Annotated in this window: 49 protein-coding genes and 1 tRNA gene; 19 read left to right on the plus strand and 31 right to left on the minus strand. The window is 72.9% G+C overall.

Features of this window, described 5'->3' with window-relative positions:
• The 5 genes from H299_RS0114015 to H299_RS0114035 form a co-directional block, all read right to left on the minus strand.
• On the minus strand, positions 1-4231 hold a 4231-nt coding region (locus H299_RS0114015), incomplete at its 3' end, for a putative T7SS-secreted protein (RefSeq protein ID WP_027748919.1).
• Complete coding sequence (locus tag H299_RS34100) at positions 4231-4785, minus strand: hypothetical protein (RefSeq protein ID WP_051262462.1); 555 nt, start codon at positions 4783-4785, stop codon at positions 4231-4233. The genes H299_RS0114015 and H299_RS34100, both read right to left, overlap by 1 nt.
• Positions 4782-5234 carry a hypothetical protein gene (locus tag H299_RS34105; RefSeq protein ID WP_051262463.1) on the minus strand — a complete coding sequence of 151 codons (453 nt, stop codon included), beginning with the start codon at positions 5232-5234 and terminating at the stop codon, positions 4782-4784. The genes H299_RS34100 and H299_RS34105 overlap by 4 nt, the downstream gene beginning before the upstream one ends.
• A gap of 155 nt (positions 5235-5389) precedes the next feature.
• Positions 5390-6043, minus strand: coding sequence for a TOPRIM nucleotidyl transferase/hydrolase domain-containing protein (locus H299_RS0114030; RefSeq protein WP_027748920.1), 654 nt, complete (start codon positions 6041-6043; stop codon positions 5390-5392).
• A 70-nt stretch (positions 6044-6113) separates the two neighbouring features.
• On the minus strand, positions 6114-6794 hold the full coding sequence (locus tag H299_RS0114035) for a TetR/AcrR family transcriptional regulator (RefSeq protein WP_486587268.1): 681 nt from the start codon (positions 6792-6794) through the stop codon (positions 6114-6116).
• Positions 6795-6961: 167 nt separating this feature from the next.
• Here H299_RS0114035 and paaN point away from each other — a divergent pair, with 167 nt between their 5' ends.
• Positions 6962-8656, plus strand: a complete 1695-nt coding sequence (gene paaN, locus H299_RS0114040; protein ID WP_027748922.1) for a phenylacetic acid degradation protein PaaN — start codon at positions 6962-6964, stop codon at positions 8654-8656.
• A 15-nt stretch (positions 8657-8671) separates the two neighbouring features.
• Here paaN and H299_RS0114045 read toward each other — a convergent pair whose 3' ends face one another.
• From H299_RS0114045 to H299_RS0114060, 4 genes are all read right to left on the minus strand, one after another.
• Entirely contained in the window at positions 8672-9502 is an 831-nt protein-coding gene (locus H299_RS0114045) for a TrmH family RNA methyltransferase (RefSeq protein ID WP_051262464.1), read from the minus strand.
• Positions 9503-9575: 73 nt separating this feature from the next.
• On the minus strand, positions 9576-9800 hold the full coding sequence (locus tag H299_RS0114050) for a hypothetical protein (protein ID WP_027748924.1): 225 nt from the start codon (positions 9798-9800) through the stop codon (positions 9576-9578).
• 60 nt (positions 9801-9860) lie between these two features.
• Positions 9861-11252: an HTTM domain-containing protein gene (locus H299_RS34110; protein ID WP_486587277.1), complete on the minus strand. Its 1392-nt coding sequence runs from the start codon at positions 11250-11252 to the stop codon at positions 9861-9863.
• Between the two features lie 149 nt (positions 11253-11401).
• Positions 11402-12058 carry a DUF5819 family protein gene (locus H299_RS0114060; protein ID WP_027748925.1) on the minus strand — a complete coding sequence of 219 codons (657 nt, stop codon included), beginning with the start codon at positions 12056-12058 and terminating at the stop codon, positions 11402-11404.
• 133 nt (positions 12059-12191) lie between these two features.
• Between H299_RS0114060 and paaA the strand changes: the two genes are divergently transcribed.
• From paaA to H299_RS0114085, 5 genes are read left to right on the plus strand one after another with little or no spacing between them, the layout of a single operon-like run.
• On the plus strand, positions 12192-13229 hold the full coding sequence (gene paaA / locus H299_RS0114065) for a 1,2-phenylacetyl-CoA epoxidase subunit PaaA (RefSeq protein ID WP_078512735.1): 1038 nt from the start codon (positions 12192-12194) through the stop codon (positions 13227-13229).
• Entirely contained in the window at positions 13226-13510 is a 285-nt protein-coding gene (paaB, locus tag H299_RS0114070) for a 1,2-phenylacetyl-CoA epoxidase subunit PaaB (RefSeq protein ID WP_027748927.1), read from the plus strand. Before paaA ends, paaB begins: the two co-directional genes overlap by 4 nt.
• The gene (gene paaC / locus H299_RS0114075) at positions 13507-14253 is read left to right on the plus strand and encodes a 1,2-phenylacetyl-CoA epoxidase subunit PaaC (protein ID WP_078512736.1); all 747 of its coding nucleotides are present in this window, start codon (positions 13507-13509) and stop codon (positions 14251-14253) included. The genes paaB and paaC overlap by 4 nt, the downstream gene beginning before the upstream one ends.
• A gap of 2 nt (positions 14254-14255) precedes the next feature.
• Positions 14256-14843, plus strand: coding sequence for a 1,2-phenylacetyl-CoA epoxidase subunit PaaD (gene paaD / locus H299_RS0114080; RefSeq protein ID WP_051262465.1), 588 nt, complete (start codon positions 14256-14258; stop codon positions 14841-14843).
• 2 nt (positions 14844-14845) lie between these two features.
• Positions 14846-15907 carry a 2Fe-2S iron-sulfur cluster-binding protein gene (locus H299_RS0114085; RefSeq protein ID WP_027748930.1) on the plus strand — a complete coding sequence of 354 codons (1062 nt, stop codon included), beginning with the start codon at positions 14846-14848 and terminating at the stop codon, positions 15905-15907.
• Between the two features lie 56 nt (positions 15908-15963).
• Here H299_RS0114085 and H299_RS0114090 read toward each other — a convergent pair whose 3' ends face one another.
• The 4 genes from H299_RS0114090 to H299_RS0114105 all read right to left on the minus strand — a co-directional run bounded on the left by H299_RS0114090 (position 15964) and on the right by H299_RS0114105 (position 19537).
• Positions 15964-16323, minus strand: a complete 360-nt coding sequence (locus H299_RS0114090) for a rhodanese-like domain-containing protein (protein ID WP_027748931.1) — start codon at positions 16321-16323, stop codon at positions 15964-15966.
• 171 nt (positions 16324-16494) lie between these two features.
• Positions 16495-17442: a J domain-containing protein gene (locus H299_RS34115; protein ID WP_486587269.1), complete on the minus strand. Its 948-nt coding sequence runs from the start codon at positions 17440-17442 to the stop codon at positions 16495-16497.
• A gap of 67 nt (positions 17443-17509) precedes the next feature.
• Entirely contained in the window at positions 17510-19012 is a 1503-nt protein-coding gene (locus H299_RS0114100) for a DUF2252 domain-containing protein (RefSeq protein ID WP_037759040.1), read from the minus strand.
• A 126-nt stretch (positions 19013-19138) separates the two neighbouring features.
• The gene (locus H299_RS0114105; RefSeq protein WP_199782445.1) at positions 19139-19537 is read right to left on the minus strand and encodes a winged helix-turn-helix transcriptional regulator; all 399 of its coding nucleotides are present in this window, start codon (positions 19535-19537) and stop codon (positions 19139-19141) included.
• Between the two features lie 115 nt (positions 19538-19652).
• Between H299_RS0114105 and H299_RS0114110 the strand changes: the two genes are divergently transcribed.
• Positions 19653-20306, plus strand: coding sequence for an NAD(P)H-dependent oxidoreductase (locus H299_RS0114110; RefSeq protein ID WP_027748934.1), 654 nt, complete (start codon positions 19653-19655; stop codon positions 20304-20306).
• Positions 20307-20407: 101 nt separating this feature from the next.
• Here the strand turns inward: H299_RS0114110 and H299_RS34120 are convergent, their stop codons facing one another.
• Entirely contained in the window at positions 20408-21916 is a 1509-nt protein-coding gene (locus H299_RS34120; RefSeq protein ID WP_051262466.1) for an alanine/glycine:cation symporter family protein, read from the minus strand.
• A 431-nt stretch (positions 21917-22347) separates the two neighbouring features.
• On the opposite strand from H299_RS34120, the gene H299_RS34125 reads away from it, so the two are divergent.
• On the plus strand, positions 22348-27198 hold the full coding sequence (locus H299_RS34125; protein WP_051262467.1) for a hypothetical protein: 4851 nt from the start codon (positions 22348-22350) through the stop codon (positions 27196-27198).
• Between the two features lie 153 nt (positions 27199-27351).
• Here the strand turns inward: H299_RS34125 and H299_RS34130 are convergent, their stop codons facing one another.
• From H299_RS34130 to H299_RS0114165, 8 genes are all read right to left on the minus strand, one after another.
• Complete coding sequence (locus H299_RS34130; protein WP_078512737.1) at positions 27352-28077, minus strand: TVP38/TMEM64 family protein; 726 nt, start codon at positions 28075-28077, stop codon at positions 27352-27354.
• Positions 28074-29015, minus strand: coding sequence for a class I SAM-dependent methyltransferase (locus tag H299_RS34135; RefSeq protein WP_078512751.1), 942 nt, complete (start codon positions 29013-29015; stop codon positions 28074-28076). Before H299_RS34135 ends, H299_RS34130 begins: the two co-directional genes overlap by 4 nt.
• 17 nt (positions 29016-29032) lie before the next feature.
• A complete protein-coding gene (locus H299_RS34140) occupies positions 29033-30238 on the minus strand; it encodes a hypothetical protein (RefSeq protein WP_051262468.1) in 1206 nt (401 codons plus the stop codon).
• Between the two features lie 38 nt (positions 30239-30276).
• Positions 30277-32070, minus strand: coding sequence for a radical SAM protein (locus H299_RS37580; protein WP_051262469.1), 1794 nt, complete (start codon positions 32068-32070; stop codon positions 30277-30279).
• A gap of 31 nt (positions 32071-32101) precedes the next feature.
• Positions 32102-32869, minus strand: coding sequence for a TIGR04283 family arsenosugar biosynthesis glycosyltransferase (locus H299_RS34155; protein ID WP_051262470.1), 768 nt, complete (start codon positions 32867-32869; stop codon positions 32102-32104).
• On the minus strand, positions 32866-33657 hold the full coding sequence (locus tag H299_RS0114155; RefSeq protein ID WP_027748935.1) for an MTAP family purine nucleoside phosphorylase: 792 nt from the start codon (positions 33655-33657) through the stop codon (positions 32866-32868). Before H299_RS0114155 ends, H299_RS34155 begins: the two co-directional genes overlap by 4 nt.
• Before the next feature lie 61 nt (positions 33658-33718).
• A complete protein-coding gene (locus tag H299_RS0114160) occupies positions 33719-35200 on the minus strand; it encodes a radical SAM domain-containing protein (protein ID WP_486587270.1) in 1482 nt (493 codons plus the stop codon).
• A gap of 2 nt (positions 35201-35202) precedes the next feature.
• Positions 35203-36708 (minus strand): FAD-dependent oxidoreductase, encoded by a 1506-nt coding sequence (locus tag H299_RS0114165; protein WP_027748937.1) that lies wholly within the window; start codon positions 36706-36708, stop codon positions 35203-35205.
• A 115-nt stretch (positions 36709-36823) separates the two neighbouring features.
• Here H299_RS0114165 and H299_RS0114170 point away from each other — a divergent pair, with 115 nt between their 5' ends.
• Positions 36824-37927: a methyltransferase domain-containing protein gene (locus H299_RS0114170; RefSeq protein WP_027748938.1), complete on the plus strand. Its 1104-nt coding sequence runs from the start codon at positions 36824-36826 to the stop codon at positions 37925-37927.
• A gap of 295 nt (positions 37928-38222) precedes the next feature.
• On the opposite strand, the gene H299_RS0114175 is transcribed toward H299_RS0114170, so the two are convergent.
• Positions 38223-38306: transfer RNA gene (locus tag H299_RS0114175), tRNA-Leu, on the minus strand.
• Between the two features lie 403 nt (positions 38307-38709).
• Here H299_RS0114175 and H299_RS0114180 point away from each other — a divergent pair.
• From H299_RS0114180 to pknB, 6 genes are all read left to right on the plus strand, one after another.
• Complete coding sequence (locus H299_RS0114180; protein WP_027748939.1) at positions 38710-39570, plus strand: DUF3662 and FHA domain-containing protein; 861 nt, start codon at positions 38710-38712, stop codon at positions 39568-39570.
• Positions 39571-39580: 10 nt separating this feature from the next.
• Positions 39581-40102, plus strand: a complete 522-nt coding sequence (locus H299_RS0114185) for an FHA domain-containing protein FhaB/FipA (RefSeq protein ID WP_027748940.1) — start codon at positions 39581-39583, stop codon at positions 40100-40102.
• A 72-nt stretch (positions 40103-40174) separates the two neighbouring features.
• Complete coding sequence (locus tag H299_RS0114190) at positions 40175-41728, plus strand: Stp1/IreP family PP2C-type Ser/Thr phosphatase (protein WP_486587271.1); 1554 nt, start codon at positions 40175-40177, stop codon at positions 41726-41728.
• A gap of 15 nt (positions 41729-41743) precedes the next feature.
• Entirely contained in the window at positions 41744-43156 is a 1413-nt protein-coding gene (locus H299_RS0114195) for an FtsW/RodA/SpoVE family cell cycle protein (RefSeq protein WP_027748942.1), read from the plus strand.
• The gene (locus tag H299_RS0114200; protein ID WP_027748943.1) at positions 43153-44628 is read left to right on the plus strand and encodes a peptidoglycan D,D-transpeptidase FtsI family protein; all 1476 of its coding nucleotides are present in this window, start codon (positions 43153-43155) and stop codon (positions 44626-44628) included. Before H299_RS0114195 ends, H299_RS0114200 begins: the two co-directional genes overlap by 4 nt.
• A 232-nt stretch (positions 44629-44860) precedes the next feature.
• On the plus strand, positions 44861-46897 hold the full coding sequence (gene pknB / locus H299_RS34160) for a Stk1 family PASTA domain-containing Ser/Thr kinase (RefSeq protein ID WP_051262471.1): 2037 nt from the start codon (positions 44861-44863) through the stop codon (positions 46895-46897).
• 119 nt (positions 46898-47016) lie between these two features.
• Here pknB and H299_RS34165 read toward each other — a convergent pair whose 3' ends face one another.
• From H299_RS34165 to H299_RS0114230, 5 genes are all read right to left on the minus strand, one after another.
• Positions 47017-47931 (minus strand): class E sortase, encoded by a 915-nt coding sequence (locus H299_RS34165; RefSeq protein WP_078512752.1) that lies wholly within the window; start codon positions 47929-47931, stop codon positions 47017-47019.
• Positions 47932-48033: 102 nt separating this feature from the next.
• The gene (locus H299_RS34170; RefSeq protein WP_037759043.1) at positions 48034-49599 is read right to left on the minus strand and encodes a class E sortase; all 1566 of its coding nucleotides are present in this window, start codon (positions 49597-49599) and stop codon (positions 48034-48036) included.
• Entirely contained in the window at positions 49596-50225 is a 630-nt protein-coding gene (locus H299_RS0114220; protein WP_027748944.1) for an aminodeoxychorismate/anthranilate synthase component II, read from the minus strand. The genes H299_RS34170 and H299_RS0114220 overlap by 4 nt, the downstream gene beginning before the upstream one ends.
• Positions 50225-50410: a hypothetical protein gene (locus H299_RS0114225; protein ID WP_027748945.1), complete on the minus strand. Its 186-nt coding sequence runs from the start codon at positions 50408-50410 to the stop codon at positions 50225-50227. The genes H299_RS0114220 and H299_RS0114225 overlap by 1 nt, the downstream gene beginning before the upstream one ends.
• Before the next feature lie 121 nt (positions 50411-50531).
• Positions 50532-51269 carry a DUF881 domain-containing protein gene (locus H299_RS0114230; protein ID WP_027748946.1) on the minus strand — a complete coding sequence of 246 codons (738 nt, stop codon included), beginning with the start codon at positions 51267-51269 and terminating at the stop codon, positions 50532-50534.
• Between the two features lie 104 nt (positions 51270-51373).
• On the opposite strand from H299_RS0114230, the gene crgA reads away from it, so the two are divergent.
• On the plus strand, positions 51374-51631 hold the full coding sequence (gene crgA, locus H299_RS0114235) for a cell division protein CrgA (RefSeq protein WP_027748947.1): 258 nt from the start codon (positions 51374-51376) through the stop codon (positions 51629-51631).
• Between the two features lie 293 nt (positions 51632-51924).
• Here crgA and H299_RS0114240 read toward each other — a convergent pair whose 3' ends face one another.
• The gene (locus H299_RS0114240; RefSeq protein WP_027748948.1) at positions 51925-52797 is read right to left on the minus strand and encodes a rhomboid family intramembrane serine protease; all 873 of its coding nucleotides are present in this window, start codon (positions 52795-52797) and stop codon (positions 51925-51927) included.
• A 103-nt stretch (positions 52798-52900) separates the two neighbouring features.
• Positions 52901-53428, minus strand: coding sequence for a peptidylprolyl isomerase (locus tag H299_RS0114245; protein ID WP_027748949.1), 528 nt, complete (start codon positions 53426-53428; stop codon positions 52901-52903).
• 234 nt (positions 53429-53662) lie between these two features.
• Here H299_RS0114245 and H299_RS0114250 point away from each other — a divergent pair, with 234 nt between their 5' ends.
• Complete coding sequence (locus H299_RS0114250; RefSeq protein WP_027748950.1) at positions 53663-54433, plus strand: DUF5324 family protein; 771 nt, start codon at positions 53663-53665, stop codon at positions 54431-54433.
• A gap of 161 nt (positions 54434-54594) precedes the next feature.
• Here the strand turns inward: H299_RS0114250 and H299_RS0114255 are convergent, their stop codons facing one another.
• The gene (locus tag H299_RS0114255; RefSeq protein WP_027748951.1) at positions 54595-55011 is read right to left on the minus strand and encodes a winged helix-turn-helix transcriptional regulator; all 417 of its coding nucleotides are present in this window, start codon (positions 55009-55011) and stop codon (positions 54595-54597) included.
• Between the two features lie 116 nt (positions 55012-55127).
• Here H299_RS0114255 and H299_RS0114260 point away from each other — a divergent pair, with 116 nt between their 5' ends.
• Together H299_RS0114260 and H299_RS0114265 are read left to right on the plus strand one after the other, a co-directional pair.
• Positions 55128-55691: an SRPBCC domain-containing protein gene (locus tag H299_RS0114260; RefSeq protein WP_078512738.1), complete on the plus strand. Its 564-nt coding sequence runs from the start codon at positions 55128-55130 to the stop codon at positions 55689-55691.
• Between the two features lie 168 nt (positions 55692-55859).
• A complete protein-coding gene (locus H299_RS0114265; RefSeq protein WP_027748953.1) occupies positions 55860-56423 on the plus strand; it encodes an NAD(P)H-dependent oxidoreductase in 564 nt (187 codons plus the stop codon).
• The last annotated feature ends 644 nt before the right edge of the window (positions 56424-57067 follow it).

Here is a 57067-nt window from a genome sequence, read left to right on the forward strand (position 1 = left end):
GGGGGTTGGGGGCTGGGGACAGGCCGAGGGGGTCGGGGGTGGTGTAGCGGGCCGTGGTGGGGTCGTAGTGGCGGTGGAAGTTGCAGTGGAGGCCGGTTTCCGGGTCGTGGTACTGGCCCGGGAAGCGGAGCGGGGTGTACGTGGTGGCGTCGGTGTTCCAGGTGGTGGTGCCCCACAGGGTGGTACGGGTGTGCCAGGCGATGTCGCCGGATTCGGAGAGCAGCTCGGTGGGTGTGCCGACCAGGTCCGTGACGATCGCGAAGAAGCGGGAGTCGATCTCGTTCTGGGTGAGCTGGTCGAGGCGGCGCTCGGTCTGGGTCAGGGGCGTGAAGCCGTCGTGGTCCCAGGTGAGGGTGACCGGATGGGGGAGTTCCGGGGCCGTGGTGGTCTGTTCGATGAGGGTGGGGCCGTCCCAGGTGAAGTCGACCTGTTCCAGCACCTCGCCGGTGGGAGAGAGGCGCTGTTTGGCGGTGCGGCGGCCCAGGGGGTCGTAGCGGTAGTGCCACGTCGTGCCGTCGGGCGTGGTGCAGTCGGTGAGGCGGTCCTCGGTGTTCCAGGTGTAGCGCCAGGTGTCCGGCTTGCGGGAGAGGCGGGTGCGTTGCCGGAGGGTGACGCGGCCGGCGTCGTCGTGCTCGTAGCGGATGCGGCCCGCCGTACGGATGCGGGTGCCGGTGTACGTACGGGGACCTGCCGCCTCGGGTGGTGCGTGGTCGGTGGGCCAGCTCGCGTGCGTCTGGTTGCCCGCGTCGTCGTAAGCGTAGGTCTCGGTCCAGTCCGCAGCGTGGACTGCGGTGACGCGGCCCGCCGCGTCGAGGTCGAAGGTACGGGAGCCGGAGAGCTGGTCGGTGAGCGCCGTGAGGTGGCCGTCCGCGCGGTAGGTGTAGGTGCGGTGCTGGAGCTGTCGCGCGGTGGGGCCGGTGACGGTCTGGTCGGTGAGGCGTCCCGAGGCGTCCCAGAGTTGGGTGAGCGAGAGCCCGCCGTCGATCGCGCGGCTGGTTTCGCGGCCGGTCGCATCGTGGGTGAAGTCGAGCGTGTGGCCGGAGGCGGTGAGGGAGGAACGGTTGCCCGACGGGTCGTAGACGCAGGTGGAGACCGCGCCGCTGGGAGTGACGCGGCGGGTACGGCGGCCCAGTGCGTCGTAGGTGTGGGTGAGGAGGCGGCCGTCGGCTATCTCGGTCTTGACGCGGCCCAGCTTGTCGCGCTGCCACAGGAGTTCGGCCTCGGGGCTGATGGCCTCGGTGAGGCGCCCGGCGAGGTCGTAGCCGAAGGTGGTGGTTCGGCCGTCGGAGACCTTCTGGGTGATCTGGCCGAGTACGTCGCGGGCGTAGGTGACGGTCTCACCCAACGGCGTGATGCGGGAGGTGAGTTGGCCTGCCGCGTCGTGGGTGTAGGTCTGGGTGCGGCCGTCGAAGTCGGTCTCGGCGGTGAGGCGCCCGGCCGGGTCGTAGGCGTAGGACCAGGTGTGGCCCTGGGGGTTGGTGACCTGGGTGAGGCGCAGCTCGGTGTCGTGGTCGAACTCGTAGCGCACGCCGTCCGGGCCCGTCTGGGCGGCGAGCAGGTCGAAGTGCGTGTACTCGTACGTGGTGACCCCGCCCACCGCGTCGACCTGGCGGGTGCGGTTGCCCTCGCCGTCGTACGTCCAGGTGGAGGTGGCGCCGTCCGGGTCGGTGCGGGAGAGCAGACGGCCCTCGACGGACCAGGTCAGGCGGGTGACCGAGCCGGACGGGGTCTCCCCGACAGTGGCAGGGGACGGTTCCGTCAGGGCGACGGGGCGGCCGAAGGCGTCGCGCTCGTACGTGGTCACGCCGCCGCCGGGGTCGGTGATCTCCAGCGGGAGTCCGGCGGCGTCGCAGCGGACCCGGGTCACGCCGCCCATCGCGTCGGTGACCGAGGTGAGGTGGCCCAGGGAGTCGTAGGTGTAGCGGGTGACGTGGCCCGCCGGGTCGGTGGCCGAGGTGCGGTTGCCGCGCTCGTCGTAGGTGTAGTGCCAGGTGGTGCCGTCGGCGGCGGTGACGGAGATGGGCAGGCCGAGGGCGTTCCGGGTCACGGACGCTTCGCGCCCGTCGGGGCGGGTGACGGAGGCCAGGCGACCGGTGTCGTCCCACGAGAAGTGGGTGGTTCGCCCCAGCGGGTCCGTCTGGGCGGCGACCTGTCCGTGCGCGTCGTATGCGGTGCGCTGGACGGCGCCGGTGGGATCGGTGACCGCGAGCTGCTGGCAGCGGTCGTCGAAGAGGTGTCGGGTGCGGTGGCCGGTGCGGGTGGTGAGGGTGGTGACGCGGTGGCCCGTGGCGGGGTCACGGCCGTCGTAATCGATGCGGACCTGCATGTGGCCCTCGGTGCCGCCCTCGGCGACGCACCGGTGCTGGTTGTCGTAGACGTAGTCGTAGCGCCGGTCGTTGGTGTCGGTCCAGGAGGTGACGCGGCGTTCGTCGTCGTAGGCGAAGCGCAGGGGGAGGCCGGAGGAGTTGGTGACCTCGGTCAGGTTGCCGTCGGTGTAGCCGTAGCGGATCAGCTCCTGGTCACCGAGATGGAGGGCCGTGACGCGGTCGTCCTCGACGGTGAGGCGCAGGTGGTAGCCCGCGCTGTGCACGATGTCGGTGGGTGTGCCGTCGGGGGCGTACTCGAAGGTGATCCGGTGCCCGTTGCGGTCCGAGATCTGCTCCAGCACGGCGATGCCGTCCGCCCCGTCCTCGGGCGGGGAGAAGTGCCGTATGTGCCCGGTGTCCGGGTCGGTGAGGGTGTAGCCGCCGTCCCGGGTGCGCTCCAGCGGCCAGCGGGCGCCGACCTCGGGGAGCGTCGGCAGGCCGGGCGCCGGGTGAGGGTAGGCGATGAGGCGGCCGTCCTCAGCGACCAGGACGACGCCTTGGGAGTCCACCCGAAGGTGCTGGTCCACCGTGGAGGACCAGGACGGGCCGAACCAGTACCCCTGGTCATAGGAGGAGTCCACCTGCCGGGAGAAGACCAGCGGCAGCTCGCCGGGCAGGGTGACGTCCGTCTGCGGCAGGAACATCCGGCCGGTGGAGAGGTCGACGGGGTCGGTGCCCGCCGTCTTCTTACGCCAGTTGTCCATCGCCTCCCGGAAGCGGTCGTGCAGTGATCCGAGCCTGCCCCGGGCGGGTGGGCTGCCCGCTCGCCGTCCGGCGTTGGCGGTCTTGCGGGCCACGCCGGTGCCCTTGCCCCCGCCGGGGGCAAGGGCCTGGCCCAGGACGTCGCCCGGGTCGTGCCGCAGGGCGTCCTTCAGCGCCTGGCCCGCCGCCTTGGGGTCCTTGGCCACGGCGTAGATGCCTACGGCGTTGGTGTTGACGTTGGTGAGCCAGTCGCGCGGATGCGTGAGGTTGAACGGGTCCGCCGGATTCATGCTGCGGGCGAAGGCGGCGGCCGAGGACATGCCGTTGACCACCCCGCCGGGCACGTGCGCCAGGTTCAGCTTGGCGATGTCGGCATCGCTGCGCGCCTGCTGGTAGGCGGAGGGCTTCGGCGGCGCCGCGTCGCGTGCGGACTGGATGAGCTTCCGGGCCTTCTCGGCGGCGGTGTTGCGCTGTTCGCGGGCGCGGCTCAGGATGCCCTCGGCCTCCTCCCGCCCGGCCGGGCCAGGGTCCTTGAAGTCGCCGGGCGGGACCGGGCACACGCCGGGGTCCTCGTTGCCGAAGATGTTCTTGAGCTGGTAGTCCTTCGCGGCGGCGTTGTAGGTTTCGACCTTCTTGTTGTGGGCGTCCCGCTCGGTCTCGGAGTCCTTGTTGGCCTTCTTGTAGACGGCGATGGCCTCCCGCGCCTGTCCCTGGGCCCAGGAGACGGTGCCTGCGAAGTCCTCCAGCGCCCCGGCCGCCTTCTCGCAGGCGTCGGCCGCCTTGAACCACTTCTTCGGCTCGATCGAGACCTTGTCCCGGAACGCCTCCGCCGTCTTGCCCTTCAGGTGGCTGGAGTCGAGCTTCTTCAGTCCGTTGCCGACCTTGTCGAAGGCGGTCTTGAAATCCCTGAGGTGCTTCGCGTGGGAACGCAGCTTCCCGGCACTGCCGTACACCAGCTTCTTCGCGTCTTCGGTCTGGTCGAGCTGCTGCTCGTCGACATCGGCGTGCAGGGAGTTGGCCACGGAATTCTTGGCATCGCGGACAGCCTGTCCCGCCTCGTCCGCGCCAACCGTCTCCAGACCCTTGGCGACGATCTCGCCGCCACCGTCGACCGCTTCGCCGAGTCCTTCCTTGAGGCCGTTGAGGGCACCGCCGAGGCTCATCAGCGATCGCCGCCCTCAGCCGAACCGGCCCCACCGGTGGGAGGCTTCAGCACCTTCTCGGTGCCCTCCGGGTTCGACCACTGCTCGGACATGCTCGGCGCGGACTTGTCACTCGGGTCGGCGCCGTAGTCGGGGCCCTCCGGCTTCAGGAGGTCCATCCAGCCCGTCGCGCTGACCTCCTCCTTGCTCTTACCGGGGTTCGAGAGGGGGTTGGAGACGTGGATCGCGGACTTGAAGGTTTCCTCCCAGTACTTGTCCTCCGAGTACTGGAGCCCGACGGCCAGCCCCAGCTCCTGCGCTATCGCGTTGGCGTCGGCGATCAGGGCACGCACCCCCCACTCCCAGTTCTCGCTGAAGGCTCGGAAGTCATCGGCGAGACCGGCGTGGCCAGCCTCCATGTTGGTCATCTTCAGCTCTTCGATGCCGGAGCCCTTCAGCGCCGTCACCCCGGTGCTGCCCGACTGCTCCAGCTCGTCGATCGCGGCCTGAAGACCACTGGTGATCTGGGCCAGGGTCGACTTGCTGATGTTCAGGTCGCCGCCTTCGTCGCTCAACTGGGGCTCCTTGGGGGGTGGTCGGGCGTACGGGGCGCGGTGCCGGGGTCGGCTTCGGTGTCGGCGTCCAGGGCGCAGGAGTCCGGGACGATGCCGCGTACCGGCGGCAGGAGCATCGAGGCGTCCCGGTCGGCGACGTCGATCGCGATGCCGGTGGGGTCGTCGAGGGAGGGGATCAAGGAGTCGAGCAGGCGGGCGCCGAGGACGGAGACGTAGGTGTGCGGGGACTCGGGCGCGGCGGGCGGGCGGGGGGCGAGGCCCTGGAGGAAGCGGGCGAGGGCGTGTTCGCCGGTGAAGGCGTAGATCCAGCGGATGCCGCCGTACGCCGCCGACATGAGGCCGTCGTCCAGGACCGGCACCAGGAGGGCCGTACGGCGGAACTCCCCTATCAGGGCCGCTGGTTCACCCTGCCCCGCGCGGCGCGCAGCTATCTCGTCCGTCAGTCCCATCCCCGCCCCCGGGCACCGCTGCTCGTGTCCCCTGTCACTGAACTGCCAACCCTACGACGTGCGTTCGCATGGTCACCATCCGTACGGGTGACTGTTGCGCAGGTCACCCACGCAGCGTGTGCGCGCGGGCGCGGGGCGGTGCCCCGGAGCCCGGGTCAGAGTGCGGCGAGCAGGCCGTTGAGGGGGGCCGGGATGCGGTCGGGTGCGAGGGCCTCGACGAGGACGCGGCCGTAGTGGATCTTGCGCCCCTTCTTGGTGCCGAAGAAGCGCCGCAGCTGCTGCTCGGCGGTGCGGACCCGCTGGGCGGGCTGGCGCAGGAAGGTCTGGAGGGCGCGCAGGTCGCCCTCGGCCTGGACCAGTTCCGTCACGCGGGTCACGCCCAGCGCGCGGATCAGCTCCTCCTCCAGGTCGGCCGCGCAGACGAAGAAGCCCTGCTCCGGCGCCCCGGCCCGCTCCAGGGCGCGGGCGTAGTAGGGGTACTCGGCCTCGTCGCAGAGCCCGGTGAGGCGGAGGCCCAGGCCGGGCGGGCCGAGGAGGGAGGTGAAGCGCCCGACGCTCATCGCGCCGCCCATCGCCAGGACGCAGACCCCTTCGGCTGCCAGGTCCCGGCCGCGGCTCGCGGCCAGCGCGTCGACCGCCGCGACGTCGCTCGGCCCTTCGAGCAGGACGGCCGCCCGCACGGGCAGCCGCGCGGCCAGCTCGCGCGCCAGCTCGGCGGGGCCGCGCGGGCCGCCGGGGCCGCCGAGGTCACCGGGGCCGTCGGCCGCCCACGCGGTGACCGCCAGCCGGAAGGACGCCATGTCAGCCATGGGAGGAGTCTCCGTCCTTTCCGGGCGGCGCGGGTAGGCGTTTTCCGCCGGGTGCGACGGCGGGGCGGGCTCAGGGCCGGGGGTCGGCCGTACGGAGCCCGGCGAAGGCGGTGCGGACGACCGCGTCGGCGACCTCGGCGTCCGTCGTACGGCCGTGCTGGGCGTCGGGGACGTACGGGGTGTCGCGGTCATGGGGGGTGTCGCTGCCGTGCTGGGCGTCGCGGCCGTCGCGGTCCGGGCGGTACCACTCGACCAGCGAGTTGATCATCCCGAACAGCAGCCGGGTCGCCAGCCGCGCGTCCACGTCCCGGCGCAGGTCGCCGTCGTCCGCGGCCTGGCTCAGCAGCGCCGCGACCTGCTGGTCGAACTCGCGGCGGCGGTCCATGGCCCAGCGTTCCGTGTCCGTGTTCCCCCGTACGCGCAGCAGCAGGGTGACGTACGGCAGGTCCGCCATCAGCACCTCGACGGTGCGGCGGGTGACGTGCTCGAGCCGGTCGACGGCGCGGCCCCGCAGGGCGGCGGGCTCGTCCAGAATGGCGAAGAGGCCGTCCAGGGCCCGGCTTATCGCGCGCCGCAGCAGCTCTTCCTTGCCCGTGACGTGGTGGTAGATGGACGACTTGGAGATGCCCGCGGCGCGCGAGAGGTGCTCCATGGAGGTGCCGTCGTATCCGCGCTCGTTGAAGACCTGTACGGCGACCGCGAGCAGCGTGTCAGGGGTGTAAGTGTCGCGCTTCGCGGGCATGGCGGGCATGCCAGGCATGCTATCCGCCGCTTTCGGGGAGTTGGCCGTCACCGTGTCACCGTGCCTGGTCCGTCGCGCCTGGTCCGTCACAGCCCTCTTGCACCGACCGATCGTTCGGTAGCAGTATCTGAACCATACGCCCATCTGCCACCCAGCTCGACGAGGAGTTGGTCCCCGTGACCGCCGCAGCCAGTCCCGTGCAGTTGATCGAAAAGCACCGCGCGACCCTCGACCGGGCCCTGGAGGCGATCCGCAGCCGCGAGTACTGGTCGCCGCACCCCGAGCACCCCAAGGCGTACGGCGAGGACGGCTCGCTCGGCCCGGCCGCGGGCCAGCAGGCGTTCGACGCGCTGCGCGGCACGCGCTTCGAGCTGGACGGCCAGCCCGGCACCGACGGCTGGACGGCGACCGAGACCTCCCCGTACGGCATCCCGCTGGGCATCGAGTACCCGCACCCCGACATCTACGCGCTGCTCCCCGCGATGCGGCTGGCGATGCCCGCCTGGCGGGAGGCCGGCCCGGAGGCGCGCGCGGCGGTCTGCCTGGAGATCCTGGCGCGGATCAGCGCCCGTACGCACGAGTTCGCGCACGCGGTGATGCACACCAGCGGGCAGGCGTTCATGATGGCGTTCCAGGCGGGCGGCCCGCACGCGCAGGACCGGGGCATGGAGGCGGTGGCGTACGCGTACGTGGAGCAGGTGCGCACCCCGGAGGCCGCCGACTGGTCCAAGCCCCAGGGCAAGCGCGACCCGCTGAACCTGCGCAAGGAGTTCACGGCGGTGGGGCGGGGCATCTCGCTGCTGGTCGGCTGCAACACCTTCCCCACCTGGAACGGCTACCCGGGCTTCTTCGCCTCGCTCGCCACCGGGAACCCGGTGCTGGTCAAGCCGCACCCGCGCGCCGTGCTGCCGCTGGCGCTGACCGTGCGGACCGCCCGCGAGGTACTGGCCGAGGCGGGCTTCGACCCGAACCTCGTCGCCCTGGCCGCCGAGCGCGAGGGCGAGGGCATCGCCCGGGAGCTGGCGATGCGGCCGGAGATCCGCATCATCGACTACACCGGCTCCGCCGCCTTCGGCGACTGGCTGGAGGCCAACGCCCGGCAGGCCCAGGTCTTCACCGAGAAGTCCGGGGTCAACACCGTCGTCATCGACTCGACGGACGACTACCGCGGGATGCTGGGCAACCTCGCCTTCTCCCTCTCCCTGTACAGCGGCCAGATGTGCACCACCCCGCAGAACCTGCTGCTGCCGCGCGGCGGCATCGAGACGGACGAGGGCGAGAAGACGTACGACGAGGTGGTCGGCGACCTGGCGGCGGCCGTCGGGAAGCTGCTGGGCGACGACGCGCGGGCGAACGCGCTGCTCGGCGCCATCGTCAACCCGCAAGTGGGGGAGCGCATCGACGGGGCGGGCGCGCTGGGCGAGATCGCGCTGCCGTCGCGCTCGGTGGACAACCCGGACTTCCCCGGCGCGACGGTCCGTACGCCGGTGATCGTCAAGCTGGACGCGGCGAAGCCGGAGACGGCGTCGGCGTGCCTGGAGGAGTGCTTCGGACCGGTGTCCTTCGTGGTGGCCGTCGACTCCACGCCGGACGCGGTGACGCTGCTGCGGCGCACGGTGCGCGAGAAGGGCGCGATGACGGTCGGCGCGTACACCTCGTCGCCGGAGATGGAGCGGCTGATCGAGGACGCGTGCCTGGAGGAGTGCGCGCAGCTCTCGCTCAACCTGACGGGCGGGGTGTACGTCAACCAGACGGCGGCGTTCTCCGACTTCCACGGGTCGGGCGGCAATCCGGCGGCGAACGCGGCGCTGTGCGACGGGGCGTTCGTCGCGAACCGCTTCCGGACGGTGGAGGTGCGGCGGCCCGCGTGACGGCGGGGCCGCTCCCTACGGGCTCGGGGGCGGCTTCGGCTGCGCCATCCAGTGGTAGAGGGTCATGGCGACGCTGGTGGCCAGGTTGTAGCTGGAGACCTGCGGGCGCATCGGCAGGGCCACGAGGTGGTCCGCCCGCGCCCGCAGTCCGGCGGAGAGGCCGTGGCGCTCGGAGCCGAAGGCGAGCAGCGCGTCGTCGGGGAGGGTGAGGGTGCGCAGGTCCGCGCCCTCCGGGTCGAGGGCGTAGACGGGGCCGGCGGGCAGATCTGCGGGCTCCCGGCGCTCGACGGCGGTGGCGAAGTGGAGGCCGGCGCCGGCGCGCACCACCTGGGGGTGCCACGGGTCGACGGTGCCGGTGGTCAGGACGCCCGCCGCCCCGCACCCGGCGGCGAGGCGGATCACGGCGCCGATGTTGCCCAGGTGGCGCGGGTTGTCGAGGACGATCAGCGGGGCGGTGCGCGGGTGGGCGGGGCCGCGGTCGGTGGCGGCGGGGCCGGGGCTGTCCGGGGCGAGGCCGGGGGCGCGTACGGCGAGTGCGGCGACGCCGGTCGGGTGCGGGCGGGCGAGGAGCGCGCCGAGCGCGGCGGACGGCACCTCGTGCAGCCGGGCGGCGAGCGCGCCGGTCAGGTCGGGGGCGAGGTCGGCGGCGAGCGCGAGGGCGGCCGTACGGTCGTCGGTCAGGGCGAGGGGGACCTCGGCGCCGAAGCGCAGTGCGTGCTTGAGGGCGTGGAAGCCGTCCAGCAGGACGCCGTGGGGGGCGAGTTCGCGTTCGAGCGCGCGCCAGCGATGCACGGCCGCCTCGCCGGGATCGGGTGCCGGGGCGGGGGCCTCCCGGTGATCGTTCACCGGGCCAGCCTACGGGCGCCGCGCGCCGCTCCCCGCCCGCTCCCCGCCCGCTCCCCGCCCGCTCCCCGCCCGCTCAGCCGCGCTGCGACGCCTCGACCGCGTGGTACACGCAGACCCCGAACGAGAGCACCCCGCCGACCAGCAGGATCAGCGCGGCCTCCGCCGTGTCGTCCAGCAGCGGAACGGCCCCCGCCAGTTGCAGCACGCCGAGCACCGCGAACAGCGCCGCGTACAGCCCGCGCCGCGTCCTGCCGCTTCCGCCGCTCTCCCTGCTCTTCCTGTGCTTGCGTGCCGCCATGCCGTCCCCCGTGGTCGTCGCCGCCCGGAGGGAACCCCGTTCGCCTCCGGGCGACAGAACCTAGCGCGGCAGTGTCACGCTCGTGTCTTCGTCACGCTTCTTTTCGGTCTGTCCCTCGTATCCCGGATGCCCCGCATATGCCGGATGCCGCGCCCCCGCACGCTGTCCGGGCACCGCGGCTTCGCCGCCCGGAGCCCGTGCGGAGCCGCCGCCGGACGACCGGCGCAGCCTGGCGGTGAGCCGGCCGGAGCGGGCGCCGACCCAGACCAGCAGGGCCGTGGGGAGGAAGACCGCGTCCGCCGCGATCATGGCGAGCGAGAAGATGGGCAGGCCGAGCAGGACGGCGATGCTCAGGTGCTCGGCGATCATGATGGCGAGCAGGACGTTCTTCACCTTGCGGTTGAAGAGGGCGAAGGGGAAGGCGACCTGCACCATCACGGTCACGTAGGTCATGATCATGATGATCAGGCCGCTGCTCGCGAAGACGTCGTTCAGCTCGGGCCAGGGGGCGAAGTACTCGAGCTTCATCGGGTAGTAGGCGGCGGTGCCGTCCTGCCAGCGCGAGCCCTGGATCTTGTACCAGCCGGCCGTCGAGTAGATCAGGCAGACCTCGAACATGATCACGACGATCGCGCCGTTGTGGACGAGGTTCGCGATGACGTCCAGCACCGTACGGGGCTCGCCCGGCGCGTAGCGGTTCACCGCCCACCATCCGGCGGCGACCACCCAGAAGCCCCAGTAGATCAGCGCCCAGCCCGGCGTCAGGCCCGGCCCCGCCGTGGCGGCGACGAGCGCGACGCCGCACACCACCCACAGCACGACACCGGCCAGGTCCCGCCCCGCGCCGTCCCCGCCCGTACGGGCCGCGCGGAGCGCGTCCAGGGACCACACCTGCGCGCACCGGGTGAGTACCAGGTACATGGCCATCAGGTGGATGACGTTGTCGCTGCCGTCGCCCATGAAGATGCTGCGGTTCTGTAGCGAGAGGACGCCGATCATGAACAGCACGGACATGGTGCGCGTCCGCCAGCCGAGCAGCAGGGCGACGCTGGTGAGGATCGCGAGCAGGTACACGCACTCGAACCAGGCGTTGCTCTGCGTCCACATCAGCACCGAGAACGCGTCGTTGTTGGCGATCAGCTCCTCGGCCAGGTCCCAGCCCCACGGGCTGTCGGGGCCGTACAGCTCCTGGCGGTTCGTCCACTCGCGGAGCAGGTAGACGAGCCAGGCGCCGGCGAAGCCGATGCGCACGATCGCCGTCTGGTACGGGCCCAGGGCCTGGCCGGTGATGCGGCCGAAGGCGGTGTGGAGCGAGGAGTCCAGGCGGGTGCGCCAGTGGGGCCTGGGCGGGGCTGATGCCGCGGGTGCCGCGGGCGGCACGGGTATGGAGGGCGGGGCGGGCGGCGGCGGGAGCGCGGGCACCTCGGCCCACGACGGGCGCTGCTGCGGCACCCCGCGCGCCGCGGGCGCCTCGCGCGTCGTCGGCTCCCGCGGGTTCAGGGGCGGCACGGGCCCGTCGCCCTCCGCGTGCTCGCCAGTGTGCTCGCCGCGCTGCGCGTGCTCCGCGTGCTCGCCGTGCTCGCCTTGCTCGTGACGGTCGCTCACTCTGCCCCCTGGAGATCCGCGCGGGTGATCGCCCACCAGGGCAGCACCCAGTACTCGGGCTTGGTGTCGATCCGCTCGTCGCTCCACTTGGGCGCGGCCACCCGGGTGGTCTGGGACCGCAGCTGGATGCGGTCGACGGTGCCGCCGTTCAGCTCCGGGCCGAAGCGGTGCATCACGATGCGCTTGATGTACTTCTCGGACAGGTCGCCCCGGTAGCCGACAGGACGGCCCTTGTCGTCGTGCGAGTCGGTGTAGAAGCTCCAGGCCCGGCGCAGCTCGTTCTGGACGACGTGGCTGGGGAAGGGGTTGCCGCGGATGTTGTCGCCGTCCATCGCGGAGAGGTCGACCCAGCCGGTCGTCTCGTTCGCCCCGTCGTCCTTGGTGACGCTGGCACGGGCCTGTACGCGGATGTTCTGCTGAAGCGGGTTGGGTGCGAACAGCTTCCAGTTCTGCTCGAACTCCGGATAGATGTAGTCGTCAATGACGGACTCGTGTTCCTTGCTGAGCGTGTTCTCCGGCGCGACGTGCAGGAAGACCATCGCCCCGTGCACGGCGACGGCTACCGCGACGAGCGCCACGGCTATCGCCACGGTGATCCGCCCGGGCATCGACAGCGCGGCGATGCCGCCGTGCCGTTCCTCGTCAGGCTCCATGCCCTCCCCGCCCCTCTCTGTGTTCCGCACCCCAGAGGTTAGTCACTGTCCGGGTGGTCTTGACACCGTGTGGCGCACCGGCCCACCATTGAACCGAACGATCGGTCGGTCGGCTGGAGCCAAGGAGCCTCGCATGACGACGTTGCTGCCGGGAAACAGCCCCGCGCCCCCATCGCCTTCCGCGCAGGCCACCGGCCCGCAGCCGCCCGCGGCGGGGTACGAGGCCGCGTTCGACGCCGCCGTCGCCGCCGACGAGCGCATCGAGCCGCGCGACTGGATGCCGGACGCCTACCGCGCCACGCTCGTCCGCCAGATCGCCCAGCACGCGCACTCCGAGATCATCGGCATGATGCCGGAGGCGAACTGGCTCAGCCGCGCCCCCTCCCTCCGCCGCAAGGCGATCCTGCTGGCCAAGGTGCAGGACGAGGCGGGCCACGGGCTGTACCTCTACAGCGCCGCCGAGACCCTGGGCACCGGCCGGGACGAGCTGCTGGACAAACTGCACACCGGCCGCCAGAAGTACTCCTCCATCTTCAACTACCCCACCCTCACCTGGGCCGACGTCGGCGCCATCGGCTGGCTGGTGGACGGCGCCGCGATCACCAACCAGGTGCCGCTGTGCCGCTGCTCCTACGGGCCCTACGCCCGCGCCATGGTCCGCATCTGCAAGGAGGAGTCCTTCCACCAGCGCCAGGGGTACGAGCTGCTGCTGACGCTCAGCCGGGGCACCGAGGCGCAGCACGCGATGGCGCAGGACGCGGTGGACCGCTGGTGGTGGCCGTCACTGATGATGTTCGGGCCGCCCGACGACGAGTCGGCGCACAGCGCCCAGTCCATGGCGTGGAAGATCAAGCGCCACTCCAACGACGAACTGCGGCAGCGCTTCGTGGACATCTGCGTGCCGCAGGCCGAGGCGCTGGGCCTCACCCTCCCCGACCCGGAGCTGCGGTGGAACCAGGAGAGCGGGCGCTGGGACTTCGGGGCGATCGACTGGGGCGAGTTCAAGGCGGTCCTGCGGGGCGACGGGCCGTGCAACGAGCAGCGCCTGCGCCAGCGCCGCACCGCGCACGAGGACGGCGCGTGGGTGCGCGACGCGGCGGCGGCGCACGCCCGCAAGCAGCCGCAGCAGCGGCGGCAGGCGGCCCGGCAGCAGGCGGAGGTGTCCCGATGAGCGGTGACTGGCCCCTGTGGGAGGTCTTCGTACGCAGCAGGCGCGGCCTGTCGCACACCCACGCCGGAAGCCTGCACGCCCCCGACGCGGAACTGGCGCTGCGCAACGCCCGCGACCTGTACACGCGCCGTTCCGAGGGCGTCTCCCTCTGGGTCGTGCCCTCCAGCGCGGTCACCGCCTCGTCGCCGGACGAGAAGGACCCCTTCTTCGAGTCGGCCGCCGACAAGCCCTACCGGCATCCGACGTTCTACGAGGTCCCGGAGGGGGTGAAGAACCTGTGAGCGCCGACGCACCCGAGACGGCCGACGTGGCCGACGCACCCGACGTGGCCGACCGCCCCGAGCTGGCGCTCGCCGACGACGCGCTCGTCCTCGCGCACCGGCTCGGGCAGTGGGCCGGGCACGCCCCCGTGCTGGAGGAGGAGGTCGCCCTGGCGAACATCGCCCTCGACCTGCTCGGCCAGGCGCGGACGCTCTACTCCCAGCTGGGCGACGAGGACGAGCTGGCATACCTGCGCGAGGAGCGTGCCTTCCGCAACTGCCAGCTGGTCGAACAGCCGAACGGCGACTTCGCGGTCACCATGGTGCGGCAGCTGTTCTTCTCCAGCTGGCAGGAACTGCTCTACGGGCAGCTGGCCCCGGCCGGGATGCCCCTCGCGGCGAAGGCGGTCAAGGAGGTCGCCTACCACCGCGACCACGCCGAGCAGTGGACCGTACGGCTCGGGGACGGCACCGAGGAGAGCCACGCCCGCACGCAGCGCGCCGTCGACGCCCTGTGGCGGTACACGGGCGAGCTGTTCCAGCCGCTGCCCGGGCTGGCCGTCGACGCGGACGCGCTGCGCGCCGGCTGGGACGCGCGGGTGACCGGCGTACTGGACCGGGCCACCCTCACCCTGCCCGACGGCCCGCAGCAGGACGCCTGGGCCGCCGGCGGCGGGCGGGAGGGGCTGCACACCGAGCCGTTCGGGCCGATGCTCGCCGAGATGCAGCACCTGCACCGCAGCCATCCGGGGGCGAAGTGGTGACCATGACCGACGGGCGGGCGCCACGGGCCGGGCAGCGCGTCGACGCGCTGCGCGAGCTGGCCGGGGCGGTACCCGACCCGGAGCTGCCGTTCGTCTCGCTCGCCGAGCTGGGCGTGCTGCGGGACGTCCGGGAGGTTGGTGCGGACGGGGTGGAGGTCGAGCTGACGCCCACCTACACCGGATGCCCGGCCGTCGAGGCGATGGCCGCCGACATCGAACGGGTACTGCGGGAGCACGGCGCGGCGCACGTCGAGGTCCGTACGGTGCTCACCCCGGCGTGGTCCACCGACGACATCACCGCCGAGGGCCGCCGCAAGCTGGCGGAGGCGGGCATCGCACCGCCGCGCCCCACCGGCGCGGGGCGCCCGGCGGGACCGGTGGCGGTGGGGCTCGGGCCCACCCGGGCCCAGCCACACGGCGGCGGGAGCGGGGACGGCGCGGCGGGCGAACCGGCCGCCGAGGCGGTCCGCTGCCCGCGCTGCGGCTCGGCCGCGACCACGCTGCTCAGCCGCTTCTCCTCCACCGCCTGCAAGGCGCTGCGCCGCTGCGACACCTGCCGCGAGCCGTTCGACCACTTCAAGGAGCTGTGACGATGTTCCATCCGCTCCTGGTCAGCGCGGTCGACCGGCTCACCGACGACTCGGTCGCGGTCACCCTCCAGGTACCGCCCGAACTCCGCCCGCTCTACGGCTACGCGCCCGGCCAGCACATCGCGCTGCGGCGCCTCGGCGCCCACGCCACGGGCGAGGTGCGCCGTACGTACTCGCTGTGCGCACCGGCCTCCGCCGCGCCCGAGACGCTGCGCATCGGCGTACGGCGCGTCGAGGGCGGTGAGTTCTCGACCTACGCGCTCAAGGAGCTGGCCGTCGGCGACACGGTGGAGGTGCTGCCGCCGACGGGGCGGTTCCTGCTGGAGCCGCGCGCCGGGCACTTCGCCGCGATCGTGGGCGGCAGCGGGATCACGCCGGTGCTGTCCATCGCCGCAAGCCTGCTCGGCGGCGAGCCCTCGGCGCGCTTCCTGCTGATCCGCAGCGACCGGTCCGTGGCGTCCGCGATGTTCCTGGAGGAGGTCGCCGAGCTGAAGGACCGCTGGCCCGAACGCTTCCAGCTGGTGCACGCCCTCTCCCGCGAGGAGCAGCAGGCGGGCCTGCCGTCGGGCCGGCTGGACGAGAAGCGGCTGCGCGGGCTGCTGCCCGCCCTCCTCACGGCGGACGGGGTGCGGCAGCTCGACGGCTGGTACCTGTGCGGTCCGCTGGGGCTGGTGGAGGGCGCAGTGGGTGCGCTGCGCGGGCTGGGCGTGGCCCGGAGCAGGATTCACCAGGAGATCTTCCACGCGGAGGAGCCCGACGTGCGACCCGCACCGGTCGCCACCCCGGACTCGGCCACCGTCACCGCCACGCTCGACGGGCGCGGCGGCAGCTGGCCGGTGCAAGGCGGCGAGACCGTGCTCGAAACCGTCCTGCGCAACCGCGCCGACGCGCCGTACGCCTGCAAGGGCGGGGTGTGCGGCACCTGCCGGGTGCGGCTGCGGTCGGGTGAGGTGCGGATGGACCGGAACTTCGCGCTGGAACCGGAGGAGCTGGAGGCGGGCTACGTCCTGGCCTGCCAGTCCCACCCGGTGACCCAGGCGGTCGAGGTGGACTTCGACGCGTAGGACTCCGGCGGTCGGCGGGGAGGTCGCAGCGGGCAGACGGCAGCGGGAAGCGGGCGTCACTTCACGAAGGCGTCACCGCTCGCGTCGCCGCCTTCTGCCCCGCCCACCAGCGGACGCCCGGCGGCCTCCCAGGCCAGCATTCCGCCCTCGACGTTGACCGCGTCCAGCCCCTGCTGGAGCAGGTACTGCGTGACCTGGGCCGAACGGCCGCCGACCCGGCACACCACGAAGACGCGCTCGCCCTCGCCCGCCCGCTCGGTCAGCTCACCGAAGCGGCCGACGAAGTCGCTCATGGGGATGTGCAGCGCGCCCTCCGCGTGCCCGGCTGCCCACTCGTCGTCCTCGCGGACGTCCAGCAACAGCCCGTCCGCGGGCACCTGCACGGCATCGACCTGGGGCAACTGACCGAACTGCATCGCAACAGCCTCTCTTGCCGACTCGCCGCCGGCTCCGTTCGCGGGCGTCCGGGGTGGCTTCGGCGCCCCCCGCACTCGCCCGACCTGTCTCACACCGTCTGATCCGCACCGTCTGATCCGCACCGGCCGGGCTCACGTCGCACCGGGGCGCCCCGCTCTCGGCTATCGGGCTCACCCGGCATCCGGTGTGCCGCGCGCGGCCTGCCCGCCCCGCACACCCTCCGCGCCTTCCGTGCCCTCCACTTCCTGCGTGCCCTCCGCCGCCCCCACCGCGGCCGTCAGCCCGGCGAGCCGCTCCTCCCGCTCGGAGACCTGGCCCAGCAGCTGCTCGGCGATCTCCTCCAGCAGGGTGTCCGGGTCGTCCGGCGCCATCCGCAGCATCGCTCCGATGGCGCTCTGCTCCATCTCCTCGACCGCCGCGGCCAGCATCTCCTTGCGCTGGGCCAGCCACTCCAGCCGGATGTACAGCTCCTCGTTCCGGCTCGGCGGCGACTGTACGGGCACCGGCCCCGCCGCCCACTCGTCCGCCAGCGCGCGCAACGCCTCCGTGTCGCCCGCCGCGTACGCCTTGTTGACCCGGATCATGAAGTCCTCACGACGGTCCCGCTCCGCGTCGTCCCGCGCGAGGTCCGGGTGCGCCAGCCGCACCAGCTCCCGGTACGCCTTGCGGGCGTCCTCGCCGGGACGCACGCGCGGCGGCGGCTGCACCGGCTGCTCGTTGAGCATCGCCGCGGCCTCCGGCGACAGGCCGTCGGAGTCGACCCAGCCGTGGAACAGCTCCTCCACACCGGGCATCGGCAGGACGATCGCCCGCGCCTCGTCCGCCCGGCGCAGGTCCTCCGGGTCCTGCGTACGCTCGGCGACGGCCTCGGCTATCTGCGCGTCCAGCTCGTCCAGCCGGGCGTACATGGGGCCGAGGCGCTGGTGATGGAGCCGGGAGAAGTTCTCCACTTCGACCCGGAAGGTCTCCACGGCGATCTCGAACTCGATGAGTGCCGTCTCGGCTGCCCGCACCGCCTTCTCGAGTCGCTCCGTGGCCGCGGCGTCCTCGGCTGCCACCGCACGCTCGGCGTCGGCCCTGTCCTGCTGCTCGCCCTGATCGGCTTCCGGGGTGTCCACACCGCCAGCCTACGCAGCCACCGAGGCGCCGGGTGACGGGACAGCCGCAGAAGGCGGCTGACAGCCCTCAGACGCCCAGCTCGGCCGCTATCCGGCCGGACCGCACCGCTGCGACCAGCGCCGTGTGGTCCGCCTCGGTGCGATCCGCGTAGGCCAGGGCGAAATCGCGCACCGCCTCGTCCAGCTCCTCGCCCTTCCCGCAGTAACCCGCGACGGCGCGCGGGTCGGCGCTGTGCGAGTGCGCGCGGGCCAGCAGCGCGCCCGTCATCCGCCCGTAGTCGTCGATCTGGTCGGCGGCGAGGGCGGCCGGATCGACGCTGCCCTTGCGGTTGCGGAACTGCCGCACCTGGTACGGCCGCTCCGCCACCGTCGTCCACCCCAGCAGGTGGTCGCTGACGACCTGCATGCGCTTCTGGCCGAGGACGACCCGACGCCCCTCGTGCCCGACGGCGGGCGCCGCGAAGCCCGCCCGCGCCAGCTGCGGGGCCAGCGCCGAGGCCCGCGCCTCCTTCACCTGGAGCACCAGCGGCTCGCCACGGTGGTCCAGCAGCAGCACGACGTACGACCGGGTGCCGACGCTGCCGGTGCCGACCACCCGGAAGGCGACGTCATGAACCGCGTACCGGGCCAGCAGCGGGAGGCGGTCCTCGGAGAGCGTCTCCAGGTACGGCGCCAGCGCGGCGGCCACCGAAGCCGCCTCGGCGTCCGGCACGCGGCGCAGCACCGGCGGCGCGTCGACGAAGCGGCGCCCGCCCGCGCCGTCGTCCTCGGTGGCGCGGGCGGCGAAGCGGGCGCTGGTGTTGCGCCGGGCCTTCTCGGAGACGCGCTCCAGCGTGCCGAGGAGGTCGCGGGCGTCGGTGTGCGAGACCAGCTTCTCGTCGGCGATGGCGTGCCACGCCTCGGCGGCGGGCATCCGGGCCAGCAGCCGCATCGTCCGACGGTAGGCCCCGGCGGTGTCCAGCGCCGCCTCCGCGCACCACTCCTCGCTCGCGCCCGCCTCCCGGCCGGCCAGCACCAGGGAGGCCGCGAGCCGCTTGAGATCCCATTCCCAGGGGCCGCGCACGGTCTCGTCGAAGTCGTTGAGGTCGATCACGAGGCCGCCGCGCGCATCGCCGTAGAGGCCGAAGTTGGCCGCGTGCGCGTCTCCGCAGATCTGGGCGCCGATGCCGGTCGAGGGTGTGCCGTGCGCCAGGTCGAACGCCATCAGCCCGGCCGCACCGCGCAGGAACGCGAAGGGTGTCGCCGCCATCCGGCCGACCCGGATGGGGGTCAGCTCCGGCAGCCGGCCGCCGTTGGACGCCTGGACCGCGGCCACCGCGTCGGGCCGCTGGGGCGAGGGGGTGAACCGGGAGTGCGCGGCCCGGGGCACCGCCTCGCGCAGGGCCTTGCCCGCCCGCTTGGGCGACTCCGCACCGCGCTCCCGCGCCGCGAAGCCCGCCACCGGCGGAATGCGCCCGGCGGGCCCGCCCGCACCGGCCGCCCGCCGCCCCGCCCGCGCCCGCTCCGTCCGGCCTTGCTCCGTCTGCCCCTGCCCCTGCCCCGCCCGCCCCTGCTCCGTCTGCCCGTCCATGCCGCAACCCCTCCCCGACGGGCCACGCCGACCCGTCGGACCGACCGTACCCCCGGCCCCCCGATCGCGCTCAGCCCTGTGGACAACCAGGCAAAAGAGCAGGTCAGCGCCGCTGTGGACAGCGGCTCAGGCCCGGAACTCCTCCGGGCACCTGCCCGCCGCGCCGGGCAGGTGCCGGTCGGCCCAGCGCGTCAGTTCGTTCATCGCGGGGCGCAGCGCCCAGCCCGCGTCGGTGAGCTGGTAGCCGACGCGCAACGGCGGGCCGTGGTCCACCTCGCGGATGACCAGGTCGAGGGCCGCCAGTTCGGTGAGCCGGTCGGAGAGCATCCGCTCGCTGATGCCCGGGACGGCGCGGCGCAGCTCCGTGAAGTGTCCCGGTCCGTTCATGAGCGCGGCCAGGATCAGGCCCGTCCAGCGCTTGCCCAGCACCTGGAAGACGCGGGTCACCGCCTGCTCGGGCTCGGTGCACACCGTGCCTGGAGCCGTGCCCGGTACTTCCACCGTGTCTCGCCCAGGGTCCGCCATGGCACCAGAGTACTGGCACCGGACAAGGAGATGCAAAAAAGTAAGTACCTGTGTTATTACTAGTAGCGCACGAAAACGCACTCCCTTACGTATCGCATGAGACGGAGCCCTCCCCATGGCCACGCTGCTGCACATCGACTCGTCGCTCAACGGCGACCAGTCCCACTCCCGCCGCGTCACCGCCGCCTTCCGCGCGGCCTGGCTGAGCGAGCACCCCGAGGGCACGGTCGTCTACCGCGACCTCGCGGCCGAGCCGCTGCCGCACCTGACCGCCCCCGCCTTCTACGCGGGCTTCAGCGACCCGGCCGAGCACACCGCCGAGCAGCAGGCCGCGTACGCGCTGCGGGGCGAACTGCTGGCCGAGGCCGAGCAGGCGGACGCGCTCCTCATCGGGGCGCCGCTGTACAACTACACCGTCGCCTCCAGCCTCAAGAGCTGGCTGGACCACGTCATCGCCGTCGGCCGCACCACGGGCACCGACGCGCCGACCCTGGCGGGCAAGCCCGCGACGGTCGTCACCAGCCGCGGCGGCTCGTACGCCCCCGGCACCCCGAACGAGGGCATGGACCACCTCCAGCCCTACCTCGAGATGGTCCTCGGCAAGATCCTCGGCCTGGAGACGGACTTCATCCTCCCCGAGCTGACCCTCGCGCCGACCACGCCCGCGATGGCGGAGCTGGTCCCCCTCTTCGAGTCGTCGCAGCAGCAGGCCCTCGCGGATGCCGAGACCAAGGGCCGCACCCTCGCCAAGCAGCTCACCGCCGTCTGAGGCACACGGCAGCGCCCTCCTCGGTCCCTGCGGGGGTCCGAGGAGGGCGCTGCCGTTCTCGCGTGAATGCGCGTCGGTACGGGTCAGACGTCGCGTACGGGTCAGACGCTCCCGGCGCCCGTGCGCTTCGCCGTACCGGACGCCTCGCCCTTCGCGCCGCCCGTGTCCGCCGCGCCCTTGGCGGCGCCCGGGCCCTCCGCGTCCCAGCACTGCACGCCCGTCAGCCCCGGCAGCCGGTCCACCGTGAACACCGGGTCCAGGCCCGCGCGCCGCTGCTCCTGGTAGTCGACGAGGAGCCGGATCGCGATCGCGGACAGCGGCAGGATCGCCACCAGGTTCACCAGCGCCATGACGCCCATGAAGACGTCCGCGAGGTTCCACACCACGCTCACCGAGCCCAGCGCGCCGAGGAAGACCGTCACCAGGACCAGGACCCGGTAGGACGGGAGGACCCAGCGGTTGCGGGTCATGAAGCCGATGTTGGACTCGCCGTAGTAGTAGTTCCCGATCAGTGTCGAGAAGCAGAGCATGAAGACGACGACGGTCAGCACGTGCCCGGCCCAGTCGCCCAGGGTGCTCTGCAGCGCGGACTGGGTGAGGTCGGCGCCCTGGCGCCCCGCCAGCGACGGGTTGCTCGTCAGGATGATGAACGCCGTCATCGAGCAGACCACGAGCGTGTCGAAGAAGACGCCGAGCGTCTGGACGAGGCCCTGCTTGACCGGGTGGGAGACCTCCGCGGTGGCGCTCGCGTTGGGCGCCGAGCCGAGGCCGGCCTCGTTGGAGAACATCCCGCGCCGGATGCCGTTCTGGATCGCCGCGCCGATCGCGCCGCCCGCCACCTCGCGGACGCCGAACGCGCCGCCGACGATGTCGAGGAAGACCGTGGGCACGTCCGTGATGTTCAGCACCACGACCGCCGCGCCGAGTACCAGGTAGAGCATGGCCATCACCGGCACCAGCAGCTGCGTCACCGAGGCGATGCGGCGGACCCCGCCGAAGATCACCAGACCGAGCAGCACCGCGACGGCGATGCCCGCCACCGGCGCGAACCAGCTCTCGTCGCCGCCCGAGATCGAGCCGCTCGTCACCGAGACAATGGTGTTGGACTGCACGGCGTTGAAGGTGAAGGCGAAGGTCAGCGTGATGATGACGGCGAAGACCAGGCCCAGCCAGCGCTTCCCGAGGCCGTGCTGCATGTAGTACGCAGGGCCGCCGCGGTAGGTGCCGTTCTCGCCGCGCACCTTGTAGAGCTGGGCGAGCGCCGACTCGATGAACGCGGAGGCCGCGCCCACGACCGCCATCACCCACATCCAGAAGACCGCGCCCGCGCCGCCGAGGGTGATCGCGGTGGCGACGCCCGCGACGTTGCCGGTGCCGACGCGGGCCGCGGCGGAGATGGTGAAGGCGCCGAAGGAGGAGACGGGCTTGCTGCCGTCGGCCCGCGGCTGGGTCTTCTCCGTCAGTACGCGCATCATCTCCGGCAGCAGCCGGATCTGCACGCCCTTGGAGCGAAGGGTGAACCACAGGCCCGCACCCACCACGAGGGGAATCAGAAGCCAGGTCCAGAAGACGTCGTTGACGTCGATGATCAAGGAATCGAACGTGTCCATGGGGTCCTCGTACTGCACGGCCCGGAGTGCGGGGGAAGGTCAAGAACAGGGGCCTGCGTGAGGCTCACCGCAGGCTACCGGTGTCGGTCGCCTTCGCAACGGAGGAAGGCGGTGCTGATAATCACAGCACCGGCGTCCGGAGGGCAACCGCACCCGCGAAATAGCTCGGTACTCCCGAAATAATCCCCACGTAGTCCCGAATCCGCCGGGAAGTACGGGTGCGTAGCCGAGCGTGACGAATGCGCGAGCGCCGGGCCGCACCGCGTTCGCGTACGAGCCCGGCGCCCTTGGCACAGGCGAAGCCGGGGCACCCGGCGGGGAGCGGGAGGTAAGTACGGCGCGAGAAAACGGATTGTCGGTGATCGCCCGTAGCATCGCCCTTCCAACCGCCGGAACCGACGCGTCCGTTCCGGTCCGAGGAGAGGTGCGCCGTGGCCGAACGAGCCGAAGAATTCCTGGAGTTGCTCCGGCAGAGCCATCCCCAGGAGACGGAACACGTCCTGGCGGAACTGCCCGACCTGGCGGCAGCGCTGACGTCCGCCCACCGCCGCGCAGGAAGCCGGCCCAAGGCCGCGCTGGAGGCCTACCTGGGGATCGCCGAGAAGCTGCGCCCGCTGGCCCCGCACCTGCTCCCGCCGTTCCACGAGCACGCCGGACGCGCCTTCCTCGCCACCCAGCACAAGTCCTACGCCGCGCAACTGCTCGCCGCGGCACGCCAGTCGGAGGCGGAGCACGGGCTGCCGGTCGACGACGACCACGTCGAAGAGGTCTTCCTGGAGTTCCTGACCGGCGGCGCGCTCCCGGCCAAGGCAGTGGAGGCCCACTCCCGGGAACTCGGCAGCAGGCTGCCCGCGGAGGAGGCGTTCCGCAGGTTCGCCCGGCTGTGCGTGCGGCGTACGGAGGGCGGGCAGGCACCGTCCGCGCAACTGGCCGCTGCGGTACGGCGCCTGGCCCGGGCGACCGGCGATCCGGCAGCCCGGGAGCAGGAGTACCTGGCCCAGGTGGTGGAGCACCCCGCGGTGATCAACGCGCCGGCCGGCTGGTGGAGCGCGCACCGCCCGGCCCTGGTGCAGGCGGCCCGACGCGAGCCCGCCGTACGCGCGGCGCTGCTCAACCTCGAACGCCCGCGCTACGACTGGACGCTGAACCTGGAGCAGAAGCGGTCGATGCTCACCGAACTGCTCCGGGTGCTGGAGGAGTCGGGCGCCACCGTCGGCCTGACCGATCCCGGCGGGACCAGCCCCGGCGCGACCGACTCCGGCATGCCGGACGCCGAACGGCCCGCCGACGGCGCCGTCGGCTGGCTGAACCGCTTCGTGCAGGACTGGGGCCCGTACGGCGAGCCGCTGCCGGGGCTGCACGACCTGGCGGAGCGGATGACCGCGCGCCTGCGCGTCGAACTCGCCCAGACGGGCGGGTCGATACCCGTGGAGCAGCATCTCGAATCCCAGGTGGGCCTGCTGGACCTGCTGCTGGCGGCCGGGGTGCCGGTCGCCGACCCGGGGCACGGCTGCCGCCTCGGGCTGGAGGGCTGGGCCCTGCAGAGCGGGAAGCGCCAGGACCTGAGCGCCCTGGCCGCCGACCCGCGGTTCGCCAAGCCGTTCCGCAGGGCCGCCGACGGGTTCTACGACGAGAAGCGCGACCGGGCGATTCTGCGGGCCCTGACGGCGGCGCCCGGTGGCCGCACCCTGCTCACCGCGTGGGTGCGCGGGCTGACGCGGCGGGCGGCGACCTCCGCGCTGCCCCAACTCCCCCACGTGCACCGCATGCTGGCGTGGCTCCCCGACGACGTCCTCGCCCTGGCCGAGAACGAGGCCGCCACCGCGACGGTCAGCGACCTCGCCCCGCCGCTGGCCCGGACCCTGCGGGCAGGGCTGCTGAGCGAGCTGGGCTGGCCGGCCTTCGAGGAGGCGGTGGCCGAGGTCACCGGGGGCCACCCGCGAACCCGGCCCGACATGCAGGACGCCTGGCCGTACCTGATCGTCGCCGGTCCCACCGAGGTGCGGGTGCTCGGGGCGGAGGGGTGCGTGCTCCGCCACACCCCCCGTCTCCCGCCCGAGGGGCAGATCACGGGCAAGCCCGGGTTCCACTACGTCGACGGGGCGCTGCTGGTCTTCTGGAAGAGCTGGACGGACGGGAGCGGAAGGCTGTTCGGCTACTGGCACACCCCCGGCGGCACCCCCGACCCCGACCCCGGGGTCCTCGTGCAGGAGGGCGACGCCGACGCGTGGGAGCGGCGCACCGAGGCGGTCACCCTGGCCCTGCCCGGCGGCGGACGCACCACGGGCTGCACGCCGGCACTGCGCCCCGGGGAGCTGCGGGCGCCGGAGGAGCGTGAGGTGAGCAGCGACGGCGAGGCGTACTGGTTCCTGGATCGCCGTCGCCGTCCGGACGCATGGGTCCGGTACGCCCCGGACACCGGCGCCCAAGGCAGCGGCACCCCGCCCGGCTTCCTGGCGGGCAGCACCGTCGCGGCGGAACACAGCTGGCTGCGGCCCGCCCCGACGGACGAGGCCACCCCGCTCGGCGCACCGGTCGGCGGGCTGCTCGGCTGGCGCGTGACGGCAGAGCCCGACGGCTCGCTGCGCGGTGAGGACCTGACCGGCCGTACCGTGACCCTGCCGGCCGAGGTGGACGGCCTGTCGCGGGGCTCCGGAAACTATCCGTTCGCCGCCCTGACGCTGCCGGGCGACCCCAGGCCGCGCACCCTGGTACGGGACTGCGTCGGACAGGTCCGCCTGGTCGACCCGGACGGCGCGGTCACCGGGGACCGGCGCACGCTCCTCGCGGAGGTGACCGTCCTGCCGCCGACGGCGCACTGGCACCAGCTCCGGTACCGCGACCCCGAGGGCTCCGCGACGCTGCGCCAGGTCGACCACGCGACCGCGACCGCGCTGCTGACGGCCGTCCGCACCGTCGAGGGCGCGCAACTGCCCGCCGCAGTAAGGGCGCTGCTCCCCGGGATCAGCAGCGACGACCTGGTGGCCGGGGTCATCGCCGCCGCACGGTTCACCGCCGAACGGCAGACCGAGCAGGACGGCCTGCGCGCCCGTCACCTCGAACGTGCCGCCGATCCGCAGCAGACGGACGAGCAGCCCGGGGACGAACTCGGAGAGCCGGACAGCGATCCGCAGGACACACTGCTGGGCAGCGCGCTCAGCGGCCTCCACCTCAGCCAGTACAGCCCGACGGGCCGTTTCAGCGGAATCGTCGGGAAGCCCACCGCGCTGCCCCAACTCCGTGCCCTGCGCCAGATGCTGACCGAGGACGACGCCGAGCGCGAGGCCGGAACCGAGGCCGGAACCGCAAGCGATGACGCCGTACCGCCTGGCCCCCGCCTCCACTTCGGGGAACCTGGCCTGCCACGAACCGGCCTGCAGTTGGGGAAAATGCTGCGGGCGAGCGCCGCGGTGGCGTTCCGGGCCGCCTCGGCGAGCACGCCCCCGGAGGAGAGGGAGGCCCTGCGGCGCCTGCTCACCGCGGTGGACGTCCTGGGGCTCCAGTCGGCACGCACGGGCGACTGGCGTACCTGCGAACTGCACCTCGGCGCCGACGTGATGGCCCACGTCAAAGGCACCGACTGGGACGAGAGCTGGCGCGGCTTCCTGCCGTTGGACGGCGGCGCCTTCCTGGCCGTGCTGGACGCCACGGACCCCATCAGCCGAGACTTCCGGCGGCAGCCCGGCCACGACTTCTCCGCGCTGCTCCACGACCCGACCGGCCGTTTCGAGGTACCTGCTCCGTACACCGTGCGGTCCTGCGAACCGCTCGGGACGGACCGCGACCCCGGGTGGCTGCGGACCTTCCTGGACGAGTGGGCCGCACGCGGACAGATCACCTGGGAGGCGGCTGCGGCCGAGCGGTTCGCCGCATTGACCGGGGTCAGCACGGCGCTGGCCCGGCTGCTGACGGCGGGCCTGCCGGAAGCCGGGAACGGCCCTGACTTCCCGTCCGCCACGCTCTGCACGCTGCTCGCCCTCAAGAAGGCCGACGCCCAGGTGGCGCGGGGTGAGGTGGTCTGGCTCGCGCCCCAGGAGATTCCCGCCGCGGTGGTCTCCGCGCTGATCCCCGAGGACCCGGCCCGGCTGTGGACCGACGGCCCGGACGTGGCCGCCGCCGCGGCGGTGTGGAACGAGCGGGTGGGCCGCCGCAGGCCGGTGCCCGACGCGTTGCTCACCGAGGCGGTGCGGTCCCTGCCCAGCGTGTCGTTGGCGGTGGCTGCCCGGCCGAGCGAGGCGGTGGTGCCGGAGGTCGCGCTGCGCGCGGCGGTGGACCCGGAAGCCGCCCCGGAGCTGAACCGGGATCTGGTCTGGACCCGGGACCGCTACAACTCCGCCCCGACCGACCCCGATGCCGTCGGGTTCACCGGCAACGTCCTGGTCGGGGGAATCGCGGCGGCGAGTTGGCTCGCGCACCGGCTGCCCGCGGGCGACCCGTTGCGGGAGCCGCTGCCCACCATGCTGCGCCTGATCCGCGACCGGCTGGCCGCACCCGGCATGCTCCTGGACATGGAGGTGAACCTCAACTTCGGCGCGTTCGTCAAGGCGGCGGGCACACCCGACGAGACGATCCGCGAGGGGACCGGCAAGGGATGGGTGCGTTACGGCGCGGTCACCGTCGCGGACATCGACTGGGACGGTGGCAACTACCGCACCTCACCCATGCTGCGCACCGACCTGCTGGGCGCACAAGGCGAGGACCCGTACCTGGCACTCCTGTACGGGCCCGAGACCTGGTCGGACCGCCCCAACCCGGTGAAGGAGGCGCTGGACCGCGTCTTCGACCCCGCCTTCACCGCCCTGCTGGCCGACCAGGGCGGCCCCGTCGCCGGGCAGCGCGGCCGGGACGGCACCTGGTGGCCGCAGGACCCCAGCCGGTCGGTGCCCGACCTGGTCAGGGAGGTCGCCTCCGTGCACGGGCTCGGCAAGGACGCGGCGGCCGTCTACCTCACCCTGCTGGCCATGCCCGATCCGACCGACCAGCACGTGGCCCGGTGGACCGGCTGGAAGGCGCCCCGGCTGAAGGCGGCCCGCGCCGAACTGGCCGCCAGCGACCTGGTGGTGGAGGCCCGGCGCCCGCGTGCCGGGCGGACGCTGTTCCTGCCGGGGGGCTGGGAGGCGCTGAAGGGCCCGCTCCGTCCCCTGGAGACGTGGAAGCTGCCGCTGCTCGGTCTGCCGGCGGAGGCGCAACCGGCGCTCGGTGTGATCGTCCCCCGGGAACCCGCGGCGGACCTCTACCGCAGGGCGTGGCAGCGGGCGCGGAGCGGCGACGCCCCACGCTGAGGTTTGGCCCGGCGCCGCCCGGACCGCCCCTGCCGTGCCGCCCCTGCCGTGCCGCGGCGGCACGGCAGGGGCGGTCCGGGCGGGGCGGGGCGGGCCGGGCGGGACGTGGCTGCGTCCGAGCCGTGCAGCGCGGGACCTACCGCCCGCCGCCCGTCACTCCGGCGCGGGCTGCTCCGCCGGGCCCTCCCCCAGCACGGGGTCCCCCACGAGCGGTGCATCGGCGGGCTCCGGCCGCCGACCCAGTGTCCGGTGGGCCGCCCACCAGCCGCCCGCCGAGAGCAGCGCCAGCCCGCCCAGCGAGATCCACAGCACCGGAGAGCGCGGATCGCTGAGCGAGCCGCCCACCCCCACGTACGCGAACGTCGCGGGCAGGATGCCGAGCGCCGTCGCCGCCAGGTACGGCGCGAACCGTACGCCGGTGACCCCGGCACCGTAGTTGACCAGGGCGAACGGGAACACCGGCACCAGCCGTACCACCAGCACGGCCCAGAACCCGCTGCGCGAGAGCCGTTCGTCCAGCCGGGCGAGCCGCCCGGAGCCCGCGAAGCGCGTCACCGCGCCACGGCCCAGCCGACGGGCGATGGCGAACGAGAGCGCCGCGCCCGCCGTGGCGCCGACCAGCACCGTCACCATGCCCAGCGGGATGCCGAACAGCACCCCGGCCGAGGCGGTCAGCAGCGAACCGGGCACGAACGCGGCCTGCGCGAGCGCGTAGAAGAGCGCGAAGACCAGCGGCGCCCAGAAGCCCAGCGAGCCGACCCAGTCGTTCAGCTCCGTCAGGGAGTCCTCGCCGTACGTCAGCGCCCACACGCCCATCCCGGCCACCAGCAGGAGCAGCAGCGCCAGGCGCAGCACGGCGGGCACCGACGCGCGGTTCATCCGGGCCTCCGCGCGGACGGCGCCCCGGCGGACGGCGCCCCGGCGGACGGCGCCCCGGCGGACGGCGCGCAGCCGCTCGTCGCCACGACCCGGCGCAGCGGCAGGGGCAGTTCCCGCCCCGGGCGCACCCACCGGGCGAGCGCCCGCTTGGCCGCGTCCGCGCGCCGCGGGGTCACCCCGGGCAGGTACAGCCCGTCGACCAGCCCGTCCGTGTCCTCGGCCGAGGTGAGCGTGAGCGTAAAGACCCGCCGCTCGTCGGCCCGTACGCGGAACCCCGCCCGCCGCAGCACCCGCCCGAGGCCGTCCCGGGCCTGGGGATTGGGCCACGGCTGGCTCCGCACCCCGAGCGCGCGCATCACCCGCACCCAACCCAGCAGCCCGGCGGCCCCCCGGACCGGCGCCCGCAGGGAGCCGGGGGCAGGCCCCGCACGGGCGGGCACCAGGGCGGCGAGGGTCCCGCCGGGACGCAGCACCCGCCGGACCTCGCCGAGCACCCGGGGCAGCGGCGTCAGCACCGGCAGGCACATCGAGGCGCAGACGGCGGCGGCGCCGCCCGTCGCCACCGGCAGCGCGTCGGCGCCGCCGCGCACCAGCGGGCCCCGCCCCAGGCGGGCGGCGGCGGCCAGTTCGCCCGCGGAGGAGTCCACGCCCACCCAGCGGGCGCCGGGCAGCAGGTCGCGGGTGGGCGCCGAACCGCAGGCCAGGTCCAGCACCGGTCCGGTCAGCGGGCGCAGCGGCTCGGCCAGCCAGGCGTACGGGGAGCCGCTGCCCGCGCCCGCGCCCGCGTCGCCGCCGCCCGGTCCGTCGCCGCCGCGGACCGTACCGCGGAGCAGCCGTTCGGTGATCCCGGGGCGGGCGTCGTGGTAACCGGCCAGGTAGCGGCGCCAGTCCTTCTCGTCCACCGGTACAGGCTCCTCACCCCGGACGTCCGTCGTCATCCGTACGGTACCCAGGGTCACCGGCCGCCGCCGCCCGGCGCGTACGCCGCCGCGACCTCCCCGACCTGCTCGTAGCCGGTGCGCAGCAGGAAGGTGGGGAGCCGCCCGTAGGACTTGGCGCCCAGGACGAAGAAGTCGGGCTCGGGGCTGCGCAGCGTGTCCAGGCCGGCGGGCGGCTGGGCCAGGCAGTCGCCGCCGGCGGCGCCGAGCAGCGTCGCGGAGAGGTTCATGGGGGCGCCGGTCGCGTAGCACTCGTGGACCTGGAGCTGGCGGTAGAGGCCGGCGTCGCCCGCGTAGCCGGTCAGCGCGAGGACGTGGTCCGCCCGTACGGTCTCCGGCCCGTCCGCGCCGCGCAGGGTGACGCGCACCGCCGCGCCCTCGGGGCGCAGCGCCTCCACCCGGCGGCCGGTCCGCACCGACACCCGCTCGTGCGCGCCCGAGGCCAGCGCGCGGGCGGTCTCGGCGAGGTGTCGGCGGCCGGGCAGCGGGTCGCCGGGGACGGCGCCCCAGTCGGGGTCCGGGTCGCGCACGACCCACTCCAGCCGGGTGCCGGGCAGCGCGGCGAGGTCGCGGGCGGCCGTCTGGGCGGACTTCCCGGCCCCGACGAGCAGCACCGTGCCCGCCCAGTGGTCCGCGTCCGCAGCCGCGTCCCCGAACGGCGGGAGGGTGCGCACGACGCGCGCGCCGAGGGCGCGTTCGCCGGGGGCGGGGATGCCGCCGTCGCCGAGGGAGTTGGGGTGGGCGTAGCTGCCGGTGCAGTCGAGTACGAGGTCCGCCCGCGCGGTGTGTTCGCCGTCCGGGCCCTCCAGCAGCAGCCGGAAGGGGGCGGTGGCGCGGGCGCCGGTGCCGATCTCCTCGTGTTTGAGGAAACCGGCGCGGGAGACGGCCGCCACCCGGGTGTCCAGGCGGAGGCGGTCGGCGAGGGCGGGCAGCCGGGCGAGGGGGTCCAGGAGCCGGGCGGCCAGCTCGTGGCCGGTGGGGGTGTCGGCGTCAGGCGGCAGGGCGTGGCCCGCGCCCGCGAGGGCGGCGCGCATCCGGGGGGAGACGTTCAGCTCCCAGGGGGTGAACAGGCGTACGTGGCCCCAGTCGCGCACGTGCGCGGCGACGGCGGGCCCGGCCTCGTACAGGGTGAAGGGCAGGCCCGCCGCGGAACAGGCGAGGGCGGCGTCCAGACCGACGGGGCCCGCGCCCAGGATCGCCACCTCCACGGATTCTCCGGTCATGGTGAACTCCCTCTCGCTACGGGTCGGTCGGCAGCCTCTCAGACGGCGCAGTGCACGGGCCGGGGCAGGCTGCCGTCGGTGAGGCGGGCGGCGAAGAACCGCTCGGCGACCAGCTGTTTGCCCCGCTCCAGCGAGGTGCCGGGAGGGGCGAGCAGCATGTCGGGGCTGGTGATGACGTCCGCGCCGGCGGGGTGCCAGTGCAGGCCGTCGGCGGAGGCGGTCAGTTCGGGCACGCTGCTGTCCTCGCCGATCTCCATCCCCTCCGCCGACAGGCCGCGCCGCAGCATGGGCCGTACGGCGAAGTGGTCCGGGGGGAGGCCGAGTCCGGCCAGGAGGGCGGCGACGGCGGGGATCTCCGGGCCGTTCTCCGCCGTCTCGGTGAGGGCGACGCGCGGGGGCAGGCCCAGGCCGATCAGCTCGCGGATGCCGTCCACGGTGCGCGCCCAGGAGCCCGCGCCGCGGTGCCGGTCGTGGGTGGCGGCGGTGGCGCCGTCCAGGGAGGTCTGGAGGGTGAGGCCGCGCCCGGCCAGCTCCGCGAGCCCGGCGGCGCGACGGCCGCGCAGCAGCATGGCGTTGGTCAGCACGACGGTGGGCAGCCGGGCGCTGGCGTGGTCGAGCAGTTCGATGATGCCGGGGTGCAGGAAGGGCTCGCCGCCGGTGAGGTAGAGGTCGGTGAACCCGGCGGCGACGGCCTCGTCGAGGAGGCCGTGGAAGGTGTCGAGGGGGAGGGTGCGCGGTGCGGCGGCGGGGGAGGAGGCGACGGCGCAGTAGTCGCAGGCCAGGTTGCAGTGGAAGTTGGTGTAGAGCCACAGCCGGGACGGGAAGTAGGCGGTGCCGAACAGCGGGACCACCGGGCGCTCCGGCTCCGGCTCCGGCTCCGCCGCCGCCCTCCCGCCCGAGGCGCCGCCGCCCGGGGCGCCGCCGGGCGCGGACGGCGTCGGGCCCCACCCGTCCTCCGCCGGGCGGAACCCCGTCGGCAGCGTGCTGCGGTAGAGCTGGAAGCGCCCGCGGGAGCGCTCGGCGGGCGGCAGGATCTCCAGGCAGGTGGTCCACCAGCCGGTCTCGATCGTCTCCGCGAAGATGCCGGGCAGCCCGGCCGCGCGCATGGAGTCGGCCTGCGCCCGCCAGTCGTACGCCAGCGGGACCAGCTCGGCCCGCGCCTCGCCCTCCGCGAGGTCGAGCACGGCGTACCACACCTCGCGCCGCCCGTCGTTGGCCGGTTTGCCGAGCACGCCGACGTTGACCACCAGCGTGCCGTCGATCCGGCGCTGCCAGGGCAGGCCGCTGTGGGTGCACAGGACGACGCCGGCGCCGCTGGCCCGGACGCGCAGCCGGTGCTCCTCCTCGTCCAGCGACTCCCACCAGAAGTCGTTGAGCGCCAGGGTGGAGCCGTGCACCATGTGCACGTCCACGCCCGCGAGCACCTCCCGGCGTTCGGTGGGCAGCGTCCCCATCCAGGCGGCGAACTCGCGGCTGGTGGTGGCCAGGGTGTGGTCGTAGACGAGCTGGGCGTACTCGTTGTCCTTGGGGTCGCGGTAGCCGCAGCCGCAGTCGGTGTCGCCGCGGGCGAGGGCGACGTCGTAGTTGCCCGCCACGCACTCGACGGCGGGGCCGCCGCCACCTTTCCCGGTCCCGGTCCCAGTCCCGGCCCCGGCCCCGGCCCCGGCCCCGGCCCCGGTCAGGATCGGCCAGAGGGCGTCGACCTCGGCGCCGAAGCCGCCGAGGTCACCCAGGCAGTACAGCCGCTCGCAGCCACGGCCGCGCGCGTCCTCCACGAAGGCCCGCAACGCGTAGGGGTTGCCGTAGGGGCCGCCGCACACCGCGATCCGCATCGTCTCTCCAGGTCGTCGGAAAAGGGGTGGCTCAAGTGGCTTCAGCAGCGCGGTCGGTGCGGTCGGTACGGTCGGTACGGCTGGTGCGGGCGGCACGCAGGGTGGGGCCCGCCGCGTACCGGCGCCGGATGCGCTCCGGGTCGACGCCGAGGAAGTAGAGCACCTTGAGGTACTGCATGAACGCGATCATGCGCCACGTCCCGTGCTGGACGAGGCGCCGGGCGGAGGCCGTCGAGGTCGCAGGCAGCAGGAGAAGCCGCCCGCGCCGGTGCAGCCGCCGCGACATCTCCAGGTCCTCCATGATGGCCAGCGGCGGGAAGCCGCCCAGCTCCTCGAAGGCCGTACGGCGTACGAACATCGCCTGGTCGCCGAAGACGTGGTGCAGCCTGCGGGCGCGGGCGTTGGAGGCACGGGCGAGGTAGTCCAGCGCGGGGGAGCGGCGGTCGAAGCGCAGCGTGAGCCCGCCGCCGACGACCCGGGGGTCGGTCAGGCAGGCGCGGATCTGGCCCAGCGCGGCCGGGTCCACGGCCGTGTCGGCGTGCACGAACCACAGCACCTCACCGCCGCACTCCCGGGCGCCCGCGTTCATCTGCGCGGCCCGGCCCCGGGGCGCGTGCACCACGGTGGCCCAGGGCGCGGCCAGTTCGGCCGTACCGTCGTCGCTGCCGCCGTCGACGACGAGCAGTTCGCAGCCGGGGAAGTCCCGGCGCAGGCGCCGCAGGGCCGTCTCGACGGTGGCCGCCTCGTTCAGCACGGGCACGACGATCGAGACCGTACGCGCTCCCCCCGCGCCGCTCATGAACCGAAGCGGTGCACGAACCCGGCCGCCTCCGCACCGCCGTCCAACTCCGGCAGCGCCCGCTCGGCCAGCGCGGCGAAGACCCCGGTGCTCGCCGCCACCCGCTCCAGCAGGGCCGCCACCGGCTCCGGCTCGGCGGCGACGCCGTTCGCGTAGTCCGTCACGAAGCCGACCAGCGCCATCGGCAGCTCCCGCTCGCCCGCCAGGACGACCTCCGGGCCCGCCGTCTGGCTCACGGCGGTGACCCCCGCCTGCGCCAGCGCCCGTATCTCGCTGCGGGTGTTGAAGCGCGGCCCGTCCACATGCCCGTACGTGCCCCGCTCCAGGACGGGGACGCCGGTGTGCGGGGCGGCGGCGAGCAGCGCCTGGCGGAGCGTGCCGCTGAAGGGGCGGTCGAAGATCCAGTGCCCCCGCCCGGGCTCCCCCGGAGCGTCGTACCAGGTGCACGGGCCGCCGTCGGGCAGCCGGTTGGCGGGGAAGTGCAGATCGTCGAAGACGACCAGCGAGCCCGGCTCGGCGGCCGGGTCGGCGGCGCCGCACACCGTGAACGAGATCAGCGCCTCCACCCCGCACGCGAGCAGCGCGGCGAGGTTCGCCTTGTGCGCGACCTGGTGGGACAGCCGGTGGTGCCCCTCGCCGTGCCGCGAGAGGTGGACGACCTCCGTGTCCTTGACGCGGCCCTCGGTGAGGGTCGCGGTGCCGTGCTCCGTCCGCACCTGGCGGCGCTCCTGCCCGGCGGCGTACGGCCAGGTGTAGCTGCCGGAGCCGGTGATGATGCCTACGCGCATGCGCTTCCTCCCACGATCGGTCCTCCCACGGTCCCTCCACCCACGATCGGTCCACCGGCGGTCACCCCTGCGGTCGCCGCCGGTCCTCCACCACGAGCGGCAGCAGCCTGCGCAGCGCCGCGTTCTCCCCCGGGTCCAGCACCGCGTGCTGCACGCACGCGGGCACCAGCGTGCCGTCCTCCGGGTGCGCCATGGCGTAGTGGCAGGCGGCCAGCCGCTCCTGCGTCGCGCGCAGCTCCGGCTCCCGCGCCCGCTCGCCGCGCCGCGTCAGCTCCCAGGCGGGCGCGACCTGCGCCGCGTCCATGAACTGGTGCATCACGAAGGTGACCGGCCGGACCCGGAAGCCGTGCCGCACCAGCCGCCGCAGGCCCACCCGCCGCACCGTACGGCCCAGCCAGCCCAGCGTGACCGGCACCGTACCCGGATGGCGCGCCGCCACCCGCGCCAGCCGAGCGGCGAGCAGGAGGGGCGGCGTGCCCGTGAAGACCGTCCGGCCGAAGCGGCGGAAGAAAGTGTCGCGCACGGCCAGGTCGCGGCGGTCCGCGCCGTCGAGCACGGGATACCAGCGCTCGCCCACGTAGAAGCCGTACGCCGTGCGGTTGCAGCGCACGTCGCCGTGCTCGAACACCCGGTGGTCCAGCGGCGTACCGGCCCCGCGGCCGATCTCGGCCCACACCGCGTCCGGCGTCGCCTCGCGGTACCCCTCGCGCCAGCGGCGCTCGTCGCCCAGGAAGGCCGCGGGCTGGAAGGAGAACATGCCGTAGCCCATCGCGTGGCAGTCCCGGATGACGTCGGCGACCTCGCCGAGGTTGCCGGGGGTGACCGTCATGTTGTGGGCAAGGAAGTACCGCACGCCGTGCTCGCGCCGCAGCCGGGCGAACATGGCGGCGAAGCGCCTGCGGTACGGCGTCAGCGCCCGCTCGTCGGCGGGCCGTTCGACGCCGCGCCGCCCGTACATGAACCGGTCGAAGTGCGCGGCGAACGAGAGCCGGTCGAAGCGGCGCACGCCGTCCGGGCCGAGGGCCAGCGCGGTGAGGTAGGCGTAGTCGAAGTCGCCGTGGGTGAAGCTCATCGGCTCCCGGCCGTGCTCCCGCATCACGGCGAGCGCGGCGGCGTGGTCGTCCGGCGCGAGCAGGCTCACCTCGCCGCCGATGAGCTGGGCGTGCGCCCGGGGGCCGCGCAGCCTGCGCAGCAGGCGCAGCTGGGCGGTGACCTGCTCCAGGGTGTGGCGGCCGTCCACCCGCACCCGGTTGGCGTCCCGCGAGTGGTAGCAGGGGGTGCACTTCAGGTCGCAGCGGGGGAAGACGCCGTGCGTGCCCTCGCAGCCCACCGCGTGCCGCCCCAGCACCTGGCCGGGCGTCCGCGCGGCCTCCGGCAGTTCCGCCCAGCGGCGCGCCAGCACCTCCGCCAGCTCCGGGTCCTCGGGGCGGGTGACGCGGGCGAGGGTGCGCAGCGGGGCGCTCAGCGCGGCGCCCAGCCGCGCCAACGGGGCGGTTGCGGGGGCGGCGCCGGTGCCGCTGCCTGTGCCGGTTCGGTGGGTCATCGTCACACCCTCCCCCCTCCCCCAGCCGGACGGACGGCGCGACGCAGCCCCAGCAGCGCCCCGGTCACCCGCCGGGCGCCCGGCGCGTCAAGGCGCCGCCGCACCTCACCGAGCGCGGCGTGCCACGCCCCGTCGGCGTAGCTGGGGTAGGGATGGACCGTCCCCGCGTAGCGCGACGCCTTCCACCCCAGGCGTACGGCGGCCGCCAGGTGCGCCAGCGTCTCCCCGGCGCGCGGCGCCACCACCGTCGCCCCCACGATCCGGCCGCGCGGGCCCAGCACGAGCCGGGTGAAGCCGTCCGTACGGCCGTCGGCGAGCGCCCGGTCGACGCGGTCGTGCGCGACGGTGTGCACCCGCACCCCCTCGCCGTAACGCTCGCGGGCCCGTGCGAGCGTCAGCCCCACCCGGCCGACCTCGGGATCGGTGAACGTCACCTGCGGCACCGCCCCGTAGTCGACCGGCCGCCGCACGCCCAGCAGCGCGTCCGCCGCCGCCGACGCGCCCTGCACCCCGGCAAGGTGGGTGAGGGCGGAGAGCGCCGTGACGTCCCCGGCCGCGTACACCCGCGGGTTCGTACTGCGCAGCCGCCGGTCCACCCGGACCCGGCCCCGCGCGTCGAGCGCCACCCCGGCCGCCGCACAGCCCAGCCCCTCGGTACGGGCCCGCCGCCCGGTGACCGCGAGCAGCGCGTCGTACGCGACGGACTCCCCGGCCTGTTCCCCCGCGCCCGCGCCCCGCCGCACCCGCACCACGCCAGCGCCGGCCGCGCGGCCCGCGCCGCCCTCCGCAGCACCGCCCTCGACCCCGGCCGCGCGCCACCCCGTCCGCACCCGGACGCCCTCGGCCGCCAGCCGCTCCCGCACCAGCTCCGACGCCTCCGGCTCCTCGTCCGGCAGCAGCCGCTCCCGCAGCTCCAGCAGCGTGACCCGCGAGCCGAGGCGGGCGAACGCCTGCCCCAGCTCGCAGCCCGTCGGCCCGCCGCCCAACACCACCAGCCGGGCGGGCAGTTCGGCCAGCTCCCAGACGGTGTCGCTCGTCAGCGGCCCGGCTTCGGCCAGGCCGGGGACCGAGGCCGGGGCGGGCGCCGAACCGGTGGCGATCAGCGCGTACCGGAAGGCGATCTCCCGCGTACCGGCCCGCAGCGTGCGCGGCCCCGTGAAGACGGCGGCGCCCTCGGCCACCTCCACGCCCGCCGACCGCAGGGACTCGGCCGAGTCGTGCGGCTCGATCGCCCCGATCGCCTCCCTGACGTGCGCCATCGCCCGCCCGAGGTCGGCGGGCCCGCCGGGCGCCGGGGAGAGCCCCCAGCGCGCCGCGTCCCGGGCCGCCCGCACCTGCCCGGCCACGTGCAGCAGCGCCTTGCTGGGCACACAGCCCGTCCACAGGCAGTCCCCGCCCAGGCGCCCGCGCTCGACCAGCAGCGTCCGCGCCCCCAGCCGCCCCGCCGTACGGGCGGCCGTCAGCCCTGCGCTGCCGCCGCCGATCACCACCAGGTCGTACGGGCTCATGGGCCGTTTGCCGCCTTCCCTCCGGATGCGCGGGTTGTCATGCTTGCCGGAGAACGGACGCCGGACGGCGGCGGTTCCCCGGGCGCCCGGGCAACGACCCACCGAGAGGATCGAGATGGCCACCGCTTCATCCGGCACCACGGAGCCCGGCAGCACGGCGTCCACCAGCGCGGAGCCCCGCTTCGTCGAGGAGAGCGTCCGCGACTACTACGGCAAGGTGCTCCGCTCCTCCGCCGACCTGCGGACCTCGGCCTGCTGCACGGCCGAGGCGCCCCCGCCGCACCTCGCCGGGGCCCTCGCCCAGGTGCACGAGGAGGTCAAGGACCGCTTCTACGGGTGCGGCACCCCCATCCCGTCGGCGCTGGACGGCATCACCGTGCTGGACCTGGGCTGCGGCAGCGGGCGCGACGCCTACGTGCTCGCGCAGCTGGTCGGCGAGCGCGGCCGGGTCATCGGCGTCGACATGACCGAGGAGCAGCTCGCGGTGGCCACCCGCCACCAGGACTGGCACGCCCAGCGCTTCGGGTACGCCAACGTCGAGTTCCGCCAGGGCTACATCGAGGACCTGCGCGGCGCCGGGATCGAGGACGCCTCGGTGGACCTGGTCGTCTCCAACTGCGTGCTCAACCTCTCCCCCGACAAGCCGCGCGTCCTCCGGGAGATCTTCCGGGTGCTCAGGCCGGGCGGCGAGCTGTACTTCTCCGACGTCTTCGCCGACCGGCGCCTGCCCGCCGCGCTGCGCGAGGACCCGCTGCTGCTCGGCGAGTGCCTGGGCGGCGCCCTCTACACCGAGGACTTCCGCCGCATCCTGGACGGCTCCGGCTGCGCGGACGCCCGTACGGTCGCCGAGACTCCGGTGACGCTCGACGACCCGGTGGTGGCGCGCAAGGCGGGCTTCGCCGCGTTCACCTCCCGTACCGTGCGGGCCTTCAAGCTGCCGCTGGAGGACCGCTGCGAGGACTACGGACAAGTCGCGGTCTACCACGGCTCGCTCCCGGAACACCCGCACGCCTTCGACCTGGACGACCACCACCGCTTCCCCACCGGGAAGCCCGCACTGGTCTGCGGCAACACCGCCGACATGCTCAGCGCCACCCGCTACGCGGAGCACTTCGAGGTCACGGGCGGCAAGACCACCCACCACGGCGCGTTCCCCTGCGCCGCCCCGGGCATGCCCGCGGCGGCGGGCACGGCCTCCCCGGGGGCGGCCTGCTGCTGACGGCGGGTGCGAATGGGCCGGCGGCCTGACCTCAAGGACCCGGCCGGAGCCACGGGTTGCTCCGGCAGACAGGCAGCGGCATCTCCCGGGAGGACGCGAGGAGGTGAGCAGGAACGGGGAAGCGTCACCGCGACGTCACGCAACGCGATGTCCCGTGCACGGCCCGTCCAGCGCGCGGGCGTCGGGGGCGTGAGGGGTGGGAGTGATCTCACCCGCGGGGCGGGCGCTCGCCGACCCCAGGTAAAAAAACTTCAGGCCCCGACCAAAACTGCTGGCCAGGACCTGAAGATCGCTGTGCGCGAGGGGGGAGTTGAACCCCCACGCCCTTTCGGGCACTGGAACCTGAATCCAGCGCGTCTGCCTATTCCGCCACCCGCGCAATGGGTGCTTCCCCGGACTCCGGAGAAGGGCACTTGCCGGTCGGCGCCCGCTTGGGTGGTGGGTGCCTGCCGACATCCAGAAGATTAGCACGCTGTCCGAGGTGCCTTCACCTTGATATCGGCACGCCCCCGGCGTGCTCTGAGGGACACTGGGGAGCGAACCGATCCCCTGGCCGCCGTGCACCGGTCGTCGGGGGCACCGGCCGACCCCCGTGATCCGTGCGAGGGTGTGAGGGGTGACACTCGAGGGCGGGAGCGCCCCGGGGAACCGCCGCTTCCGCCCGCGCGTGGATACGATCAGTAGGACCGGCCGGTACCGGCGGTGCGGCCTGCGCGCGTTCGGCCACACTGGAGCGGCAACCGCCGCATGGGAGCGGCGGCCATCTGGGAAGGAGGTGCACCGTGGGAGTTCTGAAGCGTTTCGAGCAGCGGCTCGAGGGTCTCGTCAACGGCACCTTCGCCAAGGTGTTCAAGTCCGAGGTGCAGCCGGTCGAGATCGCCGGCGCACTCCAGCGCGAATGTGACAACAACGCCACAATCTGGAACCGCGAGCGGACCGTCGTGCCCAACGACTTCATCGTCGAGCTGAGCACCCCCGACTTCGACCGCCTCAGCCCGTACTCGGGCCAGCTCGGCGACGAGTTGTCCAGCATGGTGCGCGACTACGCCAAGCAGCAGCGGTACACCTTCATGGGACCGATCAAGGTCCATCTGGAGAAGGCCGAGGACCTGGACACCGGGCTCTACCGGGTGCGCAGCCGCACCCTCGCCTCCAGCACCTCGCAGCCGCAGCGCGGCGGCCCCTCCGGTGCGGCGGGCCCGCCGCCCGGCGGTCCGCCCGGTCCCTCCGGCGCGGGCAACGCGGGTGGTCAGGGCGGCTTCCCGGCCCGGCCTGCGGGCGCGCCGCCCCCCATGCCGTCGTCCGCGCCGTCCGCCGCCCCCTCGTACGCCCCCGGCGCCGGGGGTCCGCTGCCGCGTGCCGAGACGCGGCGCTGGATCGAGATCAACGGCAACCGCCACCAGATCTCCGGCGCGACCCTCGTGCTGGGCCGGAGCACCGAGGCCGACGTGCGCGTCGACGACCCCGGAGTCTCCCGCCGGCACTGCGAGATCCGTGCCGGAAACCCGCCCTCGATCCAGGATCTGGGGTCGACCAACGGCATCGTGGTAGACGGACAGCACACCACTCGCGCTACGCTCCGCGACGGCTCACGGATCGTCGTGGGCAGTACCACGATCATTTACCGGCAAGCCGAAGGGTGAAGCGGGGGCAATGTCAGAGCTGACCCTGACGGTCATGCGGTTGGGTTTTCTCGCCGTACTGTGGCTGTTCGTCATCGTCGCGGTCCAGGTCATCCGGAGTGACCTGTTCGGCACCCGGGTGACCCAGCGCGCCGCGCGGCGCAACGACTCCCGGCCGCCGCGGCAGCAGCCGCAACCGCAGCGCCAGCAGCAGCAGCCGCCGCCGCAGTCCGGTCGCCGCGGTCGCGGCGGCCGCGGGGCGCCGACCAAGCTGGTGGTCTCCGAGGGCTCGCTCACCGGCACGACCGTCGCCCTCCAGGGCCAGACGATCAGCCTGGGCCGCGCGCACGACTCCACGATCGTGCTGGACGACGACTACGCGTCGAGCAAGCATGCCAGGATCTACCCGGACCGGGACGGCACGTGGATCGTCGAGGACCTGGGGTCCACGAACGGCACCTACCTCGACCGGACCCGACTCACCACACCGACGCCGATTCCGCCCGGAGCGCCGATCCGTATCGGCAAGACGGTCATCGAGCTGCGGAAATAGACAGGCCGAAGACATGACGACCGGAGGGTGGGCACCGTGCGGATGTACCCGGAGCCGACGGGCGAGGTGCGCATGAGTCTGTCACTGCGCTTCGCCGCCGGATCGCACGACGGCATGATCCGCGAGCACAACGAGGACTCGGGCTACGCCGGTCCCCGGCTGCTCGCCGTCGCCGACGGGATGGGCGGCCAGGCGGCCGGTGAGGTCGCCAGCTCGGAGGTGATCTCGACCATCGTGCAGCTGGACGAGGACATCCCCGGCTCCGACCTCCTGACCGCGCTCGGCAACGCCGTGCAGCGCGCCAACGACCAGTTGCGCGTCATGGTCGAGGAGGACCCGCAGCTGGAGGGCATGGGCACGACGCTCACCGCCCTGCTGTGGACGGGCGCCCGCCTCGGCCTGGTGCACGTCGGCGACTCGCGGGCGTACCTCCTGCGGGACGGCCAGCTCAGCCAGATCACCCAGGACCACACCTGGGTCCAACGGCTGGTCGACGAGGGCCGGATCACCGAGGAGGAGGCCACCACCCACCCGCAGCGCTCCCTGCTGATGCGCGCGCTGGGCAGCGGCGACCACGTCGAACCCGACCTGTCCATCCGGGAGGTGCGGGCCGGGGACCGCTATCTGCTGTGCTCCGACGGCCTCTCCGGTGTCGTCTCGCACCAGACGATGGAGGAGACCCTCGCCAGCTACCAGGGCCCGCACGAGACGGTGCAGGATCTGATCCAACTGGCGCTGCGCGGCGGCGGTCCCGACAACATCACGTGCATCATCGCCGACGTCCTGGACGTGGACGGCAACGACACCCTGGCCGAGCAGCTCAACGACACCCCGGTCATCGTGGGCGCCGTCGCGGAGAACCAGCACCAGCTCGGCGGCGACGCCCAGACGCCCGCCTCGCGCGCGGCGGAGCTGGGCCGCCAGGTGCCCCCGCAGCCCTCCGGCGGCGCACCGCCCGCCGAGGGCTTCGGCCCGCCCGGCAGCGGCACCGGCCCGGCGGCAGCGCCGCCGTCCGGCACCTTCGGGGCGTACGACGAGGGCGACTTCGCCAAGTCGCCGGGCGGGCGCGGCAAGTGGGTCAAGCGCTCGCTGCTGATCGCGCTGGCGCTGGCGGTCGCGGGCGGCGGTCTGTACGGCGGGTACCGCTGGACGCAGACGCAGTACTACGTCGGCGCCAAGGACGACCACGTCGCGCTGTACCAGGGCATCAACCAGGAGTTGGCCGGCCTGAGCCTGAGCGACGTCGAAGAGGACTACGCGCAGATCGAACTCAAGTACCTGCCGCTCCAGCAGCGGGACCGCGTCGAGGACACCATCGCCTACGACAGCCTCGAGCAGGCCCGCGAGAGGATCGGCGAGCTGCGCGCGCAGGCCGCGGTGTGCAAGATCGTCGCGACGCTTCCGAAGCCGTCCGGGGACGGCGACAAGGGCGGCAAGGACAGCGGTGACAAGGGCGGCCCGGACAAGGACGGCCAGCAGAAGCCGGGCGAGAGCGGCGGCGCGGGCGCCGGCGACCAGGCCGCTCTGCGCGCCGACGACAACAGCAAGAGTTCCGGCTCTCCGACTCCCGGCCCCCGGCTTTCGGAAGAACAGCGCGAGCTCGCCAAAGAGTGCACCGCACCGTAGGGGGCCGCAGTCACGATGAGCAGTAACGTCAACATCAACACCGGCAGCAACACCACGGTCTCGCCCGGCGGTCTGCCGAGCCGCCGCAACACCGAGCTGGCGATGCTCGTCTTCGCCGTGCTCATCCCGGTGTTCGCCTACGCCAACGTCGGGCTCGCCAAGGAGGGCGAACTGCCCGCGGGCATGCTCGGCTACGGCCTCGGCCTCGGCCTGCTCGCCGCCGTCGGCCACCTGGTCGTACGCCGCTGGGCGCCGTACGCCGACCCGCTGATGCTGCCCATCTCCACGCTGCTCAACGGCCTGGGGCTGGTGCTGATCTGGCGGCTCGACCAGGAGCCGTCCATCACCACGGCGGCGGGCGGCGGTGCGCTGGCGCCCGGTCAGCTGATGTGGTCGACGCTGGGCGTGGCGCTCTTCCTCGGCGTCCTCATCCTCCTGAAGGACCACCGCGTCCTCCAGCGCTACACCTACATCTCGATGGTCGTGGCGCTGGTCCTGCTGATCCTGCCGATCTTCTTCCCGGCCCGGAACGGCGCCCGGATCTGGATCACCCTGCCGGGCATCGGCTCGCTCCAGCCCGGCGAGTTCGCGAAGATCATCATCGCCGTCTTCTTCGCGGGCTACCTGATGGTCAAGCGGGACGCGCTCGCGCTCGCCAGCCGCCGCTTCATGGGCCTCTACCTGCCGCGTGGCCGCGACCTGGGGCCGATCCTGGCCATCTGGGCGCTCAGCCTGATGATCCTGATCTTCGAGACCGACCTGGGCACCTCGCTGCTCTTCTTCGGCCTCTTCGTGATCATGCTGTACGTGGCGACGGAGCGCACCAGCTGGGTCGTCTTCGGCCTGCTGCTGAGCGCCGCCGGCGCCGTCGCCGTCGCCTCGACCGCGAGCCACGTGGAGACCCGGGTCAACAACTGGCTCAACCCGCTCGCCAACGAGAACGGCGGCGTCACCGAGACCGCGCAGGCCATGTTCTCCTTCGGCTCCGGCGGCATGCTCGGCTCCGGTCTGGGCCAGGGCTTCTCGCGGCTGATCGGCGGCATCGCCCCCAAGAGCGACTACATCCTGGCCACCGTCGGCGAAGAGCTGGGCCTGACCGGCCTGATGGCGATCCTGGTGCTCTACGGCCTGCTCATCGAGCGCGGCCTGCGTACCTCGCTGGCCGCGCGCGACCCGTTCGGCAAGCTGCTGGCCGTCGGCCTCTCCGGCGCGTTCGCGCTCCAGGTGTTCGTGGTCGCCGGCGGCGTCACCGGTCTGATCCCGCTGACCGGCATGACGATGCCCTTCCTGGCGCAGGGCGGCTCGTCCGTCATCGCCAACTGGGCACTTATCGCCATCCTGCTGCGCATCAGCGACACTGCCCGCAGGCCGGCCCCCGCCCCGGCTCCGTCCCCTGACGCCGAGATGACCCAGGTGGTCCGACCGTGAACAAGCCCCTCCGCAGGGTCTCGATCTTCTGCGGCCTGCTCATCCTGGCGCTGATCGCCCGTGTCAACTGGGTCCAGTTCGTGCAGGCCGACGAGCTGGCCAAGCACGAGGACAACCGCCGCGTCAAGATCGACCGCTACGCCCAGCCGCGCGGCAACATCCTCACCAGCGACGGCAAGGCGATCACCGGGTCCAAGGAGACCGGCGGCCGCGACTTCAAGTACAAGCGCACGTTCAAGAACGGCAAGCTGTGGGCGCCGGTCACCGGCTACTCCTCGCAGGCGTTCGGCGCGAACCAGTTGGAGAGCCTCTACGACGGCATCCTCACCGGCGACGATGACCGGCTGTTCTTCAACCGCACCATCGACATGCTGACCGGCAAGCCGCAGAAGGGCGGCAACGTCGTCACGACGCTCAACTCGAAGGCACAGAAGGCCGCGTACGAGGGGCTCGGCGACAAGAAGGGCGCCGTCGCCGCGATAGACCCGGAGTCCGGCGCCATCCTCGCCCTGGCGACGACCCCGTCGTACGACCCGTCCAGCTTCGCGGGCGACAGCGACAAGGACGCGAAGGCGTGGAAGTCGCTCGACAAGAAGCAGAACCCGGATGACCCGATGCTCAACCGGGCGCTGCGCCAGACCTACCCGCCCGGCTCCACCTTCAAGCTGGTCACCGCGGCGGCGGCGCTGGAGAGCGGCGACTACGACCTGGACGGCAAGACCAACTCCCCAGTGCCCTACCGGCTGCCGCAGTCGACCACCGACCTGGGCAACGACGGCGACAACCCCGCGTGCAAGAACGCCTCGATCCGGGTGGCCATGCAGTGGTCCTGCAACACCGTCTTCGCCAAGATCAGCGATGAGCTGGGCAACGAGAAGATGAAGGAGACGGCCGAGAAGTTCGGTTACGGCGAGAAGGAGCTGGACGTCCCCGTGCGCGCCGCGGAGAGCGTCTACCCGGAGGACAACCGGCCGCAGAACGCCATCGCGGGCATCGGCCAGGCCAGCAACCGCGCCACCCCGCTGGAGGTCGCGATGTTCGCCTCCGCCATCGCCAACGACGGCAAGCTGATGAAGCCGTACATGGTCGACAAACTCGTCGCGCCCAACCTCAACGTCGTCGAGCAGACCAAGCCCCAGGAGATGGGCGAGCCGGTCTCCTCGGAGACCGCGCAGAAGCTCCAGGAGGCGATGGAGACGGTCGTCAAGGACGGCACCGGAACCACGGCCCAGATTCCCAACGTCACAGTCGGCGGAAAGACCGGTACCGCGCAGCACGGCGAGAACAACGACAAGAACCCGTATGCCTGGTTCGTCTCGTACGCCAAGACCGACGACGGCTCGTCGCCGGTCGCGGTCGCCGTCGTGATCGAGAGTTCGAGCACCTCCCGCGACGAGATCGCGGGCAGCAAGCTCGCGGCCCCGGTCGCGGTGGACGTGATGAAGGCCATCCTCGACGAGAAGAAGCAGTGAGACGTGCCGGCGGTGGCGGGCGGTCGGCGCTCTGTCGGGGGTGACCGCTGTCACTCCGCCCCCGCGCTGCGAGGCACGCGGGCCGGGTACGGTAACGCCTGGTGCACGATGGCCGGTGGACGAGCGAGCGCCGGGAGCCCGCTGGCTATCGTGGACCCGGTCGTAAGCCGAGCAGCACACCGTCGGCCCGCACGCCAGGTGCGGCCCGGACGTACGGAGAGGGCTGGAGACTATGGAAGAGCCGCGTCGCCTCGGCGGCCGGTACGAGCTGGGGTCGGTGCTCGGCCGTGGTGGCATGGCCGAGGTGTACCTCGCTCATGACACGCGTCTGGGTCGCACCGTCGCGGTCAAGACGCTCCGGGTCGACCTCGCGCGCGACCCCTCGTTCCAGGCCCGCTTCCGTCGCGAAGCCCAGTCCGCCGCCTCCCTCAACCACCCGGCGATCGTCGCGGTCTACGACACCGGTGAGGACTATGTCGACCAGGTCTCCATCCCGTACATCGTGATGGAGTACGTGGACGGCTCGACCCTCCGGGAGCTGCTCCACTCCGGCCGCAAGCTGCTGCCCGAGCGCTCCCTGGAGATGTGCGTCGGCATCCTCCAGGCGCTGGAGTACTCGCACCGCAACGGCATCGTGCACCGGGACATCAAGCCCGCCAACGTCATGCTCACGCGCGGCAGCCAGGTCAAGGTCATGGACTTCGGCATCGCCCGCGCGATGGGCGACTCCGGCATGACGATGACGCAGACCTCGTCCGTCATCGGCACCGCGCAGTACCTCTCGCCCGAGCAGGCCAAGGGCGAGTCCGTGGACGCGCGCTCCGACCTCTACTCCACCGGCTGCCTGATCTACGAACTCCTCACCGTGCGGCCCCCGTTCATCGGTGACTCACCGGTCGCGGTGGCCTACCAGCACGTACGGGAGGAGCCGCAGCCGCCCAGCGCCTTCGACCCCGAGATCACGCCCGAGATGGACGCGATCGTCCTCAAGGCGCTGGTGAAGGACCCGGACTACCGCTACCAGAGCGCGGACGAGATGCGCGCCGACATCGAGGCGTGCCTCGACGGCCAGCCGGTCGCCGCGGCAGCCGCGATGGGCGCCGCCGGTTACGCGGGGTACGGCGGCTATCCGGAGGACACCCCCACCACGGCGCTGCGCGCGCAGGACCAGCACACCTCGATGCTGCCGCCCGTCCGCGACGACGACGGCGGCATGTACGACGACGACGGCCGCGGCCGTCGCCGGGAGCCGCGCAAGGGGCACACCTCCACCATCCTGCTCGTGATCGCGCTCGTCCTGGTGCTGGTAGGCGCGATCTTCATCGGGCAGGCGCTGTTCGGCGGCAAGGACAAGGAGGCGGGCAGCGTGCCGGTGCCCGCGCTCGCGGGCAAGACCTTCCAGGAGGCGGAGACGCTCGCCGACAACGGCGGCTTCGAGCTCCAGAAGGGCCAGAGCAAGCACTGCAAGCAGAAGAAGGACACCATCTGCTCGAGCGACCCGGCCTCGGGTGAGGAGATCGAGCGGGGCGACACCGTCACGGTGACGATGTCCAAGGGCGCCGCGGCGATCGAGGTGCCGGACGTCGAGGGCGACAACTTCGAGGGCGGCAAGCAGCAGCTGGAGGAGAAGGGCTTCAAGGTCAAGAAGACGACCGCGGAGTCCGAGGAGGCCCCCGGCACCGTCATCGAGCAGGACCCGGCGGGCGGCTCGAAGGCCCAGCGCGGAGCCGAGATCACGCTGACCGTCGCCACGCAGAGCACGACGACCGTGCCGGACGTCGTCGGCAAGAACTACGACGCGGCCAAGACGCAGCTCGAGGGCCTCGGCTTCACCGTCGCCAAGATCGAGCAGGAGGAGGCCGACAAGGCGGCCGACGAAGTCCTCAGCCAGACCCCGGCACCGCCCGCCAAGGCGGCTGACGGCAGCCAGGTCACGCTGACCGTCGCCAAGGCGCCGGCCGAGGAGCCCGCGACCGTGCCGGACGTCACCAACCAGCTGGTGAAGGCCGCGCGCACCACGCTGGAGGGGGCCGGCTTCAAGGTCCAGGTGCAGGGCGCGCCGGACGAGAACAACGCCACGGTGATCACCACCACGCCGCCCGCCAACACCCAGGGCAAGAAGGGCGACACGGTGACGATCATCGCCCGTCCCGGCAAGCCCGGTGACGACGGCGATCCGGGCGGCGCCGACGGCGACCCGGGCGGCGGCGGCCCCGGCGGGAACGGCGGCGACGGCGGCCTGCTGGAGGGCATGCGCGACCGCGACTGAGCGGCGGGGCGGCTGCGCGCCGACCCGGACGACACCGGCCCTGCTCGCCGTACGGCGGGCAGGGCCGGTGCACGTCGTCAGCGTGTCAGGGGCGGCGGCGTGTCAGCGGCGGCGCCGTGTCAGCGGATCTCCTTGGGGACGGTACGGTCCGCGTCCACGGACTCGGTGCGCACCAGTTCGCCCCACACGATGTAGCGGTGCTTCGAGGTGTAGACGGGCGTGCACGTCGTGAGCGTGATGTACCGGCCCGCCTTCTTCCTGCCCGACACCTTCGGGATCTCCCGCAGGACGTCCACGTTGTACTTCGAGGTCTTGGGCAGCGTCTTGTAGACCTTGTAGATGTACCAGGTGTTCTTGGTCTCGAAGACGACCGGATCGCCGTTCTCGATCTTGTCGATGTCGTGGAACTTCGCGCCGTGGCCGTCCCGGTGGGCGGCGAGGGAGAAGTTGCCCGACTGGTCCCAGGGCAGCGCCGACTTGACCGGCTTGGTGTAGTAGCCCGCCGTGCCGTGGTTCAGCTCGTCGGTCGAGGTGCCCTTGGTGACCAGGATGTCGTCGTCCGTCATGGACGGCACCCGCAGGAAGCCGATGCCCTCCTTCAGGTTGCGGTCGCCGGGGCCTTCGGGGCCGCCGCGGTCCTGGGCCCAGTGGTCGCGGACCTTGTCGCTCTTGCGGTCCGCCTCCCGGTTGGCCACCACGTTCGTCCACCACAGGGAGTAGACGACGAACAGAGCCATGACCACGCCTGCGGTGATCATCAGTTCGCCGACGCCGCTGACGACGACGGCGAACACGCCGCGCCTGCCGCGCGTACGGCGGCGGGCGGGCTTGGGCTCGGGCGCGGCTTCGGGGTCGGGGTCGGACTCCGCTTCCGGCTCCGCCGGTGCTTCCGCTTCGGGCTCCGGCTCCGCCTCGGCAGGGGTCCCGCCTTCGCCAGGCTCGGCGTCGGACCCCGTCGGCGCCGCCGATCCGGACGCCTCCTCGGGAGTGTCCGACGCCCGCGGTCTCTCCGCCGGGTCAGGCGTGTCCGGTATCTCCTCGCCGGGTGCGGCCGAAGGTTCGCCGTCCTCGACGTCCCGCCCGTGCTGTGCCACCCGTCCCACGCCCCGTTCCCCGTGCTGCCGCGACCGCTGCCGCTAGTCGACGAGAGCGTCCGGCTTGCCCTTGCTCCGCGGACGCTCGTCGACCATTTTGCCCCAGACGATGAGACGGTACTTCGAGGTGAACTCCGGAGTACACGTCGTCAGAGTCACGTACCGCCCGGACTTGGTGAATCCGGACTGGGGCGGCACGGGCTGGACCACCGTCGTGTTGGACGGCGAGGTCGAGGCCAGGCGGCTGTGCATCTTGTACGTGTAGTAGGTGTCCGCCGTCTCCACGATGATCACGTCACCGGCCACCAGCTTGTTGATGTAGCGGAACGGTTCCCCATGGGTGTTCCGGTGCCCGGCGACCGAGAAGTTGCCCTTCTCGTCCCACGGCATGGCCGTGTTGAGCCCGGACTTCTCGTCGTAGTGGCCGACCATGCCCTTGTCCAGGACGGACTGCTTGTCGACGCCCTCGGCGACCGGCACCCGGATGTCCAGCTTCGGGATGTACATGATGGCGAAGCCCTCGCCCGCCGAGAACTTCCCCGGCTTGCGCTCCGGATTCTGCTTCCAGCGGTCCTCCAGATCGTCCACCGCCTTGCCCGCCGCCTTGTGCGCCAGGACGTTCGTCCACCACAGCTGGTACGCGACGAACAGCAGCATCAGCACGCCGAAGGTGATGAACACCTCACCGATGAAGCGGCTGAGGATGACGACCGGGCCGTCCTTCGCCGCGCGGGCCGCGCGGCGCGCCTCCAGCCGGGTCCCCGCGCGCACGGGCGGCGGCGCGGGCTTCCCCTTGCCCCGGCCCTTGCCGCGTGCCCCGCCCTTGCCCGCGGCGGCCTTGCGGCGCGCGGCGCGGCCCAACGCGGCCCCGTCGGGGCGCCGCAGGCCGACCGTACGGTCGTCCTCGTCGCCGGTGGCACGCGCGGAGGCCGGTGCCGGGTCCGGTGCCGCTGCGGCGGGGGAGGCGGCCGGGTCCGGCCCGGGGTCCAGGTCGGTGACGGGCAGCGCGGCGGTCTCGGACACCCCGCGCGGCACGTCCGACCGCCCGCCGGGCGACGGCGGTTCGGGCTCGGGGGCGACCGTCACGCCGAGCCCCCACTCCACCCGCGGCGGCTCCGCCTCGGCCGGGGAACCGGGCTGCGCCCAGCCGGACACGGTCAAAGCGGCGGGCTCCGGTACGGGCGCGGAGGCGGCGGGCGTCCAGCCGGTCTCCTCCCCCCCGCCCGGCGCCGCCTTGTGCGGCGGCTGCGATACCTGCGCCTGCTGCTCCTGGTACGCCTGCGCCTGCTGCGGCGGCATCACCTGCCGGGCCTGCGGCGGCGGTGCCGCCGACACCGGCGCCCGGCCGTCCTGGTGCGGCCGGAACCACGGCGAGGTGTGCGGCTCGAACGCCGCGCCCGCCGACGGCTCCGGCTCCGGTACGGGCGCCGCTACGGCTTCCGGTGCGGGCTGCCCCGGCAGCGGATCGGTCAGCGGGTCGGCGAGGGCGTCCACAGCCGCCTCGTAGGCCCCCGGGCGCGCGTACAGGCCCGCCGCGCCCGACCCGTACGGTTCCGGGCCGTACGGGTCGTCCTCGGCGCCTTCCGGCCCCGGGTGCGGCGAGGTCACGCGCCGACGACCGGTGCCAGTCCCGCGGACCGTGCCACCGCGGTCGCGTCCCCGCACTCCGCCAGCCAGTTGGCCAGCATGCGGTGGCCCCACTCCGTCAGCACCGACTCGGGGTGGAACTGCACGCCCTCCACGGGCAGGGTGCGGTGCCGCAGGCCCATCACGACCCCGGACTCCGTCCTGGCCGTGATCCGCAGCTCCTCGGGCACGGTGGACGGCGCTACGCCCAGCGAGTGGTAGCGGGTGGCGGTGAAGGGCGAGGGCAGGCCGCCGAAGACCCCGGTGCCCTCGTGGTGCACCGGTGAGGTCTTGCCGTGCAGCAGTTCGGGGGCACGGCCCACGACCGCGCCGTAGGCGACGGCGATCGACTGCATGCCGAGGCAGACCCCGAAGACCGGCGGTCCGCCGGCCGCGCAGTGGCGGACCATCTCGACGCAGACGCCCGCTTCTTCGGGGGTGCCGGGCCCGGGCGAGAGGAGGACGCCGTCGAAGCCGTCCCGCGCGTGCGCCGTGCGCACCTCGTCGTTCCGCACGACCTCGCACTCGGCGCCGAGCTGGTAGAGGTACTGGACGAGGTTGAAGACGAAGCTGTCGTAGTTGTCGACGACGAGAATCCGCGCGCCCATCAGCCCACTCCGCTCTCGCCGCCGCCGCCGTCGTCGACGGTCACGTCGTTGAACGGAAGCAGTGGCTCCGCCCAGGGGAAGACGTACTGGAACAGCACGTAGACCACGCCGAGGGCCAGCACGAGGGAGAGCAGCGCCCGCACGTAGGCGTTGCCCGGCAGGTGCCGCCAGATCCAGCCGTACATCCTGTGATGCCGTCCTTCCGTCCCGGGCGCCACCGCGGCGCGTCCGGCGTCCACCAGAGTAACGACCTCGCGGCGCGGGGGGTGGCGTCAGCCGCTCAACCCGTCGGACGGGCGGTCTCCGTCATCCGATGGGGGACGCGTGCCGGAGGTCGACCGTGCCCTCGTAGCCGGGCAGGGTGACCGACCGGTCCTTGTCGACCTTCCAGCCGAGGCCGTACGCCTCGACGTACTGGAGGTAGTTCTGGATGGCCGGGGAGGTGTCGACGGCCTTGCGGAGGCGGTCGGTGTCGCCGACGGCGGTCACCTTGTAGGGCGGGGAGTAGACCTGGCCCTGGAGGATCAGGGTGTTGCCGACGCAGCGGACGGCGCTGGTGCTGATCAGGCGCTGGTCCATGACCTTGATCCCCTCGGCGCCGCCCTTCCACAGGGCGTTGACGACGGCCTGGAGGTCCTGCTGGTGGATCACCAGGTCGTTGGGCTGCGGGTCGGGCACGCCGGGCACCAGGGGGGTGGCGTCGGACGGGGCGTCGGTGAGGGTGACGGTGAGCGCCTCACCGGAGATCTTCGTCGTGCCGGCCGCGCGCTTGAGCCGGCGCAGCGCGCGCTCCTCCTCCTCGGTGGCGCCGCCGTCACGCTCCGCGAGGGAGTCGACGTTCGCGCGCAGCTCGGCGGCGGAGGATTCGAGCTTGCCGTTCTTCTTGCTCCGCTCCCGGATAAGGTCGGAGAGGCGGAGCATGGAGTCGTCCGTACGGATGTTCGTACCCTGCGCGGTGTCGAAGCTCACCCAGAAGATCAATCCGGCGAGTGCGAAGATGCCGACTGTGGCCAGCCGGGCAGGCCGGATGCGAAAATTGGACACCGTACCCCTGTCTCCTTCCGCCCCTGGTAAGCACTACGCTAACGGACCACCGCTCCGACGAATCACCCGCGCGGTCACGAAGCGCATCGACAGGAGAGTTCCTCGTGCCGAAGTCACGGATCCGCAAGAAGGAAGAATTCACGCCACCCCCGGCGAAGACGACAAAGCTTGACATGGGTGGTGGTGGGCGCCGCTGGGTCGCCCCGCTGATGCTCGCGCTGTTCGGCATCGGCCTGGCGTGGATCGTCGTCTTCTACGTGACGAACAGCAGCCTGCCCGTCGACGCCTTCGGCAACTGGAACATCGTGGTGGGCTTCGGCTTCATCGCGGGCGGGTTCGTCGTCTCCACCCAGTGGAAGTAGCGCTCCGCGAAGCTCACCCCAGAAGTTATCCACAGGTTGATCCACAGCCTTGGAAAACTCAGAAGATCTGTGGATAACTCAACCTGTGTTGACGCCGGTGTGACCGGTGCGGAGCACCTCACGGGTGCGCATCACCCGATCTTGCAGGGAAAACGCACCTCTGCTCGATTCCGGTGAGGCCCCGGGTGCTTCATGCACAAGATCCCGCGCAGGCTGTGGACAACTCACCGGGCGGCGCGCTCACGGCCAGGCCGCCCGGTGCCGGCGCCGACCGGGCGGCCGGCGCCTGACGGTCAGCCCGTGAGCGCCATGGTCCGCAGCACGCAGGCCGCCACGATCACCAGCAGCGCCACTCCACAGGTGCCGTACTGCACCAGCTCCCGCCGCTCGCGCGGCGCGTGCACCATGGCGTACGCGATGGCCGCGCCGAAGACGAGGCCGCCGATGTGCGCCTCCCAGGCGATGTCGGACCAGGTGAAGGTGAACACCAGGTTGATCGCCAGCAGGACCAGGATCGGCCGCATGTCGTACTGGAGGCGGCGCATCAGCACCGCCGTCGCGCCGAACAGGCCGAAGACCGCGCCGGACGCGCCGAGCGACGGCGCCCCAGGGTCGGCGACGAGATAGGTCAGCATGCTGCCGCCCAGCCCGGACAGCAGGTACAGCGCCAGGAAGCGGACCCGGCCGAGCGCCTCTTCCAGGGGCGGGCCCAGGAACCACAGGCCCAGCATGTTCATCCCGATGTGCCAGATCTCCTGGTGCAGGAAGACCGAGGTCAGCAGGCGGTACCACTGCCCCTCGGCGACGCCTTCGGTCGGCTGGTAGAAGGTGTCGTGCGGCCACTGGCCGATCATGACCAGATCGGCGGTGAGGCGGTCGCCCGCCGTCAGCACCGCGATGAACAGCGCGGCGTTGAGCGCCACCAGCACCTTGGTGACCAGCCGGGGATCGGCCGCGATCGAGCCGCCCGCGAGCGTACGCGGCCGGTTCGCCCCCGGGGCGTGGCCCGTGCCGGACCCGGTGCGCACGCACTCGGGGCACTGGAAGCCGACAGATGCCGTGATCATGCACGCCGGGCAGATGGGCCGCTCACAGCGCGTGCAGCGGATGCCCGTCTCGCGCTCCGGATGCCGGTAGCAGACGACCACCGGCTCGTGCTGATCCATGGACTCCCCTTCGGACTGACCCGCCCCCGCTGACCGCAGCACCCTACGCAGGTTCTACGGCCGAGCGGGGCGGATCAGTTCCCGGAACACCGAGTGCTCGCGCTCAGCGACTCTCGATGACGACCGACTCGATCACGACGTCGTTGACCGGACGGTCCGTGCGCGGGTTGGTCTGGGTGGCGCCGATGGCGTCGACGACCTTCTTGCCCGCCTCGTCGGTGACCTCGCCGAAGATGGTGTGCTTGCCCGTCAGCCAGGCCGTGGGCGCCACCGTGATGAAGAACTGCGAGCCGTTGGTCCCCGGCCCGGCGTTCGCCATGGCCAGCAGGTACGGGCGGTCGAAGGCGAGATCCGGGTGGAACTCGTCCGCGAACTCGTACCCGGGACCACCGGTTCCGTTGCCCAGCGGGTCGCCGCCCTGGAGCATGAAACCGCTGATCACCCGGTGGAAGACGGTGCCGTCGTAGAGCTTGTCGTGCGAGGTCTGGCCCGTCGCCGGGTGCGTCCACTCCCGGGAGCCCTCGGCCAGCTCGACGAAGTTCTTGACCGTCTTCGGGGCGTGGTTCGCGAAGAGCCGCACCTCGATGTCGCCTTGGTTGGTCTTCAGGGTGGCGTAAAGCTGCTCAGCCACGATCTACCTTCCATCAGTGTGCGTTGACCCGCCCGAGTCTCCCACGGACGGCTGCGGGGGCCCGCCCCGCGTGACCCGGATGCCGGTGCGTACGTGCCCGGTACGCACCGGCCAGGCATGATCTGGGCAACGAGTGGAACGCGAGACAGTGAGTCTTCTCGGAGGGGCCCCCTCCGAACCGTCCGGCTCCGGAAACATGACCGGGCCGGGCACACGAACGAGGAGGAGGAATCCGTGACCCGCATCGACAGCGCACGCGCCGCGGCCGACAGTGCCAGGGAGAGTGTGCGGCACGCCGCCGAGGCGGCGGCGCCCTACGCGGAGACCGCCAGGGAGACCGCCTCGCACTACGCGCACGAGGCCGGGGCGCGGCTGGGCCCCAAGGTCTCCACCGCGGCCCGGCAGGCCCGCTGCGCCGCGCGCGAGAACTACAGCGCGCACGTCTCCCCCCGGCTGTCCAAGGCCCGGGAGGCCCTGCCCCCCGAGGTGGACCGCTCCGCCACCCGCGCGGCCCGCAGCACCCGCCGGGCCGCCCGGCAGGCCGCCGACTACGCCGTGCCGCGCGCCACCAGCGCCCTCGCCGAGGCCCGTACGGCGGCCGGCCCGGCCCGGGACGAGGCACGGGCCCGCAGTGCCGCCGCCCTGGCGGCGCTGCGCGGCGAGGTGACCCCCCGCGAGATCGAGCAGCTGGCGCGGCACCGCGAGCGCCGGGCGCGCCGGGGCCGGGTGGCCCGGCGGCTCGGGCTGATCGGGCTGGTGGCGGGCGGCGCGTACGTCGCGTGGCGCTGGTGGGACCGGCAGGCGAACCCGGACTGGCTGGTCGAGCCGCCGCCCGCGACCGAGCTCGGCGAGCGCTCGACGCTCAGCTCCGTGGACGGCTCGGTGGTGGCCGCCGCAGCGCATGAGGACGGCGGCGCCGACGCGCTCGACCCGGAGGTCGAGGCGAAGCAGGCGGAGGCGGAGGCCGGGCCGGAGACCGGGGAGCCGGACGACGAGAAGCGGTGACAGCGGCGGCGGCCACCAAGTGAGGCGGCGGTGCGGGGTCCCGGGCTCCCGCACCGCCGCCTACCCGCGCGGGTGCTGCGGCCCCGGCGGCCCGCCCTGCGGGGGCCGCCGGGGGCGAGCGCTGCGCGGCGGCCGGGCTCTCCTGCCGCAGGGGCCGGGAATCAGCGCAGCCGTCCGGCCCGCCGGCCTGCTGCTTCGAACTCGGTCCGGTTCTGGATGACCTCCGCCTGGTGCTCCCGGACCCAGTGCACGATGCCTTCCACCTGGCCGCTGAGCGACCGGCCCAGCGGTGTGAGGGCGTACTCGACGCGGGGTGGGACTTCCGCGTAGGCCGTCCTCGTCACCAGGCCGTCCTTGGTCAGAAGCCGCAAGGTCTGGCTGAGCATCCTCTGCGAGATGCCTGCCACTTGTTCGTACAGCGCGGTGAAGCGCAGCGGCCCGGGCCCGAGCGCGGTGATCACCAGGACGGTCCATTTGTCTCCCACACGGGCGAGTACGTCCCGCACGAGTTCGATGGTCTCGATGCATTCCGGGGCGACTCCCCTGGCCACGAGATCAGAACGGAGGGCTGCGTCCATACGATTCTTCCTCCCGCGTACGCAAGTGACGTCAAAGTGCGTGTCCCCGCGCCGGACTAATCCACGGGAGCAGGCCGTTTCCTACTGATCGTAACTTGCACACAGGAGGAACAGTCATGACCAAGGACCGAGACCGCGCAGTACAGGAGACCCATGACGCGCCGCCCGAGCCGGCTCCCGATGGCGTCCTGCACGACACGTTCACGGTGACGCTACGCCTCTCCGTCTCCCCCGCCGAGGTGTTCCGTGCGTTCGCCGATTCCGGCCTCCGGCGGCGGTGGTTCAAGCTGCCTGGCCGCGGAGCAACGTACGAACACGACTTCCGCGTCGGCGCCGGTGAGACCGCGTACAGCACCTTCACCACTCTCGATACGCCCCCGCAGCAGCTCAAGTACTGGTCACGGTATATCGATATCACCCCAGATGCCCGAATTGTTTACGTGTATGAGGCTCACGTCGACGAAGTGCTGCGCTGGACCTCCCTGGCGACCGTAGAGCTGCATGCCGAGGCGAACGGGACCGAACTCACCTGGACGGAGCAGGTGGCGTTCGTCGCGCCGACAGGCGACGGAAGCGACGACCTACTGCATGTACGCGGCGGGACACGGCTGCGGTTGAACGGCCTCGTGGTGGCCCTCGAGTCACCCGACGCGCCGAGCGGGACAACCTCGCACAGGTGACAGACACCCCCCAGGTCCACGCCGGCGAGATTCCTCCCTGAAGATGCGTGACTGACTTCAAAGTGCGTCACGAGATGCCGGGGCCAGCCCTGCGCATGCAGTTCATACTGACAGTAAGTTTTGGCGTGCCCACGCGCCCTTCCCCCTCACCACGACATGGAGACGTGTATGACCAGAATCGGGATCATCCTTGGCACCACCCGCCCCGGCCGCGTCGGACCTCAGGTCGCGCAGTGGATCGAGAAGACGGCCAGGTCACGCGAGGACGCCGAGTTCGAACTCGTCGACCTCGCCGACTACGACCTGCCCTTGTTCGACGAGCCACGGTCCCCGCTGATGGGCGCATACGAACATGCCCACACCCGCGCCTGGAGCGCCCGGGTCGCCGAACTTGACGGGTTCGTATTCGTCACCCCCGAATACAACCGGTCCATCCCGTCGGCGCTCAAGAACGCCATCGACTTCCTCTACAGCGAGTGGAACAACAAAGCCGCCGGCTTCGTCGCGTACGGCAGCAACGTCAGTGGCGCCCGCGCCGTGGAACACCTGCGACTCATCGCCGGAGCGCTGCAACTGGCAACCGTGCGCACCCAGGTCAACCTGTCGCTCGTGACCGACTTCGAGAAATTCACGACGTTCAAGCCTGCCGAGCGCCACGACGATGCGCTCCAGCAGATGTTCACCGAAGTGATCGCCTGGACCAACGCGCTCGCACCGCTGCGCCAAGCCTGAACCCTGGGACCTGTCCGACGGGTGGTCAGGTAAGCGAGAACCGCGGGGCAGGTGCTCGTGCCGGCCCGCCCCGAGAAGCAGGACGCCCCCCGATGGCCTTCGTCGACCACGGAAGCGGCGGGAGCGGGCGGCCGGTGCCCGGCCTGCTCCCGCCGGGCACGCGAGCAGCACCACCCCCGGCCGGAACCGTGTAACCCCGGAACGGCCCGCCGAAGAAGCTGGCGACCCTCACGGAAGACCGCCCCTGGAGCCCGGCCGACGGGTAATCTCCGGCGGGCGCCCTGCGGGCACCGATTGGCCGAATTTCTCCTCGGGTTTCGGGGAACACCCAGCACATAGCCATGATCCAGTTATCCTGGCGAGATTCGGCGGGTGCCGCGCAAACGACGGAATTCCCCATTCCGAATCTTCCCCCGACGCTTCCCGGGAAGCTCCCGGTGCGCTCCTCGGCCACACCTCGACGGCGGTTTCCCGCCGCGCGCAAGCGGCCCGCAGACACCCGCACTTAAGCTGCCCGACAGCTCAACTCGCCTACCTGGCAAGTGACTTCGTTGCGGGTATGCTGAGCCACGCGGCCTCCGTACACGCCAACGGTCGCCCGATGCCGCAGCGATGATGACGACCCGGCAGGCCCGTGCCGCGCG

The sequence above is a fragment of the Streptomyces sp. CNH287 genome (assembly GCF_000424825.1).

Excerpts from the sequence above, each read along its gene's own strand:
- H299_RS34105 (WP_051262463.1), bottom strand. The coding sequence starts at position 5,234 with ATGGGACTGACGGACGAGATAGCTGCGCGCCGCGCGGGGCAGGGTGAA.
- H299_RS0114030 (WP_027748920.1), bottom strand. The coding sequence starts at position 6,043 with ATGGCTGACATGGCGTCCTTCCGGCTGGCGGTCACCGCGTGGGCGGCC.
- H299_RS0114035 (WP_486587268.1), bottom strand. The coding sequence starts at position 6,794 with ATGCCCGCCATGCCCGCGAAGCGCGACACTTACACCCCTGACACGCTG.
- H299_RS0114050 (WP_027748924.1), bottom strand. The coding sequence starts at position 9,800 with ATGGCGGCACGCAAGCACAGGAAGAGCAGGGAGAGCGGCGGAAGCGGC.
- H299_RS0114060 (WP_027748925.1), bottom strand. The coding sequence starts at position 12,058 with ATGGAGCCTGACGAGGAACGGCACGGCGGCATCGCCGCGCTGTCGATG.
- paaA (WP_078512735.1), top strand. The coding sequence starts at position 12,192 with ATGACGACGTTGCTGCCGGGAAACAGCCCCGCGCCCCCATCGCCTTCC.
- paaB (WP_027748927.1), top strand. The coding sequence starts at position 13,226 with ATGAGCGGTGACTGGCCCCTGTGGGAGGTCTTCGTACGCAGCAGGCGC.
- paaD (WP_051262465.1), top strand. The coding sequence starts at position 14,256 with ATGACCGACGGGCGGGCGCCACGGGCCGGGCAGCGCGTCGACGCGCTG.
- H299_RS0114085 (WP_027748930.1), top strand. The coding sequence starts at position 14,846 with ATGTTCCATCCGCTCCTGGTCAGCGCGGTCGACCGGCTCACCGACGAC.
- H299_RS0114090 (WP_027748931.1), bottom strand. The coding sequence starts at position 16,323 with ATGCAGTTCGGTCAGTTGCCCCAGGTCGATGCCGTGCAGGTGCCCGCG.
- H299_RS0114100 (WP_037759040.1), bottom strand. The coding sequence starts at position 19,012 with ATGGACGGGCAGACGGAGCAGGGGCGGGCGGGGCAGGGGCAGGGGCAG.
- H299_RS0114105 (WP_199782445.1), bottom strand. The coding sequence starts at position 19,537 with ATGGCGGACCCTGGGCGAGACACGGTGGAAGTACCGGGCACGGCTCCA.
- H299_RS0114110 (WP_027748934.1), top strand. The coding sequence starts at position 19,653 with ATGGCCACGCTGCTGCACATCGACTCGTCGCTCAACGGCGACCAGTCC.
- H299_RS34120 (WP_051262466.1), bottom strand. The coding sequence starts at position 21,916 with ATGGACACGTTCGATTCCTTGATCATCGACGTCAACGACGTCTTCTGG.
- H299_RS34130 (WP_078512737.1), bottom strand. The coding sequence starts at position 28,077 with ATGAACCGCGCGTCGGTGCCCGCCGTGCTGCGCCTGGCGCTGCTGCTC.
- H299_RS34135 (WP_078512751.1), bottom strand. The coding sequence starts at position 29,015 with ATGACGACGGACGTCCGGGGTGAGGAGCCTGTACCGGTGGACGAGAAG.
- H299_RS34140 (WP_051262468.1), bottom strand. The coding sequence starts at position 30,238 with ATGACCGGAGAATCCGTGGAGGTGGCGATCCTGGGCGCGGGCCCCGTC.
- H299_RS37580 (WP_051262469.1), bottom strand. The coding sequence starts at position 32,070 with ATGCGGATCGCGGTGTGCGGCGGCCCCTACGGCAACCCCTACGCGTTG.
- H299_RS34155 (WP_051262470.1), bottom strand. The coding sequence starts at position 32,869 with ATGAGCGGCGCGGGGGGAGCGCGTACGGTCTCGATCGTCGTGCCCGTG.
- H299_RS0114155 (WP_027748935.1), bottom strand. The coding sequence starts at position 33,657 with ATGCGCGTAGGCATCATCACCGGCTCCGGCAGCTACACCTGGCCGTAC.
- H299_RS0114160 (WP_486587270.1), bottom strand. The coding sequence starts at position 35,200 with ATGACCCACCGAACCGGCACAGGCAGCGGCACCGGCGCCGCCCCCGCA.
- H299_RS0114165 (WP_027748937.1), bottom strand. The coding sequence starts at position 36,708 with ATGAGCCCGTACGACCTGGTGGTGATCGGCGGCGGCAGCGCAGGGCTG.
- H299_RS0114170 (WP_027748938.1), top strand. The coding sequence starts at position 36,824 with ATGGCCACCGCTTCATCCGGCACCACGGAGCCCGGCAGCACGGCGTCC.
- H299_RS0114185 (WP_027748940.1), top strand. The coding sequence starts at position 39,581 with ATGTCAGAGCTGACCCTGACGGTCATGCGGTTGGGTTTTCTCGCCGTA.
- H299_RS0114190 (WP_486587271.1), top strand. The coding sequence starts at position 40,175 with ATGAGTCTGTCACTGCGCTTCGCCGCCGGATCGCACGACGGCATGATC.
- H299_RS0114195 (WP_027748942.1), top strand. The coding sequence starts at position 41,744 with ATGAGCAGTAACGTCAACATCAACACCGGCAGCAACACCACGGTCTCG.
- pknB (WP_051262471.1), top strand. The coding sequence starts at position 44,861 with ATGGAAGAGCCGCGTCGCCTCGGCGGCCGGTACGAGCTGGGGTCGGTG.
- H299_RS0114220 (WP_027748944.1), bottom strand. The coding sequence starts at position 50,225 with ATGGGCGCGCGGATTCTCGTCGTCGACAACTACGACAGCTTCGTCTTC.
- H299_RS0114225 (WP_027748945.1), bottom strand. The coding sequence starts at position 50,410 with ATGTACGGCTGGATCTGGCGGCACCTGCCGGGCAACGCCTACGTGCGG.
- H299_RS0114240 (WP_027748948.1), bottom strand. The coding sequence starts at position 52,797 with ATGGATCAGCACGAGCCGGTGGTCGTCTGCTACCGGCATCCGGAGCGC.
- H299_RS0114255 (WP_027748951.1), bottom strand. The coding sequence starts at position 55,011 with ATGGACGCAGCCCTCCGTTCTGATCTCGTGGCCAGGGGAGTCGCCCCG.
- H299_RS0114260 (WP_078512738.1), top strand. The coding sequence starts at position 55,128 with ATGACCAAGGACCGAGACCGCGCAGTACAGGAGACCCATGACGCGCCG.
- H299_RS0114265 (WP_027748953.1), top strand. The coding sequence starts at position 55,860 with ATGACCAGAATCGGGATCATCCTTGGCACCACCCGCCCCGGCCGCGTC.